The organism is Aquibacillus saliphilus (assembly GCF_020404745.1).
Lineage (GTDB): Bacteria > Bacillota > Bacilli > Bacillales > Amphibacillaceae > Aquibacillus > Aquibacillus saliphilus.
Genome location: NZ_JAIZAP010000023.1, coordinates 1 through 57,671, shown reverse-complemented (window position 1 = coordinate 57,671; position 57,671 = coordinate 1). Strand labels below are relative to the sequence as shown.

Genomic DNA, 57,671 nt, shown 5'->3' with positions numbered 1-57,671 from the left:
CGATGATTACTATTCAAGATTTAATTTCTTATAAAAAAAAACACGATAAATTAGTGGAAAAGGAAATTGAGATTAATCTTCCAACTGAATACGGTGAATTTAAACTTGCTGCTTATACTGAGAAATTTACCGGCAAGGAGCACCTTGCTTTATATAAAGGGGAATTTGATCCTGACGAACCTGTATTAGTAAGAATTCATTCTGAATGTTTAACAGGTGATGTGTTTGGTTCCCATCGATGTGATTGTGGACCTCAGCTAGCAAAGGCATTACTACAAATCGAAGAAGCAGGAAAAGGTGTGCTCGTCTATATGAGACAAGAAGGCCGTGGAATAGGTCTGTTAAATAAACTAAAAGCATATAAACTGCAGGAGCAAGGATTCGATACAGTAGAAGCGAATCATCAGCTTGGGTTTCCAGATGATTTAAGGGACTATGCAGTTAGTGCTCAAATAATCAAAGAATTGGGCATAAAAAAACTTCGTTTGATAACCAACAATCCAAGAAAAATATCTGGAATGGGTGACTATGGACTAGAAGTTGTAGAGCGAGAGGCAATACAAATACCAGCTAACAAAGATAATGAATATTATTTAAAGACAAAAATAGCTAAACTTGATCATTTATTAAAATATTAGGGGGAATAGATAATGAATAATATATACGAAGGTAATTTAGTAGGTACGGATCTGAAGATTGGAATTATTGTGGGAAGGTTTAATGAATTTATAACAGGTAAACTACTTGGTGGAGCAGAAGATACCTTAAGAAGACATGGAGTAAAAAATGAGAATGTGTCGATTGCTTGGGTACCTGGTGCTTTTGAAATTCCGTTAGTTGCAAAAAAGATGGCTGCTTCAGGGAAATATGATGCTATTATTACACTTGGAACGGTTATTAGAGGATCAACTCCACATTTTGATTATGTTTGTAGTGAGGTATCAAAAGGTGTTGCGAGCGTTTCAATGCAGGAAGGCCTACCAGTTATATTTGGTGTATTAACCACTGAAAACATAGAACAAGCAATCGAACGTGCTGGTACAAAAGCAGGGAATAAAGGGTCAGAAGCAGCAGTTTCAGCAATTGAAATGGCTAATTTAATGCAAACATTTGAATAATAATTAATTCGCATTTTTGTCATACTGAAAAAATGTAAAAGATAAAGACCATAAGCCGTCAATGATTATAAAAACAGTCCAAAATTGATTGATTGGTTGATAAGATTGATGACCTGAAAAGACGAAAATCTGTGCTAAAAAATAAACGATAAGGTGTAGATAAAATTTCCTTCTTTCTATCTTTGCATGAATGTCACCAGACAATAGGTGTTCAAGTGGACTACGCACTGTACTTCGGAAGGAATTATTTTTAATTGACGCAACATTTCTTAGAATTAATTTATCCAGCTTATATATATCTCTACGGCCCCGTGTTATAGCGTATATGTATAGTAGCAATATACTAATTTGGAACATAGACACGTGTCTAATTTGATAATAATCAAAGGCTGCAAGAGGAATGTTTAAAAACTGGTTAATAATTGAAATCACAAGAAAGAAATTTTGAGCCCCTGAATTGTACAAGTAACGTAATACTAAGAATAAGATAAATGTACACCAAAATAATATTTCTGAGCTTATTAGAATTAGCCATCGATATTCGAAAATGATTTCCGTCATAAAGTTCTCCTAAAATTATCCAAAATATAACTTCTTCATTTAATATATTTAGACAAGTTCTAAAAAAGACTATATGGAGATATTTATTTTTGGGTATTATTTACAATTTGAATGATTTAGGATTAAGGTATAAGTAGAAATTCATTTTAGAATAAAGTGAACTAGTAACAAAACAAGGCTCCTACAATTTTGTAGGAGCCTTGTTTAGTAAGTTCTTTGCTTGGTGTGAATTTTTTTAGGGCTGTGAAACTCCGTCTTCTCGCTCAATTCTTTCTAATCGTTCACTAATTTCTGCTTCAGTTAAGTTGTATTCATCTACATACATGTTTCTTGGTGACACACGGCACTCATGTGTGCATCCACGCATATATTTATGCTCATTTTCAGGTGAGCAAAGAATTTGTTTGTTACATTCAGGATTAGCGCAGTTTACATATCGTTCACAAGGTTGATTATCAAAGTAATCTTTACCAACAATGACGTGTTCCGTCCGATTAACGGGAACATTGATACGTTCGTCAAATACATAGAGCTGACCATCCCATAATTGACCTTGTACTTCAGAATCTTTGCCATAAGAGACAATTCCACCGTGCAACTGGCCAACATCTTCAAAGCCTTCTTTTACCAGCCAACCTGAGAATTTTTCACAACGAATTCCACCAGTACAATACGTTAAAATTTTCTTTCCTTCAATCTTTTCTTTGTTCTCTCTAACCCATTTAGGTAAATCACGAAAAGTTTCAATATCCGGACGAATAGCTCCTCTAAAATGACCAAGGTCGTATTCGTAATCATTTCTTGCATCTAAGACAACGGTATCTTCATCTTGCATCGCCTTATAGAACTCTTGTGGACTTAAATATTGTCCAGTAGTTTCTTTTGGATTAACATCATCCTCTAATCGCAGTGTAACAAGCTCTGGACGAGGACGCACGTGCATTTTCTTGAATGCATGTCCTTTTGCTTCGTCAATTTTAAAAACCATATCTGCAAACATAGGATCGTTATGCATTTTTTCCATATATTTGTTCGTCTGTTCAACTGTTCCTGATACAGTACCATTAATACCCTCATGGGCAATTAAGATACGTCCCTTTAGTTCAAGGTCATTACAAAGCTTTAGATGTTCAGCTGCGAATGTCTCAGGGTCTTCGATATGAACATAATTGTAATACAACAATACTTGAAAATTCATTTCTGTTTCCATTTTTAATTACCACCTATCAATTCATATTTGCAAGATATAAATGTTTTAGGCGATTTATTTTGTTTATAATCTTGCAAGACATTATTTTATCACGGTTTATAGTCTGTTCGCAATTTGTTTTTTGATGTAAATTTTATGAAATGGCAACATTTTATTTAAAAAATGTTTTTGACGTACTTTCATCAGATTAACTTAAACGATGTCTTTGTTGGAGAAGCATATAGGAATTATGCACATATTTTTACTTTTTTAGTATTAACCAATCGCCACAATAAATTAACGAAATATCTATCTAAATTTTCTATTGATGAATGAAATAAATGTCGAAATTTGAATTGAAAAAAATCATTGCTGAATCTTGATTTTTATGCCTAAAAGTAGTAAAGTTGAAGGTACAAAAGGCAATTGATCGGTGAATATTTTCTTTACGAACTCTTTACTAATAAGTGGTGTAAAGGTAATATCAAGATTCAATTACTTTGTACTATTATTTTGTAAGGAGGTCATTTACATGATCGGAAAAGTAAAATGGTTTAACGCAGACAAAGGCTTTGGTTTTATCGAGCGCGAAGATGGAGACGATGTATTCGTACATTTCTCAGCTATTCAAGCAGAGGGTTTCAAAACTCTTGATGAAGGTCAAGAAGTTGAATTTGAAATCGTTGAAGGTAACCGCGGCCCACAAGCAGCTAACGTAACTCGTCTGTAATCATTATATACAAACGAACAAAGAGTGTATCTCCCTGGAGGTGCACTCTTTTTTAGTAGCTTAGGAAATTATAAAATTGGTTTCGTGTGGATAATTTTTTGACAATGTTAGCCGCGTCCAGCTCCGGCGCCTACCACCTCGAGGTCTTAAGTCAATCCTCTCTGTGGCAAAGAACGTCACGCCGAGGCTTGTCTTAAGCTTGTCGGTGGTGAGCAAGGCGCCTGCGCTTTTGTTCTAGTAACCAAGATAAAAAAGGGGGAGAACCATTTGAGTAATGAAGAAATAGAAAAGAGGATTATTGAGCAGTATCAACAGGATGAGAATATGATGATATTAGTATTTGCTCAATGGTGTGTTAACAACAACCTTGACCCGTTTGAACTATATTTAGAGGCTTATCCAAAACAAGGGAAAAATCCAGCATTACTCCAAGCAATTGATTTAACCGTACCAAAACAGGAATCTGAGGACATTCCTGAACAAAGCGTTTTAGGTGTATTGCAGCTTTTTGGTAATGATGATTTAGCTTTTGTTGTTTCAGAACGAATAGAGAAAATGGGGCTTTAAGACACAGCAAAACTTCACCTGCCACTACTTAGGTGAAGTTTTTAGATTCTATTTAAACAACTGGATTAACGCTTGAGTGCCCTTGTCTTCTTCACCTTGTTTTGCTAATTTTTTATACAGTGAAAGTGAAAGCTCTAAACCAGGAGTCAATAACTCCATTTCTTGTGCCGATTCAAGTGCGATAGTCATATCCTTTATAAAGTGTTTGACATAAAAACCGGGATCATAATCACCTGCAATCATTCTAGGGGCTAGGTTAGTTAGAGACCAACTGCCAGCTGCTCCGGTTGTGATACTCTCTAGTACACGCTTTGGATCTAAACCTGCTTTCTCAGCATAAGCAACTGCCTCGCAGACACCAATCATATTAGATGCGATTGTTATTTGATTAGCCATCTTAGTATGTTGTCCTGCTCCAGATTTTCCTTGAAGAACGATGTTTTCACCCATTACTTGAAATACAGGGAGTACTTCGTCAAATGCTTCTTGCTCTCCGCCTACCATTATTGCAAGTTTTCCATTCCTTGCACCAATATCGCCACCTGAGACAGGAGCATCTAAACAAGCAATCGATTTTTCCATTGCTATCGAACTTATTCTTTCTGCTAGTAGCGGGCTAGATGTAGTCATATCAATCGTATATGAACCTGCTTTTAAATTATTTAATAACCCATCTTCCCCTAAGTACACCTCTTCAACATCTTTGGGGTACCCAACGATTGAAATGACAACGTCTGAATCACGTGCCAATTCTGCAACTGAATCCTTCCAAACTGCCCCTAAATCGATTAATTCCTTGGCTTTAGATTTTGTTCTAGTATATGTATTCATATTGTATCCTGCGTTTAATAGGTTTTTGGCCATGCTTTTACCCATTACTCCCGTACCAATAAAACCAATCTTACTATCTTTTGTTCGTTTCATACCTGTTCATCCTTTCTCCCTATTACGTAATTATTCGATATTTCGACAAAAATTCCTTCCATTAATTTATTATTCAACTAAAACTAAGGATATATATAACTAGGAAAAATTATGCATTGCAAGATAAAAATATTTGTGCTAAATTCAATATATTGTTACTTTTATAAAAAATAATACTACATCTTGTAAATATGTAAATTCAGGTGACTTCTAAAGTCTGAAAAGGGAACACGGTGTAAATCCGTGATTGTCCCCGCAACTGTAATTGTGGACGAACGAGTAAATCCACTGGATCTGATTGCTATTATTAGCATCGATTTGGGAAGGGCTCTAGTAGAGTGAAACATAAATCAGTAGACCTGCCTGAATTTGCTAGTGTTTCTTTGCTTCGGGGGTTGAGACTTTGAAACGATAGGGTAAGTAGGTGCTTTTTAATACTTTAGATTTTATTTAGTATAAAAGTCAAATGTCCTCTAGGCAATAGTTAGTGGATATTTTAATACCGATCTTCTGTCGTTTTTTGTCCGCTCATGTCGCTCATGAGCGGTTTTTTATGTAATGATTTATGCTGCTTCATTAGGGCTCTGGTCACGAACTGCTCAGAAATCGTAACAAAATGATACGAGGAGGACGAAAAAATGGTAGAAGTAAAAACGAAAAAAAGCGAGTGGAAATTACAAGTGATTGAAGAATTAGTTGGAAAATTTAATCACCTAGACATAACTTCACTAATCAAGCATGGTGAGGATTTGCTAAAGGAAAAACCGTGGCTAAAAGATAAAGATTGGGTGAATCAATTAATACTCGAAGCGCTCGCTTATTTAGATGAAAATGAGCCTGATTGGACATATGTTGCATCATCCCTTTACTTAGAGCAACTTTACTTTGATGCATCAGAACGAAGAGGTTACGATATCAACGAAAAATATGGTTCCTTTTATCAACTTATTCAAACATTAACCTCCATGGGAATATATAACTCGAATCTTTTAGAATCGTACACTGAAATAGAAATTACCGAATTAGGTAACAGAATTGATCCTAATAAAGATAGCCTTTTTACTTACATAGGGCTGCGCACATTAGCTGATAGGTACATAGCTAAAGGTTATCAGAAACAAGTTTATGAACTTCCTCAAGAGCGTTTTATGATTATAGCGATGACTTTAATGAAAAATGAAACGAAAGATAAACGAATGGAACTAGTGAAGGAAGCTTACTGGGCGCTAAGTAATTTATACATGACAGTAGCAACACCAACATTATCTAATGCTGGAAAGAGTTATGGTCAACTATCTAGCTGTTTTATTGATACTGTAGACGATAGTTTGCAGGGTATCTTTGATAGTAATACAGATATTGCTAATTTATCTAAGAATGGTGGCGGAATTGGTGTCTATTTAGGAAAAATCCGCAGCAGAGGCAGTGCAATTAAAGGCTTCACTGGTGCTTCGTCGGGTGTTTTACCTTGGATGAAACAGCTAAATAATACAGCTGTTAGTGTCGATCAACTTGGTCAACGTAAAGGTGCAATATGTGTCTATCTTGATATTTGGCATAAAGACATCTTCGCTTTTTTAGATGCTAAATTAAACAATGGCGATGAACGGCATCGTACACATGATCTTTTTACAGGCATATGTCTCCCGGATTTATTTATGGAGAAGTTGGAGCTTAGAGAAAATTGGTTTTTATTTGATCCCCATGAAGTAAGGAGTGTCATGGGCTATTCGCTAGAAGATTATTTCGATGAGACAAAAGGTAACGGAAGCTTCAGAGAAAAGTACTTTGAATGTGTGAATCATCCGGATTTAACAAAAGACGAAGTGCCTACAATTGATATTATGAAGCGAATTTTAAAAAGCCAATTGGAAACAGGTGGCCCGTTCATGTTCTACCGGGATGAAGTAAATCGCCAAAATCCAAACAGTCATTTGGGGATGGTGTACTCAAGTAACTTATGTACAGAAATTACCCAAAACCAAAGTCCGACTTATGTAACGGAACAATTAACAGTTGATGGGAAAATCGTAATTAATAAGCAACCTGGTGACTTTGTTGTGTGTAATTTATCTTCCATACACTTAGGAAATGCAGTAACAGACGAAGTTTTAGAGAGGCTCATACCGGTCCAGGTAAGAATGTTAGATAATGTTATCGATCTCAATACAATCCCGGTCCTTCAAGCTCAGATCACCAATCAAAAGTATCGAGCGGTTGGGCTTGGAACGTTTGGTTGGCATCACCTTCTCGCGCTTAAGAAAATTAAATGGGAAAGTGATGAAGCGGTAAGATTTGCGGATGAACTTTATGAAAAAATTGCTTTCTTAACAATCGAATCAAGCATGAAATTAGCTGAAGAAAAAGGAGCCTGTGATGCTTTTAAGGGATCTGATTGGCAATCGGGAAGATACTTTGAACAAAAAGGTTACACAAGCGAGGAATCTGCACTTCCTTGGAATCGGTTAAAGCAAGACGTAAAGAATTCTGGAATAAGAAATAGCTATCTAATGGCTGTCGCACCAAATTCATCTACATCCCTTATTGCAGGAAGTACTGCTAGTATTGACCCTATTTTTCAAAAGTTTTATTCCGAAGAAAAGAAGGATTATAAGATTCCTGTTACGGCTCCAGATTTAAATTCGGATACAACCTGGTATTATAAATCAGCTTACTTTATCGATCAGCATTGGAGTATTAAACAAAATGCTGCTAGACAAAAACATATCGACCAAGGCATCTCATTCAATATGTATGTTCCAAACACGGTACAAGCAAGAGAGTTACTAAATCTTCATATAGATGCATGGAAGTCAGGACTCAAAACAACCTACTATTTACGTTCAACATCATCAGATTTAATTGATTGTGAGTCTTGTTCAAGCTAAAAGAAAGGATGGATAATAACGATGTCAACCACTTTAAATAAGCGGAAACTGATGGATAAAACAGCTCCGAATAAATCAACAGGTATTATAAACGGCCAAAGCTCCAATATTTTAAACTGGGATGATGTACGTTTTGCTTGGGCATACCCAAAATATAAAAAGATGTTATCCAACTTTTGGACGCCATTTGAAATCAATATGTCACAAGATATGAAGCAATTTCCTGAACTATCACGCCATGAGGAAGAAGCATTTTTAAAAATCATTGGGTTGTTAGCTCTATTAGATAGTGTGCAAACTGATTATGCTGGTAAGGTTGCCGACTATTTAACGGACTCGAGTTTAAATGCGTTAATGATCATTCTTGCTCAACAAGAAGTAATTCATAATCATTCTTATTCCTATATTTTATCGACTTTAGTTTCAAAACAAAAACAGGATGAGGTCTTTGATTTTTGGCGTACGGAACCAATACTACAAAAGAGAAATGACTTTGTGACTGATGGATATGAAGCATTCGCAGATCAAGCTACAATTGAAAACTTATTAAAATCGTGCGTTTTTGATGTTATCTTAGAGGGCTTGTTCTTTTATTCTGGATTCGCTTTTTTCTATCACTTGGCCAGAAATCAAAAAATGGTTGGCACATCAACGATGATTAATTATATAAATAGGGATGAGCAGCTACATGTGGATCTTTTCGTTCGAATATACAAAGAAGTTTTAGCAGAAAACCCTGAGTACAATACGGATGAATTAGAGGAATTTGTTTATGATACATTTAGACAAGCTACAGAGTTAGAAATTGACTGGGCAAGACATATCATAGGAAACAAAATTGATGGGATCTTGCTGAAGGATGTTGAAGATTATATCATGTTCACAGCTAATACACGTTGTAAACAGTTGGGGTATGAAAAGCTCTATCCAAAAATAGATAAAAACCCGCTACGTTGGATTAAAGCCTACGAAGAAATTGATTTAGGTAAATCGGATTTCTTTGAGCAAAAATCCAGACAATATACAAAAGTAAATAATACAGATAACGGATTTGACGATTTGTAGAAAAAAGAGGGTTGCCTACTCCTATTTGGAGCAGACAACCCTTTTAAAAATTATTTTATATGATATACATGTTCTTCACCCAAATAGCTGTGGACTTTGTTATTTTTAAATACCAAACAGGCATTATCATCAATTCCGTAACCAGTAGTGATACCTGTTTTTAGCAACCCTTTTTTAAAATTGTCAGCGTCATTCCATTTCGTATAGTGGACACTGACTAGAATGTTCGATATTAAACCTAACCCATTCAAGATGATTGGCTCCCCTGAATCCGTGTCATATGGAGACAAAAGCATGGTCTGCGTAGTAAGTAGTGCCCCGGCTGAGTTTCCGGCAACTGGGGTGCCTTTTTTATACTTTGCCTGAATTAATCGTTTAAATGGTTCTTTGGTATAAAGAGAATGATATGTCTGTGTATGACCACCGCCGATAAAAATGCCGGTCGCTGCTTCGATAATCCAAGTAGCTGCTTCATAATTTAATTTTCCGTCTTGATCTGGAATGATGACTTCGATGTTTTCAGGGTTAACGCCACTTTTGATCCACTGCTCTGTGTATCTTGCTAAGTAGTCTTGCCATCCTTCACGGTAAATAATTAATAAGGCTATTTTGGCGTGCTCCTTACCAGCTTGTTTCGCGAAAGTTTTAGATCCTTCTGACTGAGAAGGATTTCCACCAAATAAGAAAAGATAGGTATCATTCATCATTCTTAAAAAACCTCCTAATAACAACCTTAGTTATCCGAAAATATATCACTTAATTCCAAATAAAGAAATGAAGTAGGCACATTTCTTTATATAAATGATTGATTTCCAGTAGTATAAAAGTAATTTTAAAAATGAGTAAGGATGATGAAAATTGGAGTGGCATTTAAAAACTTTTGATGAATTAACAACATCAGAATTATATAAAATAATAAAAGCAAGAGTGGATGTTTTTGTTGTTGAACAGAATTGTCCTTATCATGAAGTAGATAATTATGATCAAGTTTCATCTCATTTGTTTTCAGAAGTAGACGGGATAATTGTTGCATACTCTAGATTGATACCTAAAGAAAATATTTATAGTGAAGCTTCGATTGGGCGAGTGTTAATCAACAAGGACTATCGTGGAAAAGGTTGCGCAACAAAACTGATGGAAAAATCAATCGATATAATAACAGAAACCTGGAAAGAAAATGAAATTAAGATACATGGCCAAGAACATCTTCGTCACTTTTATCGTTCATTAGGCTTTAAAGAAATTTCTGAAGTGTATTTAGAGGATAACATCCCGCATGTTGATATGATTTTACATAGAGTGAACAAGTAACAAGTAGTGTTTCCTAAATTTCCAAAAACTAATGTGGTTGTGTATTAAATAACGGATATACTAAGAAATGCCCCACTAAGACACAGGTGTCAGGAGGCGGTTCTTTATGATAAATAGTCAGCAAGTAGCTGAGTGTAAACAAGAATTAATGGAGCGGGAGCGAAAATTAAGTGATCATTTAGAGGATCATTTTGGTCTTAGCTACGAATTAATAAAGGAATCGATGGGTGAATTATCTAATTATGATAATCATCCTGGTGATCATGGTACAGAGCTTTATGAAAGAGAAAAAGATATTGCTCTAAATGAACATGCAGAACGAGAGATGAAAGATATTAGTGTTGCACTTCAAGCGATTGAAAAAGGCACGTATGGCAAGTGCGAGGAATGTGGCGTCGAAATTTCAGCTGAAAGACTCCTGGCAATGCCGACGACAAGACGTTGTATTGAACATGTCGAACATGATATCGATAAAGTTCGTCCGGTAGAAGAAGATGTGATTCATTCAAGCATAAATGAAATGGAATCAGAAGTGGATGAAGAAGAATCGACCATTTTTGATGCGGAAGACTCGTGGCAACGTGTCGAAAAGTTCGGTTCTTCAGATGGTCCGTCAGATTTTTATGATACCGAAAAGGACTATCAAGACATGTACTTTAATTCAGATGAATTAGTAGGGTCTGCTGAAGAAATTGAAGGCTTCTTATTAACGGATATGGAAGGTAATTACATCGGTGTTAATGGCAACCATGAAGATTACGAATCCTATCTAGATGAAAATGAAGTCAGTTCAATTTTGTATGAGTAGTAAAATAAGATTCGGAAGTGAAAACCCTATTTCATCTAAAAAATTAACTCTAAATTTTGAGTGTAAATAAAAGCTCACTTCTGGGTTATACAAAAACACCACCTAGCAATAGGTGGTGTTTTAATCTATTTTAAATTCTCAGGAACATAAAAAGGGGGTATTTTTTTCCGAGAATATTTACCCTTGTTCACTTAGAGTTAAGGCTGTCGTCTGTTCCTGACCTTCTCTATAATAAGTGATTGTTATTTCATCACCAATTTCGGTTTCAGAGTATAGGTACTCTTTTAAATCCAACATAGAAGCAATTGTTTTATCATTAACCTTTGTAATTACATCATATTGCTGAAGTCCTGCCTGACCTGCTGGTGAATCGGATTGTACTTGAGCAATAACGATACCTTCAGTAACATCGTCTCCCAGTTTTAAGGTTTCCACGATATTTCTACTTGGTACAGTATCTAAGGATACAGCACTAATACCCATAAATGGTCTTGATATTTGTCCATCTGTTTCAAGTTGATCAATAATCGGTTTAGCTTCATCGATTGGTATAGCAAAACCTATTCCTTCAACAGCTTGTTGCGCTACTTTCATTGAGTTAATACCAATAACTTCGCCGCTACTATTAATTAAAGCACCGCCGCTATTACCTGGATTAATAGCAGCATCAGTTTGGATAACCTCTGTTGTCCAATCAGGCTGTCCATCCTGGTTAAGGTCCATATCTACTGACCTTTCTAGCCCACTAATAATTCCTTTAGTGACTGACCCAGCAAATTCTGTTCCGAGTGGGTTGCCGATAGCAATAGCGGTATCACCAACAGCAAGATTTCCTGAAGTCCCTAGGGTAGCGACTTGAGTCACTTTACTTCCGTCAATTTTCAAAACAGCCAAATCAGTTAATTGATCAGCACCTAGTACTTGTGCACTGACATTTTCTCCTGTAGATAAAATGACTTCAACCTCATTTGCACCTTCGACGACGTGATTATTCGTAACGACATAAGCACTGCCATCTTGTTTTTTGTAGATAACTCCGGATCCAGTTCCTGCAGATTGTGACTCAGACCATAAATCTGTCTGTTTTTTGTTAGAGACACCTACAACTGCATCAGATACTTGCCCTAGTGTACTAGTTAGGGAACCGTCATTGCTTGAAGCTACTGCCGGAATGATATCACTTGATTGATGGTTGTTGTTCGATGTTGTTAGCCCTGTTTGATTGTTACTGATCTGTTGGTCTATCGGTAGAATGCCGCTAATTATTAATAGCAGGCCGACAGTCGCAACAGTGAGACCACCAACTATTCCACTAATAAACAGTGCCCATTTACTAGTTGAGTTATTTTTTTTGGACTGTTTACTTTCAATAGGTGGTTGATTTACTATTTGATTGTTATTGTAAGAATTTTTATCAACTGTAGTATTTTCAAATAAATATTCTCTCTCCTGGGTACCGTGTTGGTCATTTGACTTTTCAGGAGTGTAAATTTCTTGCTCTTGTTTGTGATCATCATTATTTATCATATGATATCACGCCTTTCCTTTAGGTTTGTTTTATTCTACAATTTTATTGTATTCTGCAGATTTGGCAAGTTTTAGGTATAATTGTGGAAAAAGTGTGTAAATGAAGAATCAAGCGATTCTATTTTATAAGTTTGTTATTGGATGATATTATAAGAAAAACTGAAATATTCTTACATTAATTTTTGGCGATAAATATATTAAAAATAATTAATCAATTTATAATACCTATTTTACCGCTTGATATTGCAATTATGAAATTGACTTACATGCGCAAATTGTGTTGGGAAATGGAGGCAGACTAGTGAAAAACAAAATATTTGTTGTGGAGGACGACCCTAATATTCGCGATATTGTAACTGCATACCTAAAAAAAGAGGGTTACGAAGTTACAACGGTTGATAACGCGGAAGAAGCTTGGCAAATGACTCGTGATTCCCAGCCAGATATGTGGATTTTAGACATTATGCTGCCGGGAATGGACGGATATGAGTTGTGTAAGAAAATCAGGCAAGAAAGTGAAGTGCCGATTATCATTATCTCTGCAAAGGATGATGAAGTTGACAAAATTATTGGGTTGGAATTAGGTAGTGATGACTATTTAACGAAGCCCTTTAGTCCAAGAGAATTAGTGGCAAGAGTAAAACGGATTTTTAAACGAGTCGATGTTTCATTAAATAGTGTCACAAAGATAAATAATGAATTGCAGTTAGGCGAATTAATTATTGACACAGTAGATCGTAGAGTTTTTTGGGGAACGAAAGAAGTAGAGGTAACTGCCAAGGAGTTTGACATGTTAATAATATTTATTAAGAACCAAAATCGTGCCTTTGCTCGCGAGGAGTTATTGGCATTAATCTGGGGAGATGATTATTTCGGCAGCGATCGAGCTATCGATGATTTAATTAAACGATTAAGAAAAAAACTCGATAAATTGCCTATTGAGACTGTATGGGGTTATGGTTACCGGATGCGAAGTGAAATTGAGGAAAGTCAATGAAACTTCAGTATCAACTAACAGCCGCATTTACCGCTTTGCTAGTTGTTATAATGTCAGTTGCAGCTATTACAATTTATTCGTTAATCCTTAACTTACTCATTCAGGATGAGCAACAGGAATTAGAGGCAAAAGGTAACTTATTGGTAAATTTATTAAGTGATTACAATTACGAAAATATTCAAAAACTAAATTTATTACTTCAAGGGCAAGAAATACAATTGTTTCTTTATGATCAAAGAAATGAACAATTACTGTTTACAAATCTTCCTGTACCACTAGTCGAAAATTGGATTACTAATTATGATATAACTGATGATAAACAAGAAATATGGAAGGCAGGCGAAGAAAGTTTCGTTGTCTCAAGAGTGGATTCTTATTCAGAACAAACACAAATAGAACTAGTGCTTGTAACTCCACTTGAAGATTTAAGGGCAATTCAGCATACTTTTTTTAACAGGTTATTAGTAGTTTTTATTATTGGTATAGCGGTTGCGGTACTACTAAGTTATTTTTTAACTAAACGGTTAGTTACACCACTCACCAGATTAAAGTATCAATTGAAAAAGATTCAAAACAGACAGTTTGATGAGCTTGAAGAAATTAAAGCTAGTGGAGAAATTAAAGAAGTAGAGCAAAGTGTATTAGAGATGGCGCATGAGCTCAGGCGTTATATTCAATCACAGAGGCAATTTTTCCAAAACGCTAGCCATGAATTGAAGACACCCTTAATGACTATCCAAGGTTACGCAGAAGGTATACGAGATGGTGTGTTCGTGAAAGAGGATTCAGATCGAGGTTTAGACGTTATGGTTGATGAAATTAACCGATTGAAAAAGATTATTAATGAAATGATTTTATTAGCTAAATTGGATAGTCAAGAAAATATATATCAAGAAGAATTAATAAAAGTTGAGGATTTAATTAAACTAACAGTAGAAAGAGCGTTACCCTTAGCAAATGATCAGCATGTTGACATTAACACTCAAGTTCCAAATGGAATGACATTGTTTGCTGATAAGGAAAAATTGCTCCAGGCCATGTTGAATATTGTTACAAACGCTATAAGGCACGCAAAGACATCTGTTGTAATTACAGCAAAAGTAGCTAGTGGATCAATCACAATTTCAATAGCGGATGATGGAAAAGGTGTTTCAGAAGACCTAATGCCTCATCTGTTTCACAGGTTTGTTAAAGGTGAAGGTGGGGAAACAGGTTTAGGACTTGCGATTTCCAGAGCTATTGTGGAACACTCAGGAGGCACTATAACAGTTGGTAAATCAACTCTTGGTGGTGCATTATTTACAATTAAAATTTCAGATTAAAGGATTTACTATACTTCTTGGCAGGTTATATGATATAATTGGCAAGTTGTAAACGGAAACCGAACTCGTTACAAAAGAGGAGAGAATGTACATTATGCAATTAAGAGAAGACATTCGTAACATAGCAATCATTGCTCACGTTGATCACGGTAAAACCACTTTAGTAGACCAGCTACTTCGTTACTCTGGAACATTCAGAGCAAATGAACATGTGGACGATCGTGCAATGGATTCAAATGATCTTGAAAAAGAACGCGGAATTACCATCCTAGCTAAAAATACAGCAATTGAATATAAAGACACACACATTAATATTATGGACACACCTGGACATGCTGATTTTGGCGGTGAAGTTGAACGAATCATGAAAATGGTTGATGGTGTTCTACTAGTCGTAGATGCTTATGAAGGTTGTATGCCACAAACTCGCTTTGTTTTGAAAAAGGCATTGGAGCAGAAATTAAACCCTGTTGTAGTATTAAACAAAATTGACCGTCCTAGTGCTCGTCCTCAACAAGTAATAGATGAAGTGCTTGATCTATTTATCGAACTTGGTGCGGATGATAGTCAATTGGAATTCCCAGTAGTTTATGCTTCTGCACTAAATGGAACATCTGGTAATGAACCGGAAGAACAAGAAGAATCTATGGAAGCTGTTTTTGAAACAATTATGGAAAATATTCCAGCTCCTTTTGACACTTCTGAAGAACCTTTACAGTTCCAAATTACATTACTTGATTATAATGAATACCTTGGACGTGTTGGTATAGGTCGTATCTTCCGCGGATCAATTAAAGTTGGTCAGCAAGTATCATTAATGAAAAAAGATGGATCTGTTAAAAATTTCCGTATATCTAAACTGTTTGGTTTTATCGGATTGAAGCGAATTGAAATCCAAGAAGCGCAAGCTGGTGATATTATTGCATTAGCTGGACTAGAAGATATTAACGTAGGTGAAACAGTATGTCCGACTGATCACCAGGAAGCATTGCCAATTCTTAGAATTGACGAGCCAACTCTACAAATGACTTTTGTAGTTAACAACAGTCCTTTTGCTGGTAGAGAAGGTAAATATATCACTTCTAGAAGAATCGAAGAGCGTCTGATGACTCAGCTTGAAACAGATGTTAGTTTACGCGTAGACCCAACAAGTTCACCGGATGCATGGACTGTATCTGGTCGTGGTGAATTGCACCTTTCTATTCTAGTTGAAAATATGCGTCGTGAAGGATATGAAATTCAGCTATCGAAGCCACAGGTAATTATTAAGGAAATAGATGGTGTTCGTTGTGAGCCTGTTGAGCGTGTGCAAGTAGATGTGCCAGAAGATCATACTGGTGCTGTTATGGAATCACTTGGTGCTCGTAAAGGTGAAATGGTTGATATGGTTAACCAAGGAAATGGACAAGTGCGTATGGAATTTAAAGTCCCATCCCGTGGATTAATTGGTTATTCCACTGAGTTTATGACTCAAACAAGAGGTTATGGAATTATTAACCACACCTTTGATAAATATGAGCCACTTGCTCAAGGTCAAGTAGGCGGCAGACAACGTGGAGTCCTAGTTGCTATGGAACAGGGTAAAGCATCCACTTATGGAATTATGGGACTTGAGGACCGCGGTACAATCTTTGTAGAACCAGGTACTGAGGTTTATGCAGGGATGATTGTTGGAGAGCATAATCGTGAGAATGATCTAACTGTTAATATCACAAAAGAAAAGCATCTCACTAACGTACGTTCCGCTAATAAGGATCAAACGTCAACAATCAGAAAAACACGTTCGTTAACGTTAGAAGAATCAATCGAATATTTAAATGATGATGAGTATTGTGAAGTAACTCCTGAATCAATTAGAATTCGTAAGAAAATCTTAAATCACAACGAGCGTGAAAAAGCAGCGAAGAGAAAAACTGTATAATTAAACTAAACCAGTGAATTAATTACGATTCACTGGTTTTTCTCTATTCATTTAAGGATATATTGATAATTGAGAGAATTTACAAGGTCAAATAGATTAGGAGTGATAGTTATTAATAAGTATTTAATGCTATTAACTTTATTTCTTCTTGTTGGTTGTGCAGGTTTGGAAAATTCGGGAAATAACTCAGAAAGTTCTAAAACGGACAATCAAGAGGATTCACAACCTATATCAGAGAAACAACCAAGTGGGAGTGAAGCTGTTAGTGGAAGTAGTGAAATAGAAGTTATTGCCAGTAATTTAAATGCCCCTTGGGAGATAGTGCAATTTAATGAAGCTATCTATATAAGCGAACGGCCGGGTTCAATAGCTAAGATTGTAGAGAATGAAGTCATAAAAAAGCCGGTCCATTTAGAAAAATCCCTAGCAGATCGCCCGGAGGCGGGATTACTTGGTCTAGCATTCCCCGATTCATTTGTTGAGAATAAAGAAGCTTTTGCCTATTATTCTTATGCAAATGAACAAGGTGTATTTCAACGAATTGTAACAATACAAGAAAAAGATAATCAGTGGGTAGAAACGGGTGTATTAATTGATGAAATTCCAGGTGGGAATTATCATCAAGGAGGTAGAATTGAAATAGGTCCCGATCAAAAGATCTATGCTACAACCGGTGATGCAACAAACCCTGACCTAGCGCAGGACTTAGATAGTCTTGCTGGGAAAATTTTAAGAATCAATCAAGATGGTACCATACCAAATGACAATCCATTTGAAGATTCTTACCTGTACACACTTGGACACCGCAACCCGCAAGGTCTAGCATGGGACGAGGCTGGAAATTTATATGCTACCGAACATGGTAACCAAGCACACGATGAAATTAATCGTATTCGCCCAGGCAATAATTATGGCTGGCCAGAAATTGAGGCAAATCAAACACGAGATGGAATGGAAGTACCATTAGTGTATTCGGATGAATTCACGTGGGCACCTTCTGGAATGACATTTTTAAATGGAGAATTTTATTTCGCGAGTCTACGAGGAGAAGCGATACGAAGGTTTGATGTCGAATCTGCATCTCAGGAGATTATTTTGGATGGATATGGTAGGATCCGTGATGTTCTTGCAACTGAAGCGGGGGTTTATTTTATAACAAATAATACAGATGGTAGGGGGAATCCATCAGATCAAGATGATCGCCTGCTATTGATAAAGAAGGATTAATTTTTAAGTTTGAAGTAAAGTCCTTTTAATAATGAAACGGAGGGAGAGTCAGATGATTAGATTTGGGCGTAGATTGAAATTTTTATTTAATTTTAAAAAATCCATTCCTTTTTTAAAAGAATTCTTTTTATCTAGCGATGTAAAATTGGGTACCAAGATGTTCTCTGTACTATTAATTATCGGTTACATTATCTTCCCTTTTGATATTATTCCTGATTATTTATTAGTATTTGGAATCGTTGATGATGTTGCAATTGCTAGCTTAATTCTACAACAAATTATTAAAGTCGCACCAAATCATATAAGAGAGAAATACGACTTAACTAAAACGTGAATGTCACATTTTTAAATTACAACCAACATAAATGACCATTTAAAGGACTAGAAGATAAAATACTTCTAGTCCTTCCTTTGTTTTTCGAAATGTCTGTTTAGTTCCTTAATTTTTTGAACGAAAATGACTCTTTGTGTCGATCTATAAACCAATGTTTACATATTGTTCGTCCCCAACTGTACCCATGTTCTGTTAGTACTTTTACTCGCCAATACATTGGGGGATGGGGAAGCATTTGAAACTCCAAAATTCGAAGCCACCAAGATGACCGGTCAAGAGAAGACTCTTTTACTCTATTCTCCCCCTTTGCTGCACTATACTCAAGATTCTTTAGTGAATCATCATCTTGTCTATTAGCAAGTGTAGTTAGACTTTCGGCCATTTGAACAGTACCACCCTTAAGAAAAGAAGCACCTAAATGATCAGCTCGAACCTCCATCAATTGTGAATAGAAGGATTGATATACTGGATAAAGTATCATTAAAAACCAAATGACGAAAAACAGTGGAATTGCGTTTGCTTCTAAATCAGATATGTTCTCAACTAAGAGGTAAAGGATACCTAGCATAATGAGTAAAAAGGCGGTGTTCCAAATTTGTCCCCACATGACATCACGTTTTTTTACATGCACAGCCTCGTGTGCGAGTATTCCTTCAATCGTTTCAATAGGTAGCTTAATGGTAGCGGTCGTCAGTGTTACCATCGATCGTCCAATATTCATTCCTGTCGCTAGACCGTTATATTGATCAGATTCTGTCTCGTAAACTTTCACATCTGGAATCCCAGCATTTTTAAAAACTTTTTTTGCTGATGCGATAACTTCTGAATTTTTTGTTTCCTTGGCGTCCATGGCAATACTTAGGATACGATCCGATATATATAAATTGAAAATCCAGTAGAATAGGGCAAAAGTAATCATTAACCACATTGGTGTTTTGAGAAAATATAATAATAATAACAAACCTGTGTAGGCGGAAATCCCTTTAACAGTCATGGCAAAGTAAAGCTTTCCGAGTAAGCGTTTGATGTTTTTCTTATGGTAAAAGGGCAGGATGCTCAGTGGCTTTTCAACCTTTTCGGATAGTGTGTTGTTTTCTAAAGTAGTTCTCCAAGTTTCTGTTTCATTTACAGTAAGGTACACAGTTTCTCCTGGGAAATGAAGTCTCAATACTTGTTGAAAGCTCGTGGTGAAATCAGAATTTGTTGTGAACAATGAGAAGTATGGATGTAGCTTTAGTATATCTGCTGATGATTCAACTTTAACTGTTTGCAAATCTTTGGTAGGGAATTTCCTCGCATTAAATCTAGAAAGTATATATAAAGTTTCAGTATCTTTTGAATAACAGACTTTTACATGAGCGTAAGTTATAAATCTTTTCACCATCACAGTAGCTGCTGAGAGTATTGTGTAAGCGATAAAAAATTTTAACGGACTCGTTTCTGGTCCAAAGATTAAAAATAAAATTGCGCTAGCAAACACAACCGCTGCGAATCCAAAGTCAAGAAAGATTCGTGACAATTTTCGGTTTAATTTAACGTTTTCGACATGAATTGAACGGAGTTCTTCTTTTAGTTCACGATATTTCGCTTCCCCTTCTGTTAAAGAAAAAAATGCAAGCCAGCCACTTGAGATAAATGCTATATACATAAAGCTGTCTAGGAAAGTATATTGATAAAAAACAACTCCAAGTGCAACCAGGGCACTAGTTATTTCCAGGGTATTAGCTAATTTTTCATTAAATCTTCTAGTTAGAAATCCTAATAAATGAATTATGATACCTATTGATAAACTTATTGTTATTTCGATAAGACTCAGAAGCATTCCTTCACCATATCCTCTCTTCATAGTTACTATATTTATATTATAAATGAAAAAAGAATGTATCGTATAGAAATAGTAACTATTTAACAGAAAAAAAGATGAGTGCTAAATCAGCGCTGCGGAAATACACTTCGCTTTCCGCGGGGGGCTGCTGAGCCTCCTCGTGCTGCGCACTGCTGGGTCTCATCTATGCCTTTCCTCCCGCAGGACTTGAATAGACATCCTTGAATCATCATCGCACGCAGAAAATTCGGTTTGTGAATTTTCAAGGAGTCTTCGTGTATTTCCTCCGCTTAGAATAGCTTTCTATTAAAGTGGGAAGAACTCCGAAAAATGTTGAATTGACGGTAAATAGGTACTCGCTAATCAGAACACCACTACTCAGCGAAAGCAGAATACGAAGACTCCTATGGGAACAGCGAAAGGGTTTCGATGGGACGAGTAATCGCCGTCCCACGAGCCGAAGACCCCGGAAGAATTGTTCTTTAATTCTGAGGAGGCTGAGGCCGTGCCCATGGAAAGCGAAGTATTCTGCTGAAGCGGTCGTATAGCACTCGATTCACTGGAAGAATTAAATTCTAACCAAAGTTACGTCGGAGTCTATAGAAATTACTCAGTAAGGTTCAATAACTAGAAATAGCAAACAATCTTTTAGAAAAAAGCCTAACGTAAGGAAGGAATTAGATTTAAAAAAACAACAAAAAGAGGTTAGGTAGCGGGGGGGCCGAACTACCTAACCTCTTGTATTATAAGTTTATTATTCTTCTTTTCTATTTAATGCTTGTTTTCTATAACCGCCAGCAATATCAGCTTGTTTGAAGTCTTTGTTGTAGTGCACCTCTTGTGCATCTGATAATTCAACTCCAACTTGTTTAGTGGGTTGATATTGTATCTTTCTTCCCATGTATAAACATCCTTTCAAAAATCATTTGTTTCTATATGGTTATAATTTATATTTACCCGTGTTTTAATTAGTTAAAACATAAAAATAACATTTTTTAAAAGACTTTTTAAAAAGTGTTATAACAAACTGGGTGTTGCCATCATCCTAAAACAGATAGGATTATTCTTAAATGATACTCAAATGCTTAGGCATCCTAACTATTATCTAGCTCTCCACTATCAAACAAATGTCTCAAGCATTTTTTTATACCTATTAAATAACGCAGGATGTTCATTTTCGTTTAGTTCATGAACCAAGCTATTATAGATAGATGAGTAATACCATTTTTGTTTTTCTTTGCCTGCTTTAAAAGAGTCCCATATAGTAATGCCAATTTCATGCTCTTTTTCAAGAATAGATGTTAAATTATCAATCTTGTCGGCACATACTACAAGCTTTGCTTCTAGTGGGGCGTTTTTAATTGTTTCAATTGTATGTTGTTTACGCTCATGCCAGGAAAGCGACTTATCCGGCTCGGATGCGTAAGCAACAAGCTGTGCAACTTTTTCGCCGAATATCTGGCTGATTTCTTCGAGAGTCCCGTCTGTATCTTCGACTACATCATGTAGTAAACCAGCAGTAACAATATCTTCTTCAAGTCCATCTTGTAATAGTAGCATACCAACCCGAAAAGGGTGCGATATGTAGGGCGTCTCATCCAATTTTCGTTTTTGACCATCATGTTTTCGTGAAGCATAATCAATAGCTTTATTTAATTCCATACAATCACCTCAAGCTATATTATACCTTTAAAAATAAGCAGACTACAAAAGGGAAAATCCTTTTTGTAGTCTCTAATTGGGATCAACTGTTCTTGGTTTTGTAGGGTCACAATCTAGGGGAGTAGAACTTGTTGATTCTGCAAGTTTCATTAGATAATAACATTCTTCCCTGGCCATATGGTCGGCCATTAAAGCAGAGAATGTTCCAAGTACAGTTTCGGATAGTTCCATTTCTTCCAATTCATGTAGAAATGTTCGAAATAGGTTTAATTCTACTTCGACATCCGTGTTAAATCTATCTAAAGCAGGAAATGAGTCAATATTCGACCGTAAATAGCCAGTTAGTTCTATTGCTTTTAAATAAAAGTTACTAAAATGCTTGGAAAATTCCTTACTTTTACTCTTCAATCTTTTTTCAACGCCGTCCATTTCATCATTAATGGCACCGGCATGACCGGAAGCATCTAATAACCAAACTAAATGATGGTGAAGCTCATGATAAACAGGTGGTAACTCCCCTTGTTTTAAATGATTTAGCACAAGTTGATACTCTTCTAATTCGTTAACCATATGGTTAATGAATGTAGGACTTAAATGAATTCCGATTCCACCAATCAAATGTCTTTTAATAATAGAAAGCTTGAATTGTTTAAGGTGATCAACAGCTGATTCCGCTTGTTTAGTGAAGGCAATAGCATTTGATTCAGTTATGGTTTTAGATTGCTCAAGTAAGTTATCAAAGCGCGTGACAAAATCTCTTGCTAGTTCAATATCCTCTGTTTCTTTTGGATAGAGAGAATCTCGTATAAACCTTGAGTGATCACCTAGCACTTGTAGCCAAAATTGATGTTCGAAAGATGCACCTCGGATAAAATCGGCCAAAATAGCTCAACTCCTTTGTTATACTATCAACTATTGATACAAATAATGCGGAAAAACAATAACTAAACCTTTCACTCGGAATTCAGGTGAGAGGTTATTTTCATATGTTTATTAATCAAGTTTATTCATTGGTATAAGAAAATAGTATAGTTTTCCATTTTTTGGGTTTGTCTCACCTTTAAACGCGCATAAGATTTAGAAAGGTTAGAAACATAACAAATAGAGTCAATTTCATAATTACACTATCAAGCCATATCACCAACAACATATAGTTTGAAAAGGTTTAATCCTTGATGGGGTAAATAGGTATTATGTTATTAATTAAATTAATTTTCTAAAAAGTTGTAATATGTTGTAAGATAAAAGGGAAATACACAGTAACAAGAACTGACGATTAGTTACAAGAAAGGAGACATCCTGGTGAATAAAAAAGTAATTGCATTAATTTTATCCTTATTTGTAGCTATTTTTATTTCTGCCTGTGGATTAAAAGAAGAAAGTAGTAATTCAGATAAAAATAGCGAGGCACTACAAAAAGCGAAAGTTTCGGAGCTTACGCAAAAAGAGATGCCCAAGGAACCTAGGACGATAACGAATGAAATTACCTTGTCGGCAATAGGAGATATGTTAATCCATAGTAGAGTATATAAGGACGCACAGACAAATGAAGGTTATGACTTTAGTCCAATGCTAACGGATGTAAAGCCGTTTTTAGAGCAATCAACAATTACAATGGCTAACCAAGAGACAATGATTGGAGGCACTGATTTGGGTCTGTCCACTTACCCTATGTTTAACAGCCCGCATGAGGTAGGAGATGCTTTACTCGATGTCGGTGTTGACGTAGTAACCTTGGCAAACAATCATACTTTAGATCGTGGTGAGGAGGCTGTTCAGAGTGCAATTGGACACTGGGAAACAATTGATATGATGTACACAGGTTCTTACAAAAATGAGGAAGATAGTGAGAAAATCCGTGTTTACCAAACAGAAGAAAATATAGATGTTGCTTTCTTAAGCTTTACCTATGGAACGAATGGTATCCCAGTTCCAGAGGGGAAAGATTATTTGGTCAATTTAATAGATAAGGAAAAGATATCCAGTGATGTCAAAATGGCTAAAGATAAAGCTGATGTTATCATCCTGAGTCTCCACTTTGGGACTGAGTATCAAAGAATGCCTAGTGATGAACAAAAAGAGCTAGTTCAGTTTGCTGCTGATCAAGGAGTTCATGCTGTAATTGGGCATCACCCTCATGTTCTCCAACCAGTTGAATGGGTAGAAGGAAAGAATGGAAACGAAACATTAGTGGCTTATTCATTAGGGAATTTCTTATCAGGTCAAGATGACTTTTATCGTAGAATTGGTGGTGTCGTCAGTTTCACTATAGAGAAGACAACAAGGGGCGGTGAGCAAACGATAAACTTAAAAAAACCCCAGTTCTTGCCTACATTTGTCATGTCAGATAAAGAACAGTCTTATAAAGTGATGCCTATGTACCAACTTACAAATAATCAATTATCTAATGCTGATGAACATTACCGAGAAATCAAGCAACACATGTCACAATGGATGCCAGACTTAGAATTTATAGAAAGTAATTAGTTGAATGAAGAATTAATAAACGTATCATTGTATTTGAAATTCAATACTTACTTTAATTGTCGAATACTATGTTCCAAACGTGAATGGACTCCTTTTTAATTCCTCTTGAATTGTCATTACGTGGTAATTAATATATAATTTCACCGTAAATTTTGATATACTATCTGAGATTATGAATTGGAGAGAGAAAGTGGTACTACTACGTACTAAAGGAGATAACTAAATGGAGTGGAAAAATATTTATCGTGGTCTGCTAATGGGCGCAAGTGACGTAGTTCCAGGCGTAAGTGGTGGGACAATCGCTGTCGTACTTGGTATCTATGAGCAATTAATCGAAGCAATAAATGGTTTTTTTAGTAAGGAGTGGAAAAGGCACTTAGGTTTTTTAATCCCTTTGGGTGTTGGCATTCTTGTTGCTATTAAGGTACTAGCAGGACTAATCGAATGGTTATTTGAATATCATCCAGGACCAACACAATTCGCCTTTTTAGGGTTAATTATTGGCGTATTACCGTACTTATTTCATAAATCTGATGCTAAGAGTAACTTTAAAGCAAAACATATATTACTTCTTTTCATTGGTGCGGCCATTGTAACTTCGATGCTTTTTGGGGGTTCAGAAGAGACAGAGCCGTTGACTAATTTCACGTTAACCTCTTATTTATGGTTATTTATGTCTGGTTTTTTGGCTAGTGCGGCAATGATATTACCAGGTGTGAGTGGCTCATTTTTATTGTTAATTATTGGTTCCTACAGTACTGTGTTAAACGCTATAAATGTACTGAATTTCAATGTTATTGCTGTTGTAGGAATTGGAATTTTGTTGGGTATATTAACTATGAGTAAGGTCATCCATTTCTTCTTAGAAAATTACACGACTGGAACATTTGCTGTTGTGATTGGACTCGTTATCGGGTCAGTTTTTGTTATCTTTCCAGGTTGGCCGGTAAGTGCTGAAGGATTGATAACAAGTGTTTTAACATTCGCAACAGGCTTACTTGTCGCTTTTTTATTAGGGCGAATTGAATATAAACAATAGGCACAAAACTTGATTGGGTTGAACAGCAATGGTACTTTTACCTTTAAGAAGGGGGTTTTGGTTATGGAACAAATTAAAACAAATGAACAATTTAATGAAGTGATTAACTCTGAGAAACCAGTAATTGTGAAATTCTTTGCTGATTGGTGTCCGGATTGTAAGCGAATGGATATGTTTATTGGTGATATATTGGAAGAATATAAGCAATATGAATGGTACGAAGTCAACAGTGATGAAGTAGCAGGAATTGCACAAGAACATGATGTTATGGGTATTCCAAGTATCCTGATCTTTCAAAATGGTGAAAAGCTAGCTCACCAACATAGCGCGTACACAAAAACACCCGAAGAAGTAGAAGAGTTTTTACAACAGCAATTGGGTTAATAGAAATACAAAGCAAAACTCCCGATATGAGCGGGAGTTTTTTCTTAAATTTTTGAGGATTTACTACTCAAAATGATATGAAAAGTGAAAAACGCTGATTTAACTCCATTTAAAATGACTTAGTAAATGTAATTAATGACCTTGGTAATTAATTGCGGCGCTCTGTCCACCGGGGTGTTTAATCGAAGGGCTTCGCTTTTAAAGAAGATATGGGTTAACAGAAGCAGGCCATAAATTTCGCGCTTCGATGTCCAGCTCCGGCGCCTACGCTTTTGTTCTTTTCATCAACTTGTTCACTAAAGTGTCAATATAAAGGAGTTTAATCAGCTGTTGAGAAGAGCTATACTACTATAAGAGTGAAAAAGTAAGAGGGGGATATCTAAGTTATGAAAAAAAGTTTACTTACTTTGATAACAGTAGGTCTTATAGTGTTTCTCACAGCTTGTGGAGGTGGAGAAAACTCGGATGATACGGTACAAAACGAAGCGGCTGATGGTAACGAGGGACAAGTTATTACTATGACGGCATCAAATTTTGAATTCGATCAAGCAGAGTACACTGTATCAAAAGGAGAGCCAGTTACTATTAATTTTACTACCGAAGAAGGAATGCATGGAATAGGAATCGATGAATTTGGTGTTAAAATTCAAGGTGATGGTTCAGCGACCTTTACTCCAGAAGAGCCTGGTGAATATGTTATTTACTGTAATATAGCTTGTGGGACTGGACATTCCCAAATGAAGTCGACTCTGATTGTGCAATAGCAATTTAAACCGTAAAGATACTCTACTGATTGAGTATCTTTTTTTGTTGTTAAAAAAGGAATATGAAAAGTTTAGCAGAATAAGAAACTAGTGAGGCGGATACTGCCGTATGAAAAATGGAGAAAGGGTGTGGAGCTGGTGGAAGGGTTACAATTACAGGACGTTACTGTTTCAATTAGAGATGACGTGATTTTAGATCAAATATCCTTTACCGTTAGGCCAGGCACAGTTACTGCACTCATTGGTCATAACGGATCAGGTAAATCAACGATTATGAAAACGATTCTAGGTTGGCAGGAAAAAAAAGAAGGGAAGGTTTCTCTTCATCATATTGATCAAGATGATGCCTTTTTAACTTTTAAACGAGATTTATCGTACATTCCAGAAGAGCCATTTTTATTATCTGAGCTAACTATTATGCAGCATTTTCAGTTATATGGACAAAGTTATCAAGTGGAAGAATTTCAATTATCAGAACGGATTAACGAATTTATTAAGCATATGGAAATTGATGATAAGTTGGATCAATACCCAGAATCTCTTTCCAAAGGAATGCGTCAGAAGGTGCAAGCAATTTGTGCTCTCTTACCTGATGTGTCGTTAATGCTTATTGATGAGCCGTTTATGGGACTTGATGTATATGCAAGTGATTATTTACAAGAAAAAATTGTTGAGAAGGCTAAAATGGGAACAACTATTTTGCTTACATCTCACCAGTTGGACAGAATTAAGGATTTTGCTGATAACTATATTATGTTACAACAAGGTAAAATTGTTGATCAAGGACCAATTAGTTCTCTTCCAGAATTGAAAAGGAGATTTGAGTAATGAGTTCAAATTCTTCTACATTAAATGCTTATATTAATGTAAAGAAAAATAGAATAAAGAAAAAACAAAAATTGTACAAACTTGCGCTAGGTGTAAGTCTTGATGTAACCATCTCTATCTATCTGGCAGCGTTTATTGTGTTTGGTGGATTAATTTTATATAGTGAAATCCAACAATACCAAGCTCAGATTTTTAAAGTTGAAGAGATACTTAAAAGTAATTACCAAAGTGTAATCTATCTTATAATCCTCCGCTCGATGATTGGTTCTTTTGTTAGACCGGGTATAGTGTTTTCGAGTGCCGAACTTATGTTAAGTCTTTTACCGCATTCAAGAAATCAACTGTGGAAATACTGTTTACTAGAGAAGTTAATTAAATTACTTGCTGCTGTACTACTTGCTACGATAATTTTGCTTATGCTAGTTACAGATCTATCCGGATTATTTCTGTTGTCGGTACTTGGATTGGTTTATACAGTTCAAACGTTAATGATGATTCCACAATGGAGACTGTATCAACGTGGTACCGTTGCTAAGATAAGTATAATTTTTGTTGTAATCGTGTTGGCAGGATTGGTGAGACTATCAGTTGAATTTTTTTCCATTGATCAATGGATTGCTATCGTATTCTTTTACGTATTATTAGTCGGAATAAATATTGCTTTGTCAAAAAAACTGTTCAGACATGTTAACTGGATGAAAGTGGTTGAAACGAATGATCAATTGATCTGGAGCATGTGGTTTATTAATAAAATATCTAATGTAGAAATCAAAGCCCCAAAGAAATATGGGTTGTTACAGCAGTTATTCAGAAGTAACAAAACAAAACAAGCCTTCTCCTATCAGAACCCAAATCAAATGTATCGAAGACTTTGGAAGTTATACTTTTTTGAGCATAAAGTTCAAGTCTTCCAAACAATTGGTGGAATTGTACTAATTATGGTGTTACTGAGTTTTCATAATGAGTGGACGGTCGGAGTTGGAGTAAGTATTGCTGTTTTCTTGTTTGGTCAAATGGCAGCGAGCTTCTTTGTGGGAGGATTTGACGATAAATTAGTATTTAGTTTGCCATGGGACTTACAAGCCTGGAAACAATCTTTTTTGACATGGGTTTATGGTGGAGGAGTATTTGTTTTACTAATCATAGCAACAGTTCTAGTGTTTTATTCCCAACATATACTGTGGATACCTTTGCAACTTGTCTTTTACATATGTGTAACAATTTATTTCACTTCAGAGTTAATTAATGAACGCTGTTATATTTTAAGTAGGTCATCTGATAGGATATCCGCTAGGAATACTAGTTTAATTATTTTGTTATTTATCATAGTGGCCTTGAGTATATCTTTCCCGTATTTGTCTGTCGTTTTTTTGTACGTGTACTTTATGAAAATAACGAAAAGAAGGTCAAAACCTATAAATCATTCACTTTATCAGTAGTCAATGATTTATTTTTTACATACAGCAATTCCTAACGGATAGTTACGAGCTGTTTGATATGGTTCAATTAACACACCTCTTTGACAATAAAATTCTTTCTCAGAATAGATTTCAAAAAGTGTGTGAAATTCTTCAGGTATTAATTGATGAACATGGAAGGGTGAGCCACAAGGTATACCTCTTCCCTTACCGAACGGTGTAGAAATAACTAGAATTCCGCCTGGCTTTAATAATGAATAGTAATTGTTTAATAATTTACTTTCTTGTTCAATATGCTCAAGTGTTTCGAAGCTAACAATCGTATCAAACTGCCCAAGCTTGTCGACAAGATTTTCATCAGTGGCATCAACAACTTGGAAGGAAGACTTTGGATGATAGTATTTGCCCTTAGCATACTTGATAATTTCAGGGTCAATGTCGACACCTATTATTTCAACTACATCCGATTTCTTTTTCGTAGCAATCATATGAGTTCCATAACCCGCACCACAGGATAAATCAAGAACTCTCCCTTTAACAAGGGTTAAAGAAAATTGATATCTTGCAATGTGTTCAAGCAGTAGATTATTCATTGGATTCATTAATTCTGGTATCACGCGTTCCCCGGTATCAGATATCAAATTGAGCACCGCTTTCTATATAATTCACTTTTAGTATGCCATAATAGTACAAAACTGTATAGATGGCGGATGTTTGACAATGGAATCCAGAATTTAATATAATACGTTTAATTCGAGATAACTTTAGAGAGGGTGAGTGTAATGGATAAACAATTATATAATCAGAAAAAGCAGGATCCCTCATTAAAATTGTTTGTTGTATTAACAAAGGCGTATCGTTCAGTAGTGGACCAAGTAACCGTTGATATTCGGAAAAAAGGATTAAACCCCACCGAATTTGGTGTATTGGAACTTCTTTATCACCAAGGGGAGCAGCCATTACAAAAAATTGGAGATAAAATTTTATTAGCAAGTGGTAGCATAACTTATGTTGTCGATAAGTTAGAGCAAAAGGGATATGTTACTAGAAAGCCTTGTGAAAAGGACCGTCGAATAACTTATGCTTCAATTACTGATGATGGGAAAATCCTATTGAATGAAATTTTTCCAGAACATTGGCAGCAGATAGAATCGATAACTGACGGCCTCACAACAGAGGAAAAAAGACAGGCAATACACTTGTTAAAGAAAATGGGAATGCATGCTGATCAACTAAAGAAATAAATTGGTAGCAACAGAATAGTTTTAATGTGATTTTTGTCACTGCTAAGATTATTTGTGGCGATTAATATAGTAGTTGAGATTGGGATGTCTCTGCTCTATAAATACTAGTTCAACAAGTATTATAGAGACACTTGTTGAACTAGAGAATCTTGACGTACGGGTCAAGTTTTCATGAAACGAACCGCTTATCTTAGTAAATGGATAGGCGGTTTGTTTTTTTTTGTTCTTATAGCACTTTTAACAAAAAAAGGTAGCGAGAGCAGTTTATTATCTATTCTACTTGGGAATAACATGATTAGATTTGAAAAGGAGGAAAAGTATGAATGTATTAGTTATAGGTGCTAATGGCAAGGTTGGTAAACACATTGTTCAGAAATTGCTAGATTCTGACCACCAACCTATTGCCATGATAAGAGATACAGATCAAATTCCCTTCTTTGAAGAGATGGGTGCAAAAACAGTTTTAGGCGATCTAGAAAGTGACTTTTCAAATGCGTTTTTTAATGTTGACGCTGTGATTTTCGCAGCTGGTTCTGGACCTAACACTGGAGCAGATAAAACAATAATAATTGACCAAGAAGGTGCAATCAAATCGGTGAATTTAGCTAAACAATATGATGTGAAACAATTCATCATGTTAAGTTCAATTAAAGCCGACCAACCAGAGTCAGTAAACGAGATGAAACATTATCTTTTTGCTAAACATCGTGCTGACGAGTATTTAAAAGATTCTGGTTTAAACTATACAATTATACGTCCTGGCGGGCTAACTAATGAAGCTGGTACAGGTAAAGTGCAAATGCAAGAACATATAGATGGATTTGGTATGATACCAAGGGAGGATGTAGCTGCTACAATTGTGCATCTATTATCGGTTCCAAAAGCTAGAAATAAAAGTTTTGATTTAATAAGCGGTCAGACAGTATTAGATGAATTATTATACTAATTACAAAAACTCCTATCCGACGCCGGAAAGGAGTTTTTTAGTGTGACACAAAAAATAATAATTATCATATATTATTTTATTTTCATAGGTAATTTGTATTATTTATTTTTCGAAGATGGGTTTATAGATAGAGAATCGGGGTATTGGATAATTGAATAGGACATGCCAAATAAAATAGAAGGAGGAGGCGCAGCATGATTGAACAAGATGTCGTTGTTTATGTTAGTAATAATTGTAGACAATGTAATAAAGTTCTTTCTTTATTAGAGGATGGGAATGTTCCATATACCAAGAAAAATACTTCTGTAAATAAAGACTATATGAAAGAACTACAAGGTGAAAGAATCTACGGTACACCAGCCACGTTTGTTAATAATGAAATTGTTCTGGGTATGCAAAAAAGTAAGTTGCAGCGTGTACTTGGAATTTAATCATATATTGTTCATCTTCTTTTATTAACCACTTAATCATTTATTGCATAAAATAGAAATAAATAATAAGTGTTAAGAGGTGTTCACATGAATAACTGGAGATCGTCATATTACCCACACTATTATAGTCATACACCATCACTCCCATATTCGGCACAAGCTCATAGTCCAAATGGAGAAATTACACCACAAGAGGGAGTTGCGCCAAATTTTGTTACACCATATGAACATTTTGCAAAACCGCAGCAACCACTGCAAACAATTCAACAAGCGCAATGGAGTAATCAATACCCGCCTGTTGGTGCGCCAGGCCAATCATTGAACCAGCCTCCAAAGAATTTAATGAGCTACTTTCAGGATAAAAACGGTCAAGTAGATATCGATAAAATGCTTAATACAGTCGGACAAATGGCAAATACGTATCATCAGGTTTCGCCTATTGTCAAAGGTATTGGATCTTTTATGAAAGGATTCAGATAATTTGAAGTAGGAGAGACTATCTTAGGTAACTACAAATAATGGGCTTAATAACGTAAAGGGAGATTCATTATGGTGGGATGTTTATGTATTCATGGATTTACTGGAGGAGCCTATGAAGTCGCCCCATTAGCTAACTATTTAAAAAAATACACGAATTGGCAAATAGAAGTTCCAACCTTACCCGGTCATGGTGAAGAACTTCAATTAGAAAAAGTAACTTTTCAGGAGTGGCTTGACCACGCGGAATCCGAATTAATTAAATTAATGGAAGAATGCGATAAAATATATCTTATTGGTTTTTCTATGGGGGGAATGATCGCTTCATACCTCGCAGCCAAACATGATGTTACTAAACTAGTTTTGTTAGCAACATCTAGAAAATACATTTGTTTAAAGCAGATGACAATGGATATAGGCCGATTTATTAGGGAAGGGTTGTTGGGCCAATTAGAAGATGACTTGGTTTACCAACGCTATATCCAAAAAAAAGGTTCTATTCCAATATCATCAATGATTGAATTTTTAAAATGCATGAAATTCACAAAACCCTATCTAAAAAAAGTAAATTGTCCTGTATTAATTGCGCAAGGAATACAAGATAGTATGGTTCCATATAAAACCGCAGCCTATTTAGATAAAGAGATACCAACAGAGACGGAGGTAATCTTTTTCAATGATTCCAAACATCACATTTGTTTGGGGTCAGACAAAGACGTTTTAATTAATACAGTTAATTCTTTTTTATGGACTTAAGAAATTATAAAATGGACTGCTATCGATAGTTAATTCCTGAGTTAGCCACGTCCAGCTCCGGCGCCTAACCCCTCGAGGTCTTAAGTCAATCCTCTTTGTGGCAAAAAGCACCACATAGAGGATTGACTTAAGCTTGTCGGGGCTAGCAAGGCGCCTGCGCTTTTGTTCTTTCAATCAAATTAAGAATTATCTTTCCTGTGTGAAATGGTGATTTTTGTTTTTCTTGATGTACTGACGATAAATAGAAACAACCCTAAAATAACAATGGTTCCACCGAGCCACTGTGACCAAGTTATATGTTCTCCTAATACAAGATAGGCAAGAATAGAGGCACCGATAGGCTCAAAAACAATACTCATGGAGATAACAGATGTACTTACCCATTTAAGTGCCCAATTAAATAAAGTATGGCCAAAAAAAGTAGGTATGATTGCCAGTGCTAAAAATACCAACCAGTGACTAGTCGGGTAACCTGTAAATGAATGACCTAGGAGTAAATTGTAAATAATTAAAGTGATCGAACTTATTCCATAGACGATAAAGGTGTAGGTCATTAACGATAATCTTCTACGTGCATTTTGGCCCATTAAAAAATAAACAGTGACCATAACTGCACCAATTAACGCTAGAATATCGCCAAATAGTGCTAAGCCACTAACTTGGAAGTCTCCCCATCCAATAATGACACTACCTGTAACAGCAATAATCATACTGATGATTGCCCCTGCTGAGAAACGTTCCTTGAAAAAGATATATGTTCCAATGAAGGCAAAGATAGGTTGCATGGTAACAAGAACAACAGAACTTGCAACGGATGTATAATTTAATGACTCAAACCAAAAAATAAAGTGAAATGCTAGAAATACACCAGCTAAGATGGAAAGCCACCAATCTTTTTTAGAAATCAGTTTAAATTCTTTTCTATGTTTTAAAAGCACGTATGGAGCCATAATTAAAACAGCGATTAGCAAACGATAATTGGCAATTATAGAGGCCGGAGCGGTATTGGCTAGTTTTACAAAGACAGCGGCGGTTGATACCGAGATTACTCCAATTACTACAGCGATATATGGATGAATCGGAGGTTTATTCAAGACGTACTCCTCCTTGATAACTCGTTTATTTTCTTATTCTAACACTCATTTGTTTGAAAATCATTTCTAATACAGGTAGAATTAGTAAACAGAGTGTGATAAGATATACTAATCCATTGAGTGCTCGCTAATAGGCCTATCCGTATGTGTGGAGGAAGGGCTTTTTTCACGTTAAAAAGTAGGACTTTTTTGTACTATTAAATTTATTGCGTTTTAATAATCATTCGTAACCGCCACATCAACCTTAAGAAATAGTAAGTAAAGGTAGGGGATACGAACCGCTTATAACTTCGAGGTTTAACTTAAGCCATCTTAGGTTAAATGTAAGATGAGAGGTTTACTTTGGTAAGTTGAAGCGGAAGATAGTATAAGAAAAACTTTGATACTCACCAAAAGGACGAGAGTTAAAGTTTTTCTAAACAAGTCAGTTCGAATAGTCGAACTTTAAGATTAACCATATATAGTAAAGTATTTGATCGTCGCTTAAGGGTCGACATGTAATTTAACGTGTTTTTAGTATAAATGTGCTGAATATGAGATCTAAGTAAAAAGGAGTAGTAAACAAGTGACAACTTTTAAAGAATTAAATATTTCCAGCCCAATAATGAAGGCATTAGAAAAAATGGGGTTTGAAGAAGCAACGCCAATCCAGGAGCAAACAATTCCACTAGGTATGGCAGGCAAGGATGTTATTGGACAAGCCCAAACAGGTACAGGTAAAACAGCTGCTTTTGGTATCCCGATGATTGATAAAATTGATAAAGATGTTAAAAAAATCCAAGGTCTAGTCGTTGCCCCAACTAGAGAACTTGCTATACAGGTATCTGAAGAAATTCACAGACTTGCAAAATTCAAGGGTGTTAGAACGTTACCTGTATATGGTGGTCAACACATGGAGCGTCAAATTAGAGCGCTTAAAGATGGCCCGCATATTGTTGTAGCTACACCAGGTCGATTGTTAGACCACATTCGCAGAAAAACAATTAATATAAGCAATGTTCATACTGCTGTTCTAGATGAAGCAGATGAGATGCTTAACATGGGTTTTATTGATGATATCCGTGACATTCTGAAATCAATCCCAGAGCAAAGACAAACATTGTTATTCTCTGCTACAATGCCGAAAGAAATAAGAAATATTGCTTCAACACTAATGAAGAACCCTGAAGAAGTTAAAGTTAAATCGAAAGAGATGACTGTATCAAACATTACTCAATATTTTGTTGAGGTCCATGAAAAACAAAAATTTGATACACTAACAAATCTTTTAGACATTCACGCACCTGAACTTGCAATTATCTTCGGTCGCACAAAGAAAAGAGTCGATGAAGTGACAGAAGGTCTTCATGCTCGTGGTTTCCGCGCCGAAGGAATTCATGGTGACTTAACACAAGGTAAGCGTATGTCAGTACTAAACAAATTCAAAAATGGCCGAATTGAGATACTTGTAGCAACAGATGTTGCAGCAAGAGGATTAGATATTTCTGGAGTAACTCATGTGTATAATTTAGACGTACCACAAGATCCAGAGAGCTATGTTCACCGAATTGGTCGTACAGGTAGAGCTGGCAAAACAGGAGAAGCAATTACGTTTATAACACCAAGAGAAATGCCACATTTACACTTAATTGAAAAAGTAACGAAAAGTAAAATTAAACGATTGCAGGCTCCATCTATGGATGAAGCTAAGCGAGGTCAACAGCAACTAACAGTAGAAAAAGTAAATGAAACTGTTAGTAAGAGTGAATTACAGGACTACCGAGAATCAGCTTCAGGATTACTTGATCAATATGATTCAGTTACTGTTGTTGCCGCAGCATTGAAATTGTTAACAAAAGAGCGTCATGACGCACCAGTAACACTGACATCAGTTTCACCTGTAAGTGTTAAAGGTGGAAAAGGCGGCGGTGGTAAGAAAAATTACCGTGGCGGCGGTGGCGACAAGAGAAATAATTTCTCTCGTAACAAAGGCAAACCTGCTGGACGCAACCGTAAATTCCAAAACAAACGTGGTTCAAATAACCGCAACCAAAACAACTCTTAAATTAGAAGTTTGAAAAAAGTGTCACCAATTATGGTGGCACTTTTTTTCTGGTCTAGGAAATTATATAATGGACTGCTATGGATTAATTAATATCTAAATTAGCCACGTCTAGCTCTGGCGCCTGCACTTATTTTCATCAATAATTATTTTTTCAAAAAAAAGGCTTAATTATGCAACCATAATAAAACTAATCACATCTATATAGGAGTAGAAGGTTTTGGGGAGAGAGACAACTTGGACATAATCGACCGTTTAAAAGCGCAAGAGGAATCGGCGTTAATAGAGATCATGGATCAGTATGGTTCCTATCTAATGCGCACTATTTATTTAACGATAAGTGATGAGCAACTAGCTGAGGAAATCGTTCAGGATACATTCGTTAAGGCTTATAAAAAGATTGATCAGTTACAAGAAAAAGATAAACTGAAAAGTTGGCTTACGACAATTGCTATTAATCGGTGTAGGTCTACATTAAGAAAAAAGAAATTAAAACTGATATCTATCGATGAGAGCAATAAACAATTCGAGAATAATCAAGAGCTAACACCAGAAGAACATGTATTGTCATTACTAAAATTTAAAAATCTGTCAGAAGCAATTATCCAATTAGATTATAAGTACCGTGAAGTTGTTGCTTTGCACTATTTTAGTGAGTATAGCATCAAGGAAATCGCAGCTATAACTAAATCAAAAGAGAACACAATTAAAAGCAGACTATCAAGAGCAAGGGGAAAGTTATATGAGCTACTTGAGAAGGAGGACAAAAAAGATGGATAAGGTGAAACAAAAACTAGACAAAGAATTAAATCAAATCCAGTTTTCTTCTAAACAACAAGTTCTCAATAACAGTAAGAATAAATGGAATACCTTTTTTAACAAACAGATAGAAATTCCATTAGTGCCAGTAACTGGAGTAGCGATTATTTTTATTACTCTCTTGTCTATTTATCCTATCACTAAAGAATCACCATCATTGATTGAACAGTATCCTGCAGAAGGCCAAATCGTTGAAAAGGGTGGTAGTATCTATTGGGAGTCCTGGTTTAATGAGGTGAGACAACATGAAAGTTAAAATGAAAGTCAAGCATTTATTGTGGATAATTGTTACGTTAACTTTAATGGTAGTTGGTATTACGCAGTGGCTAATTCCGACAATTCAAATGGAGGTAGCCCAAAGAAGTGCTGGTGATTCTTTTCAAGAAAAGGATCATTATATCGAATTGTTAGAAAGTGGAGACTTACCAGATTATAAGAAAAAGGATTTAATTGAAGAACACTTAATTTTCTTTGGCTATGAAAATGCTTATGATATTGAAGCGGGACCTGCTATGACCTCAGGCCCATCTATTCCACTTCATTCAACTCGTATCAATTATATAGAGTGGTATGTAGAGAACACTTCTGAGCGGGACCAATTTTATTTCCAGGCTATTAATCAGTTAGCATATGGCTATGCAAAACAAGGGAAGTTCGATGAGGCACAACAATTACTTTCTGAAATTATAGAAGAAATGAATTCTATGGATACTGACTACTGGAATTTATACAAAACTAAAACTGAAATATTGTCTGTTACTAATCCGGCTCAAGCTATTATAGATATCAATGAAGCAATGGAGTATTCACAATTAACAACTGAATTTATCGAGTTAAAGGCAAATATATTAACGAATATGGAGGATTATCAACAGGCTATAGATACCATCAACACAACTAGAGAAAATTCAAGTCACTCAGGCAAACTAAAAAAACGCTTAGAGGGATGGCAAGACGGAGAAAATCTTCATAAGGTCCAGGGTAGATTTGCTACTTCTGATGGTGACCCGGTTTCTTTTGCTAAGGTTTACCTGAGACTCCCGGAAACTATTAATCATAGCATTAGACCAGAAGAAGAAATCCATTATGCTATTACCGATGCCAACGGAAATTTCACCATTGGTGGTGTACCAGACGGTAATTACCAACTATTTATTGGAATAGATATAGGGCAAATGAATGGTTATAAATGGGTTGTGGAACCGGATGATTGGTTACATGTGGATAGCAATACTACTGAAAATATTACACTACAGCCACTCATTTCAATTAATAGCCCATCAAACTATCAAGAATTTGATGATGATCAAATCTTGTTCGACTGGGATTCAGTTGAAGGTGCTGCTTATTATCAACTTGGATTTGGAATTGAATACGACAATGGTAGTTCGTCAAGTATTATCGATGGAAGGTTTGAAGAATCAGAAGTAACGTTACCGGTTGAACGAATCTATGCTCAGTCTGCCGGGATTAGTTATGATACTAACGAAAACGATGAATTAGAGGTTATTCCTGAATCGCTGCTTGCTTTCGCAAATACTAATAATGATCTGTTCTGGTATGTTGAAGCTTTTACTGAAGAGGGTGATTTGATTACGTCAAGTCTTGGCTTTCGTTTGACAAGAGAGTCGATGGGAGAAGTACCATTCTTTGAATTAAAGCAAAGAGAGCTGACAAAAGCAGATAATTTACTGTTAGATGGAAAGATTAATCAAGCGTTTGATCAGTATAAATTAGTACTAGAGCGAGATGGTGATAATCTGCACGCGTTACGGATGGTTGAACGGATTATCCTTTACGGGGAAAGTGCACGATTATCTGATGAAACTCGTCAAAAAGCTCTACCTTATACAAAAAGATTAGCGGTATTATCTGAACAATTCGATGATGCGAGCTATTGGTTTAGGTTGGCGCATTATGCCTTTAGTATAGGTGATTGGGATAATTATTTTAGCTATTATCAAAATGGATCAGATATACAAAACGGACCTGTATATGACTATGATAAGAGTTACTATGCGATGGCTCTAATGAAAAATGGGCGTTTAGATGAAGCGGAGATCCTGTTCGAAGAGATTATCGAGTCTGATGGTAATAATCGTTTTATGCCAGCTTGGACTGCATTAAAACTTTTTCGCACAGAAAATTTTGATGTTGCAGAACAACTAGCAAAAAAGTATCCTATAATTGCTGACTATGGGTATTCAGAATGGTCAAGCTTAATTGAGCGTATGAAGGATCAGGTTGAACAGAGTAGTGTCGCTAAGCGGGAATTCGATCGTGGATTAGAATTATATATGAGTGGACAAGAAAGAGAATTTAATCAATGGTTGGAGGAAGAACCAGAAGAAAGTATCAAGAGATATTTTGAGGAACTTTCTCAGTTATAAATAAGGAAGCTCAGGAACTAGGGATAGTCCTGAGCTTCCTTTTTAATTTCTGAATTGATCGCGTTTAAAAATCCAAGAATAAAGAAGTCCCACTAGTAACAACATACCGCCATATCCAACGGCAGGATAGAGATATTCTACCATTGTTGAGAATCCTAATTGGCTGACAACAAATGCAAGCACAGTAGTGCTGATGACGATCCACTTCTTATAACCTTGATTAATAAAATCTAATCTGGAAACAAATCCAAATAAATTCCCGACAGCAGTAGTATAAACTTCTGCAAACAGTACAACAGCAAATGCTAACTGGATAATTGGTGAAATTTGCTCTGCTACCAGAATCATTGGTACCTCTACGACAGAGGCATCAACTATATTAGTTAAGATGCTAAAATTAATAGCGACTACACCGATACCAAGTCCTAGTCCACCTAGTAATGCACCCCAAAATAATGTTTTGCGTTCAGTTGTCTGAGCACCAAGGGGAGCTAAAATTGCAATCGCGATTACTAAATTATAAGATGCATAAACAATCGCAGATATAAACCAATTTGGAGATGAACCGTTAAATTCAACCGCTAAACGCAACTCCTCAGAAGTTAATGGATTGGTAACAAAACTATAGATTGTTATAAATAAGACGGATAGTAATAATATTGGTACAACATAGCTGATTGCATTGATTACACCTGTAATTCCGGTTAAAACGGTCAATAAGGTGACACTTGCCATTAATGCCGTCCCGATTAAAGGCGATAAGTTAAATTGTTCGCTGAAAATAGCGCCTGCACCTGCAATCATAGCTGCTAAGGCTCCAAATAAAAAGACTGTAATAATTATATCTATTACTGTTCCAAGAATTTTCCCGTTTGAAAACCGCACCACTTTAACATAGGATTCCGCTTGTAATTTTTGTCCCAAAATTAAGATCATATAGCCAAAAAAGAAGAACAATATTGTAGAAAGAATGATTCCCCATATCCCGCCAAAACCATAGACGCTAAAGAATTGAAATACTTCTTGACCTGAGGCAAAACCGGCCCCAACAATGGTGCCGATATAAGTAGCAGCAATTTTAAATACATTTATTTTACCCTTAACGGGATTTGACATAATAGTTGCCTCCTAATACTAGGTAGGATTAACTAAAATTAGTGGGATATGTATAGAACTCTCTCTGTGAACACCTTGTTGCAAGCCTTTGTTATCGTATTTAATATAAGTTTGGTAATCAATACAAATTAAAATAGAAACATGCTTATAATTGAAATTGCAGGAATACCTGTTATCGTTGCAAAACCTATTATAGTTAGGGTGTTGACGAAGTTTTTATATTCGGTTGTAGCTGAATCAGTTATTGCATCACTACGAGTAATAACTACATTAATTAATGCATAACTAAGTAGGGCCATGATAATCAATAAAGGGAAAATAGCATCAGCTGTAACGATAGGGTTGTTTTCCATTTGTACAAAACCAAAGATAATTAACAGGATTGGAAATGCTTCAATTAAGGCAATTCGAATAAAGAAAGTTGACTGTAGCTTTTGGAAAGCTTCCGTGGTTAACTTCTCGTGTTCTTTTCTATGCTGAATAATAGTAATGAGATTTTTGTAGGAAAAAAGAATGCCTAATACGGCAATTGTAGAAGCTAGAACAAATAACCAAGTTGTACCTATCATCGATTTCCCTCCATGTTCTTGTTATAAATCTATACATCACCTTAAGAAAAGCGCAAGCGCCTTGTTAGCCTAGGGCAATAAGTCAAGCCTCTATGTGGCGCTTCTTGCCACAAAGAGGCTTGACTTAAGACCTCAGGCGGGCTAGCGCTGGAGCTAGACATCGTAACGCAAAATTTTATACTTTCTTACTTCTTAGAAAAAGTTACTTACTAAACCTAATAGTACTAAAATAATAACAATGGTCCATAAGACTGGTTTTGTGTATTTTTTAAAAGGAAATCTCCTTTTATTCCAACGATTAGGGTCAAACTGAATGGATCCATCTCGCTCGGGGCGTCTGTTTCTTATTAGCGAAAAAGGCGCTACATTGTTCAATATCAACGGTCCTAACGCTAACCCGCCAATGAAACCAAATAAATGACCAGAGATATTAATACCAGGTTGTAAGAAAGTCATCACTAGTCCGATTAAGAAAATCGTTGTAATGATTTGTGCGTTTCCACGGTCAATTAAATGCTTCTTAAAGAATACCATGTAGATGTAAACCCCAAATAGTCCATAAATGGCACCAGATGCTCCTACATGAACGTAAAATGCAGTCGGATCTATAAAATAAGTGAAGAAGTTGGCTATAATACCAGTTAATACATACATGAATATAAATTTTATTTTCCCTAACATTTGCTCCAAGGCCGGACCAAATAATACAAGGGAAAATGAATTAAACAAAACATGCATAATACCATTTGGGTCGTGAAGGAATATGGGTGTAACTATTCTCCAGTATTCGCCCTGATTAATTAGTACGTTAACCCCGGCCCCCCATTGAAAGAAAAGATTACCGAGAGGCGGTATGATTATAATAGATAACCAAACAAACAGCTGAATAGCAATTATTGTTGTCACAACAGGATAAAAGCGAATGAATTCCCTGAAATTCTCCGTTCGAATAAACATATGTGTTTTCTCCTTTAAACTGACATGTTTTCTTTGTGAGTGAAGCTCCTACCTATATATAATACTTTACCTGATCCAATATTCACAAACAAAAACATTAGTCTTTGTATAGATGTGTTAGAACTAATTACGTTATACTGATTTTAAAGAAAGTTCCTGAGAAGAGGTTGGTTTTATGATTAAAGGAATTGGAATAGATATTATAGAACTGAGACGAATAAAAGAGATTTTAATTCGAAGTGAACGGTTTGTTGAAAGAGTACTATCAACAAGAGAAATTGAGGTCTTTCAAGACTTGCATTCAGATAATAGAAAGGTTGAGTATTTAGCTGGTAGATTTGCAGCGAAGGAGGCCTATTCTAAGGCGATTGGTACTGGTTTAGGGAAGCTTAGCTTTAAAGACATAGAAGTACTAGCGGATAGTCAAGGAGCCCCAAAGATGAGTGTTAAGGAAACAACTGATGGATCTACTATTTTCTTATCTATCTCACACAGTCAAGATTATGCGGTTGCTCAGGTTATTATTGAGCGGTAGTTGATTTTATAGTGGTTGTTATTTATGGTTGATACGTTTAGTGGTAAAAATCATACATAGAATTAAGTTGTGAATATTAACAGTGATTTCCCGCATGAAAACTATACTTTTAATACTTGTAAGTGCTAGTCTGCATAATCGGATAGTTTGTCTCATATATTTTTATTGCGGGTAGGAGGGAATTTTGTGCACATTGTCACCGCAAACGAAATGTACGAAATAGATCGGATTGCTATCGAAGAAATGGGCATTAACGGAACTATTTTAATGGAAAACGCTGGAAGGGCTATTACGGAGAAGGTAGTAGGATTAGTAGAAAAGTCAGATAGAATTCTTGTGTTAGTTGGAAGTGGTAATAATGGTGGAGATGGATTCGTTATTGCCAGAACGTTGCAAAACCAAGGCTATAAAGTTACTGTTTTACAACTCGTACCGAACGAAAAGATTACTGGTGCTGCGGGTTATCATAAACAATTACTGATAAACTTTGGTGGAGTTATTCAGCAAAAACAAGATTCTGACGAAATTACTACTTTTTTGAATAATACAGATGTAGTCATTGATGCCATGTTAGGAATAGGTATTACTGGTAAGTTGAGATCACCGTTTAATCAGGTGGTGGATGCTGTTAATCAGGTTGATAAACTGATTATATCTGTTGACATCCCAAGTGGAGTTCCTGCTGGTGAGGACGGTTCTGATTTTATCGCTATCAAGGCTAATTATACGTTTGTAATTGAGGAGCCAAAAGTAAGTGCTTTTCTTCAACAATGCGCGCCCTATTACGGCAAATGGTCCAAGGTGAAAATTGGCTTACCTCAAGAAGCTTTTGATAAACAGTCAAAGAGGAAAACTTGGGGATGGCAAAATGTAAGTAATACCCTTCCAAAAAGAGACAAGTTTTCTTATAAAGGGAGTCATGGACGTGGGTTAATTATTGGTGGATGCCTTCATATGCCAGGTTCGGTAGCGATGACTTCTTTAGCGGCACTTCGATCAGGTTCCGGTCTTATTACTGTCGCAACTGTAGAAGAAGCAATACCTTCCATTGCACAGCAATGTATGGAAGCGACCTTTTTACCTTTAGCGAGCCAAGAGGGTACAATCGCAAGCTGCCAAAAAATTGATACAACATTATATGACGCTATTGCAATAGGTATGGGAATGGGACGAAAAGAAGAAACGGGAATTTTGACTAGGGAAATCATTTCAAAAGCGAATACCCCGGTTCTAATTGATGCTGATGGTCTGTATCATATCAAGCAGGATTTATCAGTCATTACTGATAGAAACCATCCAACCGTTCTCACTCCTCATTTTGGCGAAATGGCCATGCTTATGGATACAACAGTTAACGACGTAATCAAAAATCCGTTCACTTTAGCTAAAAATTTCGCAACCGAGCATGGTGTGTACCTTGTCCTTAAAGGTCCTGCTACGATTGTCTCAGACCCTGAGGGCAACCAGTGGGTTAATACAACTGGGAATTCAGGTTTGGCTAAAGGCGGAAGTGGCGACGTTCTGTCAGGGATTTTGCTTGCGATGATTATGCAGGATCAATCAATGGCAGAGGCGCTTTCCAATGGTTGCTTTGTTCATGGTAAGGCTGCTGATAATTTAGTCATTAATGAGCATTCTAGACAGGATTTGCTGGCAACTGATGTTGTTAAAGGGTTAGCTTCTGTTTTTCGTACATTTCGATAGTTTTTAGGTGAGTGCGTTCCCTTTGTCCTTTGAAATGAGACAAAGGAGTTGTGACCATGAAAAAATATGTCAGCATCGGGATTATTGCTTTATTGATCCTACTATTAGCTGCGTGTGGGGAAAAATCAAAAGAGGATGTAGTTCAAAAATTGGAAGGCACTCTTGAAGATATGAGTGGCTATCAAGCTCAGGCGAGCATGAGTTTAAAGACGGGTGAGGATAGTCAAACATACAAAATTGACATCACTCATAAGAAAAAGGATTACTACCGGGTATTGTTGAAGAATGAAAAAGACGAAGAAGGAAGTCAAATTATTTTAAGGAACGATGACGGAGTATTTGTTTTAACGCCGGCACTGAACAAAAGCTTTAAATTTCAAAGTGAATGGCCAATGAATAGTAGTCAACCCTATTTATTTCAGTCATTAGTACAGGATATATTAAGCGATTCGGATGCAGCTTTTAAATCTACCGAAAATCACTTCGTATTTGAAACTAAGACAAACTATCAGAACAATAATAATCTTCCCTTTCAAGAGATCTTTTTCGATAAGAAATCTTATACACCTGTTATGGTGAAGGTTTTAGATAAAGATAAAAAACCTTTAATTGAAGTCGAATTCTCCGGGTTTACGCTCAATCCAGAATTTGAAGAGGGTGCTTTCGAAATTGAGAAAAATATGACTAGTAGCTTATTTGGAATACCGGTAATGGCTGAGGAAAATTCGGACAAGGATCTATCCGTTTTTTATCCAACGGAGAAAGCTGGAGCTGAGTTAGTAGAAACAAAAGAGGTCGAAATTGATAGTGGGAAACGAGTAATACTGTCCTATAAAGGAGAAAAAAGCTTTACAATAGTTGAAGAAAAGGTGGATGCGTATCCTACTAGTACAGCTTCACCGAAGGCTGTGAAAGGAGAACCAGTTAGTTTAGGGTTTTCAATGGGTGCATTAACAAGTACATCTTTAGAGTGGAATTATAATGGCACAAGCTTCTATTTAGCAAGTGAAGAATTAACGAGAGAAGAAATGATTGAAGTAGCAAGCTCAGTATTAGACCAACAAGTTAAATAGTAAATTACCAAGCAGGCTCCGCCATTAGGGTCTGCTCTTATTTTTTTAGGGGCACTGTTAAAACAGTTAAAGCGAAAATAATTCTAAACTGTTGTGCCGCTTCATTTAAATCCCCAGATACTCCTCCTAAATAAGCAGACTTAGAATAAACTTCAAAGAAATCAATATCCTTCTTATTTTTAAGGGACCTGCATTGTTCTCAAATGAATTTAATCCAGTTTTAATAGATAACACATCCAAGTTTGAATACTTCTCCGCATAAAATTGCACGAAGGTAATCCAATGTAGTAATCTTATATTAAAAGTTAACAATATAGTCAATTTCATAATACTGATTTTTTAAAAAGTGTCATCCGCATAAGGTAATTATGAAATTAATTCAGTAAAATGAATATAACAACAAAAAGGAGAGGTAGTTGTGGAACATACAACACCATTCTATCGCGATTCTTGGGTAGAAGTTGATTTAGAGCGAATTAAATATAATATAAACCAGCTACAAAAACGCCTCTCTAAAAAGACGAAAATCTATGCAGTTGTTAAAGCTGATGGGTATGGTCATGGAGATATTCAAGTTGCAAAGAAAGCTCTTGAGTCTGGAGCATCAGGTTTGGCCGTAGCTCTTTTGGATGAAGCAATAAGGTTAAGGGACAAGGGAATTAGTGCACCAATACTAGTGATGGGCTGGATTCGACCTGAGGATGTCTCGGTCGCTGCCAAAAAGGATATAGCAGTAACATTCTTCCAAAAGGAGTGGTTACAAACAGTAAAACAAATGCGGTTTGATCGACCACTTAAACTGCATATGAAGTGGGATACTGGAATGGGTAGAATTGGTATTAGAGATGAAGATGAACTTATCGATATCATTCAAGAACTAGATGATGATAGGTTTGAACTAGAAGGTGTATTTACCCATTTTGCCACAGCCGATGAGGAAAATAAAACGTATTATCAAAAGCAATTGTCAGCTTTTAACAGGTTATTGGATACGTTTCGATCCATTTGGAAAAAACCTGTAACCATTCATACTGGTAATAGCGCTGCAAGCATGAGGTTTCCAGAAGACATGCAGCAGTATGTTCGTTTTGGTATTAGTATGTACGGATTATATCCATCGCCAATCGTTAAAAATGAAAGACCTATCGATTTAAAACCAGCTTTTTCACTTCATAGTAAATTAATCCACATTAAAAAAGTGTATGCTGGGGATTCTATTAGTTATGGAGCAACATACACAGCGGAACAACCAGAATGGATTGGAACGATTCCGTTAGGTTATGCAGATGGCATACGCCGTAAGTTACAAGGAACGGACGTCCTGATAGGTGGTAAAAGGTTTCAAATAGTAGGAAGAATATGCATGGACCAACTGATGATTAGACTTGATAAGCATTATCCGGTTGGAACAACTGTTACCCTTATCGGTGCGCAGGGAAATGATGAAATTACGATGGATGAGATTGCCTCCACGTTAGATACAATTAATTATGAAGTTGCCTGCATGATTAGCGAACGTGTCAAGAGGGTTTATCTAAATAACGATAAATCCTGAGAATAAAAGTAGTCCACATAATAAGCGAATTGTTGCATGAATTTCGTCTTTATTGTATAAAATGTAAAAGGTATTTATTTCTTTTACATTCTATTTTAATCTAATTTAGAAGGTTAACTAACTACTAGATCATTAATTTTCAGGAGGAAGAAATGAGTGGAAAAGAGGTTTTCATTGTTATTAACTAAAAAAACCAAGTTTTTCTAGCAAAAAAGATGAGGAATGGCTTTGCAAAGCGTCTTCTGGAATGATATGATTAGAATGGATTATTAGACAGGGCTTGTAGATATGGTGGAGGTGTTCGGTTGTGTCAGAGAGCTTACAAGAGATTGTTGTGAGACTACCTAAAAACCTACTAAATGAGGTGGACGGATTGATGAAAAATGAGAACAGTGATCTGAGCGACTTTATTTGTCAGGCTACAAAATCGTATTTGCGTGAAAAGAAAAAGCGTCATATCCGAGAATCCATGCAAAGAGGCTATATGGAAATGGCTAAAATAAATCTCAACATTGCTTCAGAAGCTTTCCAGGCTGAAGAGGAGGCAGAAAACACCCTAGAGCGTATAGTGAGTGGGGTGTAAAGACTTGATTGTAAAACGAGGCGAGGTTTATTTCGCCGATCTCTCCCCTGTAGTTGGATCGGAGCAGGGGGGCGTTCGACCAGTTTTGGTCCTGCAAAACGACATAGGAAACCGTTTTAGCCCTACGGTTATCGTTGCGGCCATTACCGCGCAGATACAAAAAGCTAAGTTGCCTACACATGTAGAGATTGATGCGAAGAAATATGGTTTTGAACGAGATTCCGTCATTTTGTTAGAACAAATTAGAACGATTGATAAACAACGGTTAACAGACAAAATCACACATTTAGATAATAGTATGATGGAGAATATCAATAAAGCATTAGAAATTAGTCTAGGATTGACTGATTTTTAGTGTTTACATAACAATGCTGTTATTTAAAAAAGCTGAAATTATTAAGATACAACAAGCCCTTGTCATTAGCTCTTGACAAGGGTTTTTAATTTTAATTTAGGAATTTATAAATGATGCGATGGTTAGTTGTTTGCGGTGTTGGCCCCATCTAGTTACATGAAGTGGATTCTTAAAATATGGCGAAAATATTGCACGTGTCTGATAAACATGTGACAATATATATAAAAATTCGAGGGAAAATGCAACACGGGGGGAAGAGAATGGACAAGCACTTAAACAGTATTGTAATTAATAATAGCGATACGATTGTGAAAGATTGGTTAGTGGAGGTATCTAAAAACAGGCATAATGACTACACGTCTGCCATCTCGGAGGATTTATTTGAAAGTACAAATCGAGAGTTTGTAAATGTTATATTTTCAAGTCTTGAAAAACAAGGCATTACTTCTGAACTTGATGATTTCTCTGAAAAACTAATCAACTTAGGCTGGCCTTTAAGTTATTTAACGGATGGTCTACAAGCATTTAGAAGGGTGACGATAAACTTTATTTTGAGTCAGTCTGAGAAGGTAGATTCTGATCACTTAAGTAAGGTTTTAGATATGGTGGATAATTGGGTGGATCCGATAATTAATCAGCTCGTAAATGAATATTCTGGTAGCTGGGAACATATTGTTTCGCTGCAACGGGTCGCTTTACAGGAGCTATCCGCACCATTAATTCCTGTGATGGAAAACATAACGATTATGCCATTGATCGGTACAATTGATACCGAAAGGGCGAAATTAATCATGGAAAACCTACTTGAAGGTGTCATAAAACACAACGCGGATGTAGTTCTGATAGATATAACGGGTGTCCCTGTTGTTGATACTATGGTCGCACACCACATAATACAGGCGGCTGAAGCGGTTAGATTAATAGGGTCTACTTGCATACTAGTTGGAATTCGTCCAGAGATAGCTCAAACAATTGTAAATTTAGGTATTGATCTTGGTAAGTTTCCAACCAAAAGTTCGCTTCGAAAAGGATTCCAAGCAGCGCTTGAAATGACTAATCGAAAGATCGTTCATGAGAAAGGTTCTGATGAAGGAATTGAGTCATTATTAGATTCGTTAAATGGGGAGTGAGCAAGTGAGAATTCCAATATTAAAGCTTCATAATTATTTATTAATCTCAATACAAACAGATTTAGACGATAAAACGGCTATTCAGTTTCAAGAAGATCTTTTAAGTAAAATTCACAAAAGTGGTGCAACAGGTGTTGTGATTGACTTGACATCTGTAGACATTATCGACTCGTTCATAGCCAAAGTCTTGGGTGATGTTGTAACTATGTCTGATCTTATGGGGGCAAAAGTGGTCTTAACTGGCATACAGCCAGCAGTAGCGATGACATTAATTGATCTAGGGATACACTTGAAGGACGTCCAAACGGCGTTAGACCTGGAACAGGGATTAATTAAACTTCGCCAGGAATTGGAGGAGTGATTATGGACTTCCAATCCTGTGTTAAAATCAATAGAGAATGGGATATTGTTGGTGCTCGTCAGATAGGCCGAGAACATGCCAAAAAAATAGGTTTTGGTACAGTGGACCAAGCTAGAATTGCTACAGCCATCTCAGAACTAGCACGTAACATTTATTTATATGCAGATACTGGGAAAATTTGCTTCGAAATAATTAATGAAATTGATCGTAAAGGGCTATGGATACTAGCTGTTGATAATGGACCAGGTATTGCGGACATTAGTCAGGTGATGGAGGACGGCTTCTCTACTTCTGGAGGGCTCGGAGCAGGTTTGCCTGGAGTTAAACGTTTAATGGATCAGTTTGATATTATCTCAGAAACAGGTAAGGGAACGGAAATTCGAACTGTGAAGTGGGTCCGTAAGTAGAGGAGGATATGGATTGAACAAAGTGAACCTTGATTTAGAAAATTACCGCAAGCTATTGAAACAGTATATGATTACACAAGATGAAAAGGCTCTATATCAAGCAGAGCAGTTTACAAAGTTATCAATGCAACATAATATTTCTCCTGAGGAAATTGTCAATGTTCATATTCAGGCACTTAAAGAAATTTACCCGGATCTTCCGAAAGAAATAGATGATTCCATGAGTTTTTTATTAGAGGCAATGATTTCCTATGGACTTGCTTATCAAGAATTTCAGTCACTACGTGAAAAACAATTGGAATTGAAATCCGAGATTTCAGTAGCTGCTAATATGCAACAAACACTGCTCTCCACGGTAAAGCCGTCTATTAGAGGATTGGATATAGGTGCAACTAGCATTCCAGCAAACCAAATGAGTGGTGACTATTACCATTTTGTCAAAGACAATGAAGATACACTTGGAATAGCTATTGCCGATGTGATAGGAAAAGGTGTACCCGCGGCCTTATCTATGTCAATGATCAAATACTCAATGGATAGTTTTCCGTTAAGTCAGAGAAATCCAAGTGCTATTTTAGAAAACTTAAATAGAGTTGTTGAAAGAAATGTCGATCCAAGTATGTTTATCACGATGTTTTATGGTCTCTATGATCCGAAAACAAGTGTCTTTCAATATTCATCCGCGGGGCATGAACCAGGTTTCTATTATAATGCAAAAATGGATAAATTCGATGAAATAAAGGCGAAGGGTCTGGTTCTTGGAGTATCAAATGATACGGTGTATCAACAATATGAATTAGAAATTAATAAAGGTGACATGATCATTCTGTTAACCGATGGTGTAACAGAGTGTCGACTAGCTGATCGTTTTATCGAACGAGATGAAGTTTTAGATGTTATTAAAAAATTCACGCATTTGCCTGCGCAAGAAGCCGTAGAACAAGTGTACAAGTACTTTGAACGATTGCAAGATTTCCAATTAAGGGATGACTTTACCTTAATCATTATTAAGAAGGATGTTTAATAGAATCTTAAAAAGGGTAAAAGTTTAGAACAAACGAATTTACGGGGGTAAAATCATGAAAATGAACCTAGAAGTTGAAGTGGTAGAAAATGGGTCTACTACTAATGTTCTACTTGCTGGGGAAATCGATGCCTATACAGTGCCAAAATTAAAAGAAGCATTGTTACCATTAACTGAAAGACAAAACCAGTTGATAGAAGTGAATCTTGAACAAGTAAACTATATGGATAGTACTGGTTTGGGAGTTTTCATTAGTGCGCTTAAATCCACAAAGCAATACAAAAGTGAGTTAAAACTAATTCGATTACAAGATAAGGTGAAAAGATTATTTGAAATCACAGGCCTAGATAGTATTATTACCATTGATTCAACAGTACGAGGTGGAAATGTATGAAACTCTTTGACTTCATTGAAATAAAAGTACCTGCAAAACCGGAATATGTCGGAATGGTAAGGTTAAGTACTTCAGGTGTCGCTAATCGTATGGGTTTTTCATATGAGGAGATTGAAGATTTGAAAGTAGCGATCTCAGAAGCAATGACTAATGCGGTTACGCACGCATATGAAAAAAGAGAAGAGGGAGAAGTAACCGTCGGTTTTGGAGTTTACCAAGACCGGTTAGAAGTGATGGTTGCTGACCATGGTGGAAGCTTTGACCTCGGAAGAGTAAAACAAGAGATTGGGCCATATCGACAAACAGAATCAATTGAAAATTTACGTGAAGGTGGATTCGGACTCTTTCTCATTGATGCTCTAATGGATAAAGTAGAGATAAAAAATGACTATGGAGTTATTGTTTTAATGACGAAGTTTCTTCATGAAAATGAGGTGGGATTAGATGACGACCAAATCTCAACCACACAATAGACGTGAGGATGAGGTTTACCAGTGGATTGAACATCTTCAAAGTAATCCCCAAAATAAAGAAATTCAAGAAAAAATTGTTTTAGCCTATCAAGACCTTGTGAAATCAATCGCTCGTAAGTATTCAAAAAACAGTTCAATACACGAAGATTTGGTTCAGGTTGGTATGCTAGGATTGTTAGCCGCAATTCGGAGATATGATTCGTCCTTTGGTAAATCTTTTGAATCATTTGCTATCCCTACAATTATTGGAGAGATTAAACGATTTATACGTGATAAAACTTGGAGTGTTCATGTACCTCGTCGAATAAAAGAGCTAGGTCCTAAGATAAAAAAAGCTGTGGAGCAATTAACAACGGATAATCAACAATCTCCATCTGTGAAGGAGATTGCTGCATACTTAGAAGTAACTGAAGAAGAAGTCTTAGAAACGATGGAAATGAGTCAAAGTTATAAGGCGCTCTCTGTTGACCGTAAGGTTGAGGCTGACTCTGATGGAAGTACTGTATCTATCTTGGATCTTATTGGTAACGCTGATAGTGGATATGAGAACATCGATCAACGTATGTTGCTAGATAAAGTATTGCCGATTCTCTCGGAAAGAGAACGCGATATAATAAAATGCACATATTTCGAAAACATGAGCCAAAAAGATACTGGAGAAAAGCTGGAAATTTCACAAATGCACGTCTCACGCCTTCAAAGACGAGCACTAAGGAAGTTGAAAGAGGCTTTACAGTCAGAAGAATCGGAGGCCGTTGAATGATGGACAAGGAAGAGCATGTAGAAGTTTCTGTCTATCAAAAAGCAAAAAAAGGAAATTACTACTGTGGTGACAGCTATTATTACAATGAGTCAGAAAATCATTTCATTTGTGCGCTAGTGGATGGGTTAGGCAGTGGTGAGTATGCGAAAGAGTCTTCGCAAGCTGTTACCACTATTATCGCACAAAATGACCAGGCTTCAGTAGAACAAATAATTAAACAATCGAACAAAAGTTTAGTTGGTAAAAGAGGTGTTGTGCTGGGTGTTTTGAAATTCAACTTTCTAGACCAAACGTATGCTTTTTCATCGTTAGGAAATATAGGTGTAATGACCATTACGACAAACAATGTAAAAAACAGAAATATACCTAACTATGGTTATTTAGGTAGTTATCCGAAGCAGGTTAAAGTGTTTCGTGGAAAACTAGATGAAGGTATGGTATTTATTATGTTTTCGGATGGTGTTAATTCAACGGACTTATCCTCGAAATACTTTTTCGACAAAGATGTCGAGAAAATCACCAAAACATTCTCTTCTGTAAGTGGAAAAAATCAACATGACGACACCACATTAATTGCTATGCGTTATTCTTAGTAAGCACAGTGGTTAATGTTAGGAGCTCTTATCTATTTGGGTAGGAGTTTTTGTTTGTTAGAAGAGAACTTGTAACACGAATGCTTTCTATCTTTGTAAACTGGGAAATAAAGAGTATGTTTGATATGATTAGGTTGATATGCACTAAGGAGGAAATAAATGTGAGTGAAGAAAGAAAAAAAGAGGATTTAATCAGATGGGTTTCGAAAGAGACCGACATATCTAACTCATCCATTAAACAAGTAATAACTTTACTAGAAAAAGGGAACACAGTACCGTTTATTGCTCGTTACCGCAAAGAACAAACAAGTGGTTTAGATGAGGTTGAAATTAAAGATATAGAAGATAAGTGGAATTATGCATTACATTTATCTGATCGGAAACAAGAAGTTATTCGTTTAATTGATGAACAAGGTAAACTTACTCCTGAACTAAAAGCAGAAATAGAAAATGCGAAACAATTACAGCGAATTGAAGATTTATATAGACCATATAAACAAAAGCGAAGAACTAGAGCAACGGTTGCGAAAGAAAAAGGATTGGAGCCATTTGCCCAGAAGGTGTGGGAGCAGAATGTGCAGGATTTACAAGAAGCAGAAGCTTTTTTATCTGAAGAAAATGAACTAACAACTATTGATGAAGTTTTAGCAGGTGTTAGCGATATTATTGCTGAGTGGATTTCTGATGATCCTGGGTACCGTGATTACATAAGAGAAAGAACCTTTAAACTTGGAAGTATCCAAAGTGATGAAAAGAATAAAGAAAAAGATGAAAAAGGCGTTTTTGAAATGTACTATCAATATCAAGAGCCTGTTCGCTCTATTGTATCGCACCGAGTACTTGCTCTTAATAGGGGAGAAAAAGAAAATATAATCAAAGTAGCTATACTTCCTCCTGTGGAAGACATTAATAACTACCTAAATAAAAAGGTTATTAAGAATTCTTCCTCTGAAGAAATTCAAAAACTATTGCAGCAATCAATAGAAGATAGTTATAAGCGATTAATTCAACCGTCTATCGAACGAGAGATTAGAAACTCTTTGTCGGAAACTGCTGAGGCACAAGCTATTGATGTCTTCTCGAAGAACTTAAAGAATTTATTGCTTCAACCTCCATTGAAAGGGAAAACGGTGCTGGGAGTTGACCCGGCATTTCGAACCGGTTGTAAATTAGCAGTTATTGATGAAACTGGTAAAGTGCATGATATTAATGTTATTTACCCTACTGCTCCCAAAAATGATGTAGAGGGTGCGGAGCGAATAATTGTTGAGCTATTAAAAAAGTACCCAATTGAACTGATTGCGATTGGTAATGGGACTGCCTCAAGAGAGACAGAACAGTTTATTGCTGACCTAATTAAAAAACATAACCTTAACATTTCTTATATCATTGTAAACGAGGCAGGGGCTAGTGTTTATTCCGCATCGAAATTAGCACGGGAAGAATTTCCGGACTTTAAAGTTGAAGAAAGAAGTGCTATATCAATTGCTAGACGTGTTCAAGACCCGCTTGCCGAGCTAGTTAAAATTGATCCAAAATCAATTGGAGTTGGCCAATATCAACATGACGTAAGCCAAAAAAGTCTTAGTGAATCTCTAACATTTATAGTCGAGACGGCTGTTAACCAAGTAGGAGTTAATGTTAACACTGCTTCTGCTTCATTGTTGCAGCATGTTTCAGGGCTTAGTAAAACAGTTGCTAATAATGTAATTAAACAAAGGGATGAAGATGGCAAATTTACAAATAGAAGCCAGTTAAAAAAGATACCTAGATTAGGTAATAAAACATATGAGCAGAGTATAGGTTTCTTAAGGGTACTAGATGGAAAAGAACCATTAGACCGCACGCCTATTCACCCTGAAAGCTACCCAGCAACCAAAGCGCTGCTTAAGATGATTGGCTGTACAACGAATGATTTAGGTAGTGAAAAATTAAAGCGAGCATTAGACGAGTTAGATTTAACTGATATTTCAAAACAACTTGATATCGGCGAGCTTACTTTACAGGATATAATGTCTGCGTTAGTAAGTCCGGAACGAGATCCAAGAGATGACTTACAAACCCCGTTATTAAAACAAAACGTACTTGCTATGGAAGATTTGAAACAAGGAATGCAGTTGCAAGGAACCGTTCGAAATGTAGTGGATTTTGGGGTGTTTGTAGACATTGGTGTTAAGCAAGATGGGTTGGTTCACATTTCGAAAATGGCCAATAAATTTGTTAAGCATCCAATGGATATAGCATCCGTTGGGGATGTAGTAACGGTTTGGGTTGAAAAAGTCGATGTTGATAAGCAGAGGATTGCTCTGTCTATGGTTCAAGGATAAGAAGATAGCATTAAATGAACAAAAGCTCCGGCGCCTCCGAAATAAGCAAACCGCTTATTTCTGGGTAGGCGCCGGATCTGGACGCGGCTAAGCTTTGGAATTAATTATCCACAGCGGTCCATTATATAATTTCCTAGACCATTCAAAACAAAGATACCAGGGACTAACCTTGGTATCTCTGTTTTCTATGACAAATGTTTTTTGCTGTAAAAAAACCAACATTGATTGAGAACTTTAATTTGATATAAATCTTTTGCAAGAAAAGCTTCTGTCATTTGCTTTTTAAACCAATTGGGCATCTGTCTCGTCCTCCTCGACAAATGAAATGGAGTATAGGCGCTTATCCAGTTGTTTTAGGATATGCAAGAAACAAATGAGGTGTGAAAACATGAAAGAAATAACTCAGGCTGAACTAGAAATTATGGTAAACAACTTATCTATTCGTTATTTTAATAAACCATATAAAGATGAAATATCATTTAATGGGCGTCTTAGAACTACTGGCGGAAGATACATCCCATCAAAAAGGAAGATAGAACTTAATCCGAAGTATTTAAACGAATTAGGGGAAAAAGAATTACAGGGAATAATAAAACATGAACTATGTCATTACCATTTACATATAGAAGGAAAAGGTTTTAATCATAAGGATCAGGAATTTAAGCAATTGTTAAAACAAACTGGGTCACCTAGGCATTGCCAACCACTTCCTTCTATGAAAAAAAATCGAAACCATAGATATATTTGTCAGCATTGTGGGCAAGGATACAATAGAATGAGGTCTATTGATGTGAAAAAATACAGGTGCGGTAAATGTGGTGGGAAGTTAAAAAAGTCTTAGGAATTATGGGATGTTAAGGAAGAAACTAAGATTATAAAAATCATTGACGAAAGAAGCCTTCCATGTTAAATTAAATAAGCCTTTGAAAAACAAGGTCTTCCGCTGTTAATTTTAAAGAGTACTTGACCAAATGTTGTTACTATTAGTAAACTATAATTGTGTCCTGTTTAAACGAGTGATAATTTAGATTAATTAATATAGATATATTAAAAAGTAGTTGACACTTCATTTGAAATAATGTAATATATTTAACGTCGCTGTTATTTGGGCGTCGAAATAAAAGTAATGCAACTTTAATTATTCCACAGTAGCTCAGTGGTAGAGCTATCGGCTGTTAACCGATCGGTCGTAGGTTCGAATCCTACCTGTGGAGCCAATGGGGAAGTACTCAAGTGGCTGAAGAGGCGCCCCTGCTAAGGGTGTAGATCGTGTAAGCGATGCGAGGGTTCAAATCCCTCCTTCCCCGCCATTTCAAATGGCCCGTTGGTCAAGTGGTTAAGACACCGCCCTTTCACGGCGGTATCACGGGTTCGAATCCCGTACGGGTCACCATATAATTGTATTAGAATAACATTTTCACTTTGTGAGTATTAATGATGTTTATTTAAACTTCGTTTAAAAAACTTGGTCCGGTAGTTCAGTTGGTTAGAATGCCTGCCTGTCACGCAGGAGGTCGCGGGTTCGAGTCCCGTCCGGACCGCCATTTTTTTGGGCTATGGCCAAGCGGTAAGGCAACGGCTTTTGGTGCCGTCATGCGCTGGTTCGAATCCAGCTAGCCCAGCCATTTTTAATCCATTTAAAATATCTGTTTTAAAATAGATATGCAGGATATAAACGAAATATTATATAAAATTAGGAACTGCTAATTCGGTCACAGAAACTCTAAATAATCTTCGTTATATTTTGTGGAGGATTCAGAGTTACTTTCAACGTGACGAGCATAATAGCTAAATTGCATAGTAACCTAAACATCACGAGCCATTAGCTCAGTCGGTAGAGCATCTGACTTTTAATCAGAGGGTCGAAGGTTCAAGTCCTTCATGGCTCATCTTTCTTTGCGGGTGTGGCGGAATTGGCAGACGCGCTAGACTTAGGATCTAGTGTCTTATGACGTGGGGGTTCAAGTCCCTCCACCCGCACTTCCTCAAATTCGCTGTGGCCAGAACGCGGCGTTTTCTTTTTTACTTTTAACGCGGTCGTGGCGGAACGGCAGACGCGCTAGGTTGAGGGCCTAGTCGGGGCAACTCGGTGGAGGTTCAAATCCTCTCGACCGCACCAAAAATCAATTAAACTTATTGACTTGATAGTAATAATGTGTTATATTTAAATATGTCGCTTTGTTAAGCGCCCGTAGCTCAACTGGATAGAGCGCTTGACTTCGGATCAAGAGGCTAGGGGTTCGAGTCCTCTCGGGCGCGCCATTTCCGGGAAGTAGCTCAGCTTGGTAGAGCACTTGGTTTGGGACCAAGGGGTCGCAGGTTCAAATCCTGTCTTCCCGACCATCTTTTAATAAAAATAGTCATTTTAACGTGCGGGTGTAGTTTAGTGGTAAAACCTCAGCCTTCCAAGCTGATGTCGAGGGTTCAATTCCCTTCACCCGCTCCATTATATAATGGGCCTGTAGCTCAGCTGGTTAGAGCGCACGCCTGATAAGCGTGAGGTCGGTGGTTCGAGTCCACTCAGGCCCACCATTTGATCCTTGAAAACTGAACGAAACAACCAGTATGTTAAGTAAGAAATTAAGCTAGTTTTTTGAACGAGCAATCAAGCTCATAAACTTTATGGAGAGTTTGATCTTGGCTCAGGACGAACGCTGG

General features: G+C 36.4%; 59 protein-coding genes, 12 tRNA genes and 1 riboswitch (1 of these 72 running past the window's edge). Of the genes, 56 read left to right on the top strand and 15 right to left on the bottom strand.

All coding sequences use genetic code 11. The features are described 5' to 3' along the window. Nucleotides 1-638, top strand: partial view of a bifunctional 3,4-dihydroxy-2-butanone-4-phosphate synthase/GTP cyclohydrolase II gene (locus LD272_RS19090; RefSeq protein WP_226038194.1) — the 3' portion only. It extends 556 nt beyond the left edge of the window; 638 of the gene's 1,194 nt are visible here — the last part of the coding sequence; its start codon lies off the left edge, out of view; the stop codon is at nucleotides 636-638. Between the two features lie 12 nt (nucleotides 639-650). Next, nucleotides 651-1,118: a 6,7-dimethyl-8-ribityllumazine synthase gene (gene ribH / locus LD272_RS19085; protein WP_226038193.1), complete on the top strand. Its 468-nt coding sequence runs from the start codon at nucleotides 651-653 to the stop codon at nucleotides 1,116-1,118. A gap of 3 nt (nucleotides 1,119-1,121) precedes the next feature. Here ribH and LD272_RS19080 read toward each other — a convergent pair whose 3' ends face one another. Both LD272_RS19080 and trhO read right to left on the bottom strand, forming a co-directional pair. Next, nucleotides 1,122-1,679, bottom strand: coding sequence for a hypothetical protein (locus LD272_RS19080; protein WP_226038192.1), 558 nt, complete (start codon nucleotides 1,677-1,679; stop codon nucleotides 1,122-1,124). Nucleotides 1,680-1,914: 235 nt separating this feature from the next. After that, nucleotides 1,915-2,889, bottom strand: coding sequence for an oxygen-dependent tRNA uridine(34) hydroxylase TrhO (gene trhO, locus LD272_RS19075; protein ID WP_226038191.1), 975 nt, complete (start codon nucleotides 2,887-2,889; stop codon nucleotides 1,915-1,917). Between the two features lie 511 nt (nucleotides 2,890-3,400). On the opposite strand from trhO, the gene LD272_RS19070 reads away from it, so the two are divergent. Together LD272_RS19070 and yxiS are read left to right on the top strand one after the other, a co-directional pair. After that, nucleotides 3,401-3,598: a cold shock domain-containing protein gene (locus LD272_RS19070; RefSeq protein WP_226038190.1), complete on the top strand. Its 198-nt coding sequence runs from the start codon at nucleotides 3,401-3,403 to the stop codon at nucleotides 3,596-3,598. A 267-nt stretch (nucleotides 3,599-3,865) separates the two neighbouring features. After that, on the top strand, nucleotides 3,866-4,165 hold the full coding sequence (yxiS, locus tag LD272_RS19065) for a protein YxiS (protein WP_226038189.1): 300 nt from the start codon (nucleotides 3,866-3,868) through the stop codon (nucleotides 4,163-4,165). A gap of 48 nt (nucleotides 4,166-4,213) precedes the next feature. Here the strand turns inward: yxiS and LD272_RS19060 are convergent, their stop codons facing one another. Further along, complete coding sequence (locus LD272_RS19060) at nucleotides 4,214-5,089, bottom strand: NAD(P)-dependent oxidoreductase (RefSeq protein ID WP_226038188.1); 876 nt, start codon at nucleotides 5,087-5,089, stop codon at nucleotides 4,214-4,216. Between the two features lie 184 nt (nucleotides 5,090-5,273). After that, nucleotides 5,274-5,470: riboswitch (cobalamin riboswitch) on the top strand. Between the two features lie 257 nt (nucleotides 5,471-5,727). Between LD272_RS19060 and LD272_RS19055 the strand changes: the two genes are divergently transcribed. Continuing rightward, nucleotides 5,728-7,977, top strand: coding sequence for a ribonucleoside-diphosphate reductase subunit alpha (locus tag LD272_RS19055; protein ID WP_226038187.1), 2,250 nt, complete (start codon nucleotides 5,728-5,730; stop codon nucleotides 7,975-7,977). A gap of 21 nt (nucleotides 7,978-7,998) precedes the next feature. Then, complete coding sequence (locus LD272_RS19050; RefSeq protein ID WP_226038186.1) at nucleotides 7,999-9,042, top strand: ribonucleotide-diphosphate reductase subunit beta; 1,044 nt, start codon at nucleotides 7,999-8,001, stop codon at nucleotides 9,040-9,042. 50 nt (nucleotides 9,043-9,092) lie between these two features. Here the strand turns inward: LD272_RS19050 and LD272_RS19045 are convergent, their stop codons facing one another. Further along, nucleotides 9,093-9,749, bottom strand: a complete 657-nt coding sequence (locus LD272_RS19045) for a Type 1 glutamine amidotransferase-like domain-containing protein (protein ID WP_226038185.1) — start codon at nucleotides 9,747-9,749, stop codon at nucleotides 9,093-9,095. Nucleotides 9,750-9,900: 151 nt separating this feature from the next. Here LD272_RS19045 and LD272_RS19040 point away from each other — a divergent pair, with 151 nt between their 5' ends. Beyond that, nucleotides 9,901-10,353, top strand: a complete 453-nt coding sequence (locus tag LD272_RS19040; protein ID WP_226038184.1) for a GNAT family N-acetyltransferase — start codon at nucleotides 9,901-9,903, stop codon at nucleotides 10,351-10,353. A gap of 106 nt (nucleotides 10,354-10,459) precedes the next feature. Then, a complete protein-coding gene (locus LD272_RS19035) occupies nucleotides 10,460-11,161 on the top strand; it encodes a TraR/DksA C4-type zinc finger protein (protein WP_226038183.1) in 702 nt (233 codons plus the stop codon). Between the two features lie 177 nt (nucleotides 11,162-11,338). Here the strand turns inward: LD272_RS19035 and LD272_RS19030 are convergent, their stop codons facing one another. After that, on the bottom strand, nucleotides 11,339-12,688 hold the full coding sequence (locus LD272_RS19030; protein WP_226038182.1) for a S1C family serine protease: 1,350 nt from the start codon (nucleotides 12,686-12,688) through the stop codon (nucleotides 11,339-11,341). A 301-nt stretch (nucleotides 12,689-12,989) separates the two neighbouring features. Between LD272_RS19030 and LD272_RS19025 the strand changes: the two genes are divergently transcribed. The 5 genes from LD272_RS19025 (at nucleotide 12,990) to LD272_RS19005 (ending at nucleotide 18,489) form a co-directional block, all read left to right on the top strand. Continuing rightward, a complete protein-coding gene (locus tag LD272_RS19025; protein ID WP_226038181.1) occupies nucleotides 12,990-13,685 on the top strand; it encodes a response regulator transcription factor in 696 nt (231 codons plus the stop codon). Beyond that, complete coding sequence (locus LD272_RS19020) at nucleotides 13,682-15,007, top strand: sensor histidine kinase (protein WP_226038180.1); 1,326 nt, start codon at nucleotides 13,682-13,684, stop codon at nucleotides 15,005-15,007. The genes LD272_RS19025 and LD272_RS19020 overlap by 4 nt, the downstream gene beginning before the upstream one ends. A 94-nt stretch (nucleotides 15,008-15,101) precedes the next feature. After that, the gene (gene typA / locus LD272_RS19015; protein WP_226038179.1) at nucleotides 15,102-16,928 is read left to right on the top strand and encodes a translational GTPase TypA; all 1,827 of its coding nucleotides are present in this window, start codon (nucleotides 15,102-15,104) and stop codon (nucleotides 16,926-16,928) included. A 69-nt stretch (nucleotides 16,929-16,997) separates the two neighbouring features. Beyond that, complete coding sequence (locus tag LD272_RS19010; RefSeq protein WP_226038178.1) at nucleotides 16,998-18,155, top strand: PQQ-dependent sugar dehydrogenase; 1,158 nt, start codon at nucleotides 16,998-17,000, stop codon at nucleotides 18,153-18,155. Between the two features lie 52 nt (nucleotides 18,156-18,207). Further along, nucleotides 18,208-18,489 (top strand): YkvA family protein, encoded by a 282-nt coding sequence (locus tag LD272_RS19005; RefSeq protein ID WP_226038177.1) that lies wholly within the window; start codon nucleotides 18,208-18,210, stop codon nucleotides 18,487-18,489. Between the two features lie 97 nt (nucleotides 18,490-18,586). Here the strand turns inward: LD272_RS19005 and LD272_RS19000 are convergent, their stop codons facing one another. From LD272_RS19000 to LD272_RS18985, 4 genes are all read right to left on the bottom strand, one after another. After that, nucleotides 18,587-20,311: a M56 family metallopeptidase gene (locus tag LD272_RS19000; RefSeq protein WP_226038176.1), complete on the bottom strand. Its 1,725-nt coding sequence runs from the start codon at nucleotides 20,309-20,311 to the stop codon at nucleotides 18,587-18,589. 757 nt (nucleotides 20,312-21,068) lie between these two features. Then, nucleotides 21,069-21,215: a YfhE family protein gene (locus LD272_RS18995; protein WP_226038175.1), complete on the bottom strand. Its 147-nt coding sequence runs from the start codon at nucleotides 21,213-21,215 to the stop codon at nucleotides 21,069-21,071. A gap of 218 nt (nucleotides 21,216-21,433) precedes the next feature. Further along, nucleotides 21,434-21,976: an HD domain-containing protein gene (locus LD272_RS18990; RefSeq protein ID WP_226038174.1), complete on the bottom strand. Its 543-nt coding sequence runs from the start codon at nucleotides 21,974-21,976 to the stop codon at nucleotides 21,434-21,436. 72 nt (nucleotides 21,977-22,048) lie between these two features. Beyond that, nucleotides 22,049-22,858, bottom strand: coding sequence for a DUF2935 domain-containing protein (locus tag LD272_RS18985; protein WP_226038173.1), 810 nt, complete (start codon nucleotides 22,856-22,858; stop codon nucleotides 22,049-22,051). 420 nt (nucleotides 22,859-23,278) lie between these two features. Here LD272_RS18985 and LD272_RS18980 point away from each other — a divergent pair, with 420 nt between their 5' ends. From LD272_RS18980 to LD272_RS18955, 6 genes are all read left to right on the top strand, one after another. Beyond that, nucleotides 23,279-24,463, top strand: a complete 1,185-nt coding sequence (locus tag LD272_RS18980; RefSeq protein WP_226038172.1) for a CapA family protein — start codon at nucleotides 23,279-23,281, stop codon at nucleotides 24,461-24,463. 223 nt (nucleotides 24,464-24,686) lie between these two features. Continuing rightward, complete coding sequence (locus LD272_RS18975) at nucleotides 24,687-25,502, top strand: DUF368 domain-containing protein (protein ID WP_226038171.1); 816 nt, start codon at nucleotides 24,687-24,689, stop codon at nucleotides 25,500-25,502. 63 nt (nucleotides 25,503-25,565) lie between these two features. Next, nucleotides 25,566-25,886, top strand: a complete 321-nt coding sequence (locus tag LD272_RS18970) for a thioredoxin family protein (RefSeq protein WP_226038170.1) — start codon at nucleotides 25,566-25,568, stop codon at nucleotides 25,884-25,886. 386 nt (nucleotides 25,887-26,272) lie between these two features. Continuing rightward, on the top strand, nucleotides 26,273-26,650 hold the full coding sequence (locus tag LD272_RS18965; RefSeq protein WP_226038169.1) for a cupredoxin domain-containing protein: 378 nt from the start codon (nucleotides 26,273-26,275) through the stop codon (nucleotides 26,648-26,650). A gap of 138 nt (nucleotides 26,651-26,788) precedes the next feature. Beyond that, on the top strand, nucleotides 26,789-27,478 hold the full coding sequence (locus LD272_RS18960; RefSeq protein WP_226038168.1) for an ABC transporter ATP-binding protein: 690 nt from the start codon (nucleotides 26,789-26,791) through the stop codon (nucleotides 27,476-27,478). After that, nucleotides 27,478-28,917 (top strand): hypothetical protein, encoded by a 1,440-nt coding sequence (locus LD272_RS18955; RefSeq protein WP_226038167.1) that lies wholly within the window; start codon nucleotides 27,478-27,480, stop codon nucleotides 28,915-28,917. The genes LD272_RS18960 and LD272_RS18955 overlap by 1 nt, the downstream gene beginning before the upstream one ends. An 8-nt stretch (nucleotides 28,918-28,925) precedes the next feature. On the opposite strand, the gene LD272_RS18950 is transcribed toward LD272_RS18955, so the two are convergent. Then, nucleotides 28,926-29,537: a class I SAM-dependent methyltransferase gene (locus tag LD272_RS18950; RefSeq protein ID WP_226038166.1), complete on the bottom strand. Its 612-nt coding sequence runs from the start codon at nucleotides 29,535-29,537 to the stop codon at nucleotides 28,926-28,928. 141 nt (nucleotides 29,538-29,678) lie between these two features. Between LD272_RS18950 and LD272_RS18945 the strand changes: the two genes are divergently transcribed. The 5 genes from LD272_RS18945 to LD272_RS18925 all read left to right on the top strand — a co-directional run bounded on the left by LD272_RS18945 (nucleotide 29,679) and on the right by LD272_RS18925 (nucleotide 32,750). Further along, the gene (locus LD272_RS18945) at nucleotides 29,679-30,140 is read left to right on the top strand and encodes a MarR family winged helix-turn-helix transcriptional regulator (protein WP_226038165.1); all 462 of its coding nucleotides are present in this window, start codon (nucleotides 29,679-29,681) and stop codon (nucleotides 30,138-30,140) included. 319 nt (nucleotides 30,141-30,459) lie between these two features. Then, on the top strand, nucleotides 30,460-31,086 hold the full coding sequence (locus tag LD272_RS18940; RefSeq protein WP_226038164.1) for an SDR family oxidoreductase: 627 nt from the start codon (nucleotides 30,460-30,462) through the stop codon (nucleotides 31,084-31,086). 194 nt (nucleotides 31,087-31,280) lie between these two features. After that, on the top strand, nucleotides 31,281-31,517 hold the full coding sequence (locus LD272_RS18935) for a glutaredoxin family protein (protein WP_226038163.1): 237 nt from the start codon (nucleotides 31,281-31,283) through the stop codon (nucleotides 31,515-31,517). Nucleotides 31,518-31,604: 87 nt separating this feature from the next. Further along, nucleotides 31,605-31,997: a YppG family protein gene (locus LD272_RS18930; RefSeq protein WP_226038162.1), complete on the top strand. Its 393-nt coding sequence runs from the start codon at nucleotides 31,605-31,607 to the stop codon at nucleotides 31,995-31,997. Nucleotides 31,998-32,066: 69 nt separating this feature from the next. Continuing rightward, nucleotides 32,067-32,750 (top strand): alpha/beta hydrolase, encoded by a 684-nt coding sequence (locus tag LD272_RS18925; RefSeq protein WP_226038161.1) that lies wholly within the window; start codon nucleotides 32,067-32,069, stop codon nucleotides 32,748-32,750. Between the two features lie 179 nt (nucleotides 32,751-32,929). Here LD272_RS18925 and LD272_RS18920 read toward each other — a convergent pair whose 3' ends face one another. Next, complete coding sequence (locus LD272_RS18920) at nucleotides 32,930-33,844, bottom strand: DMT family transporter (RefSeq protein ID WP_226038160.1); 915 nt, start codon at nucleotides 33,842-33,844, stop codon at nucleotides 32,930-32,932. 565 nt (nucleotides 33,845-34,409) lie between these two features. Here LD272_RS18920 and cshA point away from each other — a divergent pair. From cshA to LD272_RS18900, 4 genes are all read left to right on the top strand, one after another. After that, nucleotides 34,410-35,888 carry a degradosome RNA helicase CshA gene (gene cshA / locus LD272_RS18915; RefSeq protein WP_369414011.1) on the top strand — a complete coding sequence of 493 codons (1,479 nt, stop codon included), beginning with the start codon at nucleotides 34,410-34,412 and terminating at the stop codon, nucleotides 35,886-35,888. Nucleotides 35,889-36,122: 234 nt separating this feature from the next. Next, nucleotides 36,123-36,665, top strand: a complete 543-nt coding sequence (locus tag LD272_RS18910; RefSeq protein ID WP_226038159.1) for an RNA polymerase sigma factor — start codon at nucleotides 36,123-36,125, stop codon at nucleotides 36,663-36,665. Then, nucleotides 36,658-36,960, top strand: coding sequence for a hypothetical protein (locus LD272_RS18905; protein ID WP_226038158.1), 303 nt, complete (start codon nucleotides 36,658-36,660; stop codon nucleotides 36,958-36,960). Before LD272_RS18910 ends, LD272_RS18905 begins: the two co-directional genes overlap by 8 nt. After that, complete coding sequence (locus tag LD272_RS18900; protein ID WP_226038157.1) at nucleotides 36,950-39,094, top strand: carboxypeptidase-like regulatory domain-containing protein; 2,145 nt, start codon at nucleotides 36,950-36,952, stop codon at nucleotides 39,092-39,094. Before LD272_RS18905 ends, LD272_RS18900 begins: the two co-directional genes overlap by 11 nt. A 42-nt stretch (nucleotides 39,095-39,136) precedes the next feature. Here LD272_RS18900 and LD272_RS18895 read toward each other — a convergent pair whose 3' ends face one another. The 3 genes from LD272_RS18895 to LD272_RS18885 form a co-directional block, all read right to left on the bottom strand. Beyond that, on the bottom strand, nucleotides 39,137-40,210 hold the full coding sequence (locus tag LD272_RS18895) for a YkvI family membrane protein (protein WP_226038156.1): 1,074 nt from the start codon (nucleotides 40,208-40,210) through the stop codon (nucleotides 39,137-39,139). 128 nt (nucleotides 40,211-40,338) lie between these two features. Further along, nucleotides 40,339-40,779, bottom strand: a complete 441-nt coding sequence (locus LD272_RS18890) for a hypothetical protein (RefSeq protein WP_226038155.1) — start codon at nucleotides 40,777-40,779, stop codon at nucleotides 40,339-40,341. A 192-nt stretch (nucleotides 40,780-40,971) separates the two neighbouring features. Beyond that, nucleotides 40,972-41,736 (bottom strand): rhomboid family intramembrane serine protease, encoded by a 765-nt coding sequence (locus tag LD272_RS18885; RefSeq protein ID WP_226038154.1) that lies wholly within the window; start codon nucleotides 41,734-41,736, stop codon nucleotides 40,972-40,974. A 175-nt stretch (nucleotides 41,737-41,911) separates the two neighbouring features. On the opposite strand from LD272_RS18885, the gene acpS reads away from it, so the two are divergent. The 15 genes from acpS to LD272_RS18810 all read left to right on the top strand — a co-directional run bounded on the left by acpS (nucleotide 41,912) and on the right by LD272_RS18810 (nucleotide 55,013). Next, complete coding sequence (gene acpS, locus LD272_RS18880) at nucleotides 41,912-42,271, top strand: holo-ACP synthase (protein ID WP_226038153.1); 360 nt, start codon at nucleotides 41,912-41,914, stop codon at nucleotides 42,269-42,271. A gap of 186 nt (nucleotides 42,272-42,457) precedes the next feature. Continuing rightward, complete coding sequence (locus tag LD272_RS18875; RefSeq protein WP_226038152.1) at nucleotides 42,458-43,975, top strand: NAD(P)H-hydrate dehydratase; 1,518 nt, start codon at nucleotides 42,458-42,460, stop codon at nucleotides 43,973-43,975. 56 nt (nucleotides 43,976-44,031) lie between these two features. Beyond that, on the top strand, nucleotides 44,032-45,048 hold the full coding sequence (locus tag LD272_RS18870; RefSeq protein WP_226038151.1) for a LolA family protein: 1,017 nt from the start codon (nucleotides 44,032-44,034) through the stop codon (nucleotides 45,046-45,048). 418 nt (nucleotides 45,049-45,466) lie between these two features. After that, nucleotides 45,467-46,603, top strand: coding sequence for an alanine racemase (alr, locus tag LD272_RS18865; RefSeq protein ID WP_226038150.1), 1,137 nt, complete (start codon nucleotides 45,467-45,469; stop codon nucleotides 46,601-46,603). Nucleotides 46,604-46,910: 307 nt separating this feature from the next. Continuing rightward, complete coding sequence (locus LD272_RS18860; RefSeq protein ID WP_226038149.1) at nucleotides 46,911-47,186, top strand: antitoxin; 276 nt, start codon at nucleotides 46,911-46,913, stop codon at nucleotides 47,184-47,186. A 4-nt stretch (nucleotides 47,187-47,190) separates the two neighbouring features. Next, nucleotides 47,191-47,541 (top strand): type II toxin-antitoxin system PemK/MazF family toxin, encoded by a 351-nt coding sequence (locus tag LD272_RS18855; RefSeq protein WP_226038208.1) that lies wholly within the window; start codon nucleotides 47,191-47,193, stop codon nucleotides 47,539-47,541. 260 nt (nucleotides 47,542-47,801) lie between these two features. Further along, the gene (gene rsbRA, locus LD272_RS18850) at nucleotides 47,802-48,671 is read left to right on the top strand and encodes an RsbT co-antagonist protein RsbRA (protein WP_226038148.1); all 870 of its coding nucleotides are present in this window, start codon (nucleotides 47,802-47,804) and stop codon (nucleotides 48,669-48,671) included. Between the two features lie 4 nt (nucleotides 48,672-48,675). After that, the gene (locus LD272_RS18845; RefSeq protein WP_369414010.1) at nucleotides 48,676-49,032 is read left to right on the top strand and encodes an STAS domain-containing protein; all 357 of its coding nucleotides are present in this window, start codon (nucleotides 48,676-48,678) and stop codon (nucleotides 49,030-49,032) included. A gap of 2 nt (nucleotides 49,033-49,034) precedes the next feature. After that, a complete protein-coding gene (locus LD272_RS18840; RefSeq protein WP_226038146.1) occupies nucleotides 49,035-49,439 on the top strand; it encodes an anti-sigma regulatory factor in 405 nt (134 codons plus the stop codon). Between the two features lie 13 nt (nucleotides 49,440-49,452). Beyond that, nucleotides 49,453-50,463 carry a PP2C family protein-serine/threonine phosphatase gene (locus LD272_RS18835; RefSeq protein WP_226038145.1) on the top strand — a complete coding sequence of 337 codons (1,011 nt, stop codon included), beginning with the start codon at nucleotides 49,453-49,455 and terminating at the stop codon, nucleotides 50,461-50,463. 61 nt (nucleotides 50,464-50,524) lie between these two features. After that, entirely contained in the window at nucleotides 50,525-50,857 is a 333-nt protein-coding gene (locus tag LD272_RS18830; RefSeq protein ID WP_226038207.1) for an anti-sigma factor antagonist, read from the top strand. Then, complete coding sequence (gene rsbW, locus LD272_RS18825) at nucleotides 50,854-51,330, top strand: anti-sigma B factor RsbW (protein WP_226038144.1); 477 nt, start codon at nucleotides 50,854-50,856, stop codon at nucleotides 51,328-51,330. Before LD272_RS18830 ends, rsbW begins: the two co-directional genes overlap by 4 nt. Continuing rightward, nucleotides 51,302-52,093 (top strand): RNA polymerase sigma factor SigB, encoded by a 792-nt coding sequence (sigB, locus tag LD272_RS18820; RefSeq protein WP_226038143.1) that lies wholly within the window; start codon nucleotides 51,302-51,304, stop codon nucleotides 52,091-52,093. The genes rsbW and sigB overlap by 29 nt, the downstream gene beginning before the upstream one ends. Next, nucleotides 52,090-52,686, top strand: a complete 597-nt coding sequence (locus LD272_RS18815; RefSeq protein WP_369414009.1) for a PP2C family serine/threonine-protein phosphatase — start codon at nucleotides 52,090-52,092, stop codon at nucleotides 52,684-52,686. The genes sigB and LD272_RS18815 overlap by 4 nt, the downstream gene beginning before the upstream one ends. Before the next feature lie 161 nt (nucleotides 52,687-52,847). Next, complete coding sequence (locus tag LD272_RS18810) at nucleotides 52,848-55,013, top strand: Tex family protein (RefSeq protein ID WP_439647411.1); 2,166 nt, start codon at nucleotides 52,848-52,850, stop codon at nucleotides 55,011-55,013. Between the two features lie 185 nt (nucleotides 55,014-55,198). Here the strand turns inward: LD272_RS18810 and cmpA are convergent, their stop codons facing one another. Then, complete coding sequence (cmpA, locus tag LD272_RS18805) at nucleotides 55,199-55,312, bottom strand: cortex morphogenetic protein CmpA (protein WP_226038142.1); 114 nt, start codon at nucleotides 55,310-55,312, stop codon at nucleotides 55,199-55,201. An 89-nt stretch (nucleotides 55,313-55,401) separates the two neighbouring features. Here cmpA and LD272_RS18800 point away from each other — a divergent pair, with 89 nt between their 5' ends. From LD272_RS18800 to LD272_RS18740, 13 genes are all read left to right on the top strand, one after another. Next, nucleotides 55,402-55,854, top strand: coding sequence for a SprT family protein (locus LD272_RS18800; protein WP_226038141.1), 453 nt, complete (start codon nucleotides 55,402-55,404; stop codon nucleotides 55,852-55,854). A gap of 301 nt (nucleotides 55,855-56,155) precedes the next feature. After that, nucleotides 56,156-56,230 (top strand) — tRNA-Asn (locus LD272_RS18795). A 2-nt stretch (nucleotides 56,231-56,232) separates the two neighbouring features. Further along, nucleotides 56,233-56,323, top strand: a tRNA-Ser gene (locus tag LD272_RS18790). Nucleotides 56,324-56,331: 8 nt separating this feature from the next. Continuing rightward, nucleotides 56,332-56,406 (top strand) — tRNA-Glu (locus LD272_RS18785). A 74-nt stretch (nucleotides 56,407-56,480) separates the two neighbouring features. Next, a tRNA-Asp gene (locus tag LD272_RS18780) sits at nucleotides 56,481-56,557 on the top strand. Between the two features lie 6 nt (nucleotides 56,558-56,563). Then, nucleotides 56,564-56,638: transfer RNA gene (locus LD272_RS18775), tRNA-Gln, on the top strand. 191 nt (nucleotides 56,639-56,829) lie between these two features. After that, nucleotides 56,830-56,902, top strand: a tRNA-Lys gene (locus tag LD272_RS18770). A gap of 9 nt (nucleotides 56,903-56,911) precedes the next feature. Beyond that, a tRNA-Leu gene (locus LD272_RS18765) sits at nucleotides 56,912-56,993 on the top strand. Nucleotides 56,994-57,046: 53 nt separating this feature from the next. After that, nucleotides 57,047-57,132: transfer RNA gene (locus tag LD272_RS18760), tRNA-Leu, on the top strand. Between the two features lie 66 nt (nucleotides 57,133-57,198). Further along, nucleotides 57,199-57,275 (top strand) — tRNA-Arg (locus tag LD272_RS18755). A gap of 4 nt (nucleotides 57,276-57,279) precedes the next feature. After that, nucleotides 57,280-57,356: transfer RNA gene (locus tag LD272_RS18750), tRNA-Pro, on the top strand. Between the two features lie 29 nt (nucleotides 57,357-57,385). Then, nucleotides 57,386-57,459 (top strand) — tRNA-Gly (locus LD272_RS18745). Nucleotides 57,460-57,468: 9 nt separating this feature from the next. Further along, nucleotides 57,469-57,545 (top strand) — tRNA-Ile (locus LD272_RS18740). The last annotated feature ends 126 nt before the right edge of the window (nucleotides 57,546-57,671 follow it).

Bases quoted from the DNA above. Each gene is read 5' to 3' on its own strand.
- typA (WP_226038179.1), top strand. From the start codon at position 15,102: ATGCAATTAAGAGAAGACATTCGTAACATAGCAATCATTGCTCACGTT.
- LD272_RS19055 (WP_226038187.1), top strand. From the start codon at position 5,728: ATGGTAGAAGTAAAAACGAAAAAAAGCGAGTGGAAATTACAAGTGATT.
- LD272_RS18970 (WP_226038170.1), top strand. From the start codon at position 25,566: ATGGAACAAATTAAAACAAATGAACAATTTAATGAAGTGATTAACTCT.
- LD272_RS18940 (WP_226038164.1), top strand. From the start codon at position 30,460: ATGAATGTATTAGTTATAGGTGCTAATGGCAAGGTTGGTAAACACATT.
- LD272_RS19030 (WP_226038182.1), bottom strand. From the start codon at position 12,688: ATGATAAATAATGATGATCACAAACAAGAGCAAGAAATTTACACTCCT.
- LD272_RS18955 (WP_226038167.1), top strand. From the start codon at position 27,478: ATGAGTTCAAATTCTTCTACATTAAATGCTTATATTAATGTAAAGAAA.
- LD272_RS18895 (WP_226038156.1), bottom strand. From the start codon at position 40,210: ATGTCAAATCCCGTTAAGGGTAAAATAAATGTATTTAAAATTGCTGCT.
- LD272_RS18995 (WP_226038175.1), bottom strand. From the start codon at position 21,215: ATGGGAAGAAAGATACAATATCAACCCACTAAACAAGTTGGAGTTGAA.
- LD272_RS19045 (WP_226038185.1), bottom strand. From the start codon at position 9,749: ATGATGAATGATACCTATCTTTTCTTATTTGGTGGAAATCCTTCTCAG.
- LD272_RS18965 (WP_226038169.1), top strand. From the start codon at position 26,273: ATGAAAAAAAGTTTACTTACTTTGATAACAGTAGGTCTTATAGTGTTT.
- LD272_RS19060 (WP_226038188.1), bottom strand. From the start codon at position 5,089: ATGAAACGAACAAAAGATAGTAAGATTGGTTTTATTGGTACGGGAGTA.
- sigB (WP_226038143.1), top strand. From the start codon at position 51,302: ATGACGACCAAATCTCAACCACACAATAGACGTGAGGATGAGGTTTAC.
- rsbW (WP_226038144.1), top strand. From the start codon at position 50,854: ATGAAACTCTTTGACTTCATTGAAATAAAAGTACCTGCAAAACCGGAA.
- LD272_RS18885 (WP_226038154.1), bottom strand. From the start codon at position 41,736: ATGTTTATTCGAACGGAGAATTTCAGGGAATTCATTCGCTTTTATCCT.
- LD272_RS18800 (WP_226038141.1), top strand. From the start codon at position 55,402: ATGAAAGAAATAACTCAGGCTGAACTAGAAATTATGGTAAACAACTTA.
- LD272_RS18900 (WP_226038157.1), top strand. From the start codon at position 36,950: ATGAAAGTTAAAATGAAAGTCAAGCATTTATTGTGGATAATTGTTACG.
- LD272_RS18840 (WP_226038146.1), top strand. From the start codon at position 49,035: ATGGACTTCCAATCCTGTGTTAAAATCAATAGAGAATGGGATATTGTT.
- LD272_RS19020 (WP_226038180.1), top strand. From the start codon at position 13,682: ATGAAACTTCAGTATCAACTAACAGCCGCATTTACCGCTTTGCTAGTT.
- LD272_RS18945 (WP_226038165.1), top strand. From the start codon at position 29,679: ATGGATAAACAATTATATAATCAGAAAAAGCAGGATCCCTCATTAAAA.
- acpS (WP_226038153.1), top strand. From the start codon at position 41,912: ATGATTAAAGGAATTGGAATAGATATTATAGAACTGAGACGAATAAAA.
- cmpA (WP_226038142.1), bottom strand. From the start codon at position 55,312: ATGCCCAATTGGTTTAAAAAGCAAATGACAGAAGCTTTTCTTGCAAAA.
- LD272_RS18935 (WP_226038163.1), top strand. From the start codon at position 31,281: ATGATTGAACAAGATGTCGTTGTTTATGTTAGTAATAATTGTAGACAA.
- ribH (WP_226038193.1), top strand. From the start codon at position 651: ATGAATAATATATACGAAGGTAATTTAGTAGGTACGGATCTGAAGATT.
- trhO (WP_226038191.1), bottom strand. From the start codon at position 2,889: ATGGAAACAGAAATGAATTTTCAAGTATTGTTGTATTACAATTATGTT.
- LD272_RS18870 (WP_226038151.1), top strand. From the start codon at position 44,032: ATGAAAAAATATGTCAGCATCGGGATTATTGCTTTATTGATCCTACTA.
- LD272_RS18925 (WP_226038161.1), top strand. From the start codon at position 32,067: ATGGTGGGATGTTTATGTATTCATGGATTTACTGGAGGAGCCTATGAA.
- LD272_RS18975 (WP_226038171.1), top strand. From the start codon at position 24,687: ATGGAGTGGAAAAATATTTATCGTGGTCTGCTAATGGGCGCAAGTGAC.
- LD272_RS19035 (WP_226038183.1), top strand. From the start codon at position 10,460: ATGATAAATAGTCAGCAAGTAGCTGAGTGTAAACAAGAATTAATGGAG.
- LD272_RS19080 (WP_226038192.1), bottom strand. From the start codon at position 1,679: ATGACGGAAATCATTTTCGAATATCGATGGCTAATTCTAATAAGCTCA.
- LD272_RS18930 (WP_226038162.1), top strand. From the start codon at position 31,605: ATGAATAACTGGAGATCGTCATATTACCCACACTATTATAGTCATACA.
- LD272_RS19000 (WP_226038176.1), bottom strand. From the start codon at position 20,311: ATGCTTCTGAGTCTTATCGAAATAACAATAAGTTTATCAATAGGTATC.
- LD272_RS18890 (WP_226038155.1), bottom strand. From the start codon at position 40,779: ATGATAGGTACAACTTGGTTATTTGTTCTAGCTTCTACAATTGCCGTA.
- LD272_RS18830 (WP_226038207.1), top strand. From the start codon at position 50,525: ATGAACCTAGAAGTTGAAGTGGTAGAAAATGGGTCTACTACTAATGTT.
- LD272_RS19050 (WP_226038186.1), top strand. From the start codon at position 7,999: ATGTCAACCACTTTAAATAAGCGGAAACTGATGGATAAAACAGCTCCG.
- LD272_RS18905 (WP_226038158.1), top strand. From the start codon at position 36,658: ATGGATAAGGTGAAACAAAAACTAGACAAAGAATTAAATCAAATCCAG.
- LD272_RS19070 (WP_226038190.1), top strand. From the start codon at position 3,401: ATGATCGGAAAAGTAAAATGGTTTAACGCAGACAAAGGCTTTGGTTTT.
- LD272_RS18815 (WP_369414009.1), top strand. From the start codon at position 52,090: ATGATGGACAAGGAAGAGCATGTAGAAGTTTCTGTCTATCAAAAAGCA.
- rsbRA (WP_226038148.1), top strand. From the start codon at position 47,802: ATGGACAAGCACTTAAACAGTATTGTAATTAATAATAGCGATACGATT.
- LD272_RS19005 (WP_226038177.1), top strand. From the start codon at position 18,208: ATGATTAGATTTGGGCGTAGATTGAAATTTTTATTTAATTTTAAAAAA.
- LD272_RS18990 (WP_226038174.1), bottom strand. From the start codon at position 21,976: ATGGAATTAAATAAAGCTATTGATTATGCTTCACGAAAACATGATGGT.